We start from the raw sequence: 57,671 nt of genomic DNA, 5'->3' as shown, positions 1-57,671 counted from the left end.
TATACTCAGCATATTAGTTAAAATACAAGTGAATTGATTTCAATTTTAACAACACAAGCCTGATATTTATTCATAACTTAAGAGTCTGATAATATTATTTAAAATAATAGTGCGTCTCAGTTTAATAAAATTCTGATGAATTTTTATCTAAGCAAAAATAATAAAAATATGCGCATCGGATAAAACATTAACAAGTGTTGCGCAAAACATTACGGCAATTGTACTTTCGATAACCTATTCTGGATTGCTTTATTTAATGCCTTTTTCATTCGAGCACTATCACAGGGTTCAGCAAATCCTAAACCTTCTGCGTGTGGATTAATTTGAGTTGGCAACGGAACAATTCGATAGCAAGTATCACCATGTTTCATTATCCGATTTGGGTCTAAACGGTGGTCGAGGGTTGTGGCTTGTCGCTTATCTTCTATTTCTATGATTTCAATATCAAACATCTCAGGCGTCAATTCACTCAAACTAGCACCATCACCAGAGGTTGCTATATGCGCTTGTTGTGAAACCAATGTTTTCAACGCTTGTTGATTTAAGTTTTTCAACACATTGCTTGTCGCTGAATTCAAAACATTAAATTGTGAGTCACTTAATTCATTTTTATTGAACAGGTGCGAATGGATAGCCTCGTCCTTCGGCTCCTGCAGATACATACTGTCAACGCTGCTCCAGTTAAATTCAGTATCTAGTTTACTGGAAGAAGTATTTATCGTTTTATCATTTATAGGGTCGACAATTATGGGGTCGACATTTAATGACTCATCATTTATTGGTTCGTCTACAGTGACTTTTTCGATTATAACTTCTTCAATAAGAGCTGCAGATTGGGGTGTTTGCTCGATAACTTGTTCTAATGTTACCGGCTTCACTTCAGTATCTGGCGGTATATTTTCTTGTGGCTTTGTTGGCGCAATTACTGAGGTAGACTCGGAATTAACTTCAGGTGACTGTTCTGATGTTTCTGCTATAGCCTTTGCTGAAGTCTGCTCTGGGGTGCTTTCAGGTTGAGTGGCTGGAGACATTGCCGCTAACTGTTCAGCAGTAATGAAGTAAGCGTTGATTTCTTTATTCTTTAATTGTGCTTGTATTGGACTGTCTATGTGCTCTTGTTGCTTAGCTTTAGCTATTTCGACAAATACATCTACGGTTTGCTCAGCCAGTATCAATAGCAATAAGAAACCAGCTAGATGAACTATCGTCACTAATAAAACACTTAGGGACAGTGTCTGTTTTAACCTTGACGCAAAAGAATGATTTTCAACAAGTACTGATGATGACCTACTAGAGTCATTTGACACCGCACACAAACTGGGAATGGCTAGGGAGACGTCTGTATTAATTACGCTATTGGATTCTGAAAAAGCCAAACCTGATTGTTCAAAGTCGATATCTTTAACTTGCGTCTGTCTTTCTGCAGTAATAAATGGCGTTACATTGCCTAGTTCAATATTCTCAATAGACAGATCTTGTTCCAACAATTTAATATCTTTTGCTGTTTTTAAATCTGCTTCATGTTTATTGACCATTTAGCGCATCCTATCGCTCAAAAACTTACTCATCTCATTTAAACGGTAATTGATTGGTTCGTTTAACCACCTAGGGTTTAACCACCTAGGGTTTAACCACCTAGGGTTTAACCACCTTGGATTTAACTACATAGGGTTTAATCACTTAGAGTTTAATCATCATGCTTTGAATATCTTTGTTTGAATATCATCAGATTCGTAATTACAAAAATAGTTCACTTAAGCAGCAATTTACCTTAAACCACAATAATTAAAGACTAATATTCTGAATCTATTAGCAAAAAAAATTAAGCTTACACGTGTACGCTTAATTTCTAGTATTTTAGAATTTAAGCTGTTACTCTAATTTCTACATTGCTTAACTAGGTTGTATGCAAAGATGTCCCTTGAGTTAAATGCAGATCAAAAAATTGAAGCTAGCCAGCACCAACAATCAGATTATTGCGCAACTGAAGAGTTAGCAAATAGCGTTACTCATGGTATTGGCGTGATTGCAGGCCTTATCTCCATGGTTGCAATGCTAGTGAAAGGAGCTTCACATTTAAATGCCACTGAAATGTTTGGTATTGGGGTTTATGGTCTAAGCATTGTTTTATTATTTCTCGCATCAACCCTATACCACTCAAGCACTACGCCTTTATGGCGTAAACGTTTCAAGATGGCCGATCATTGTGCCATTTATACCTTAATTGCTGGTACCTACACTCCATTAATGCTAATTAGCCTAGATGGCGAACAAGCCAATATTGTACTCGCTGCCATTTGGTTACTCGCATTAGGCGGTATTGTATTTAAAACCCTGTTTATAGGCCGATTTAAAGCTTTCAGTGTCATACTTTATTTGATCATGGGCTGGCTATGCGTCACTGTGATGAGCGATCTTATTAAAGGCATGTCCGATTTAGGATTTAATTTATTACTAGCGGGTGGCGCTTTCTATAGCATTGGGGTCATCTTTTATGTCAATAAACGTATACCCTATAACCATGCTATTTGGCATTTATTTGTGTTAGCTGGCGCACTATCTCATTTTCTATGTATCTTTTTAACAGTGATTTAGGAGTTTAATCACTGTCTAAAAATTTTGACCTCACTTTTGCTCGGCAATCATTCCTATCAGCACAATGATGCATTATGCTGTTGTTTTAACTGTGATGATTTATACATGAACGAGCTATCTTCGAAACAAAAAATTTGGTTTATCGTCAACATGATCCCCGAAGGTAATGTTCTCGCCTACGGTAAGGTTGCCGATCTTGCAGGTCTTCCAGGCCGTGCACGTTATGTATCTAAAGCATTAAAAGACGCCCCATCCCATCTTAACCTTCCTTGGCATAGAGTCATTAACAGCCAAGGAAAAATATCCTTTAAACTCAATACCATTAGTTTCCAAAATCAGCAAGAGCGTCTAAGATCAGAAGGAATTGAAGTGAACAAAGGTAAAATTTCACTGTCAAAATTTGAATGGAAGCCTGATATGGCAACATTGGTTCTCTCTTTACCTTTTTAACTCCAGACATAGGTACTATTTTGGTTAAACTATTTTCTGAAATTTCGAATCATATTACTTTTAGCAAAAAGCCTTATTCAATGATCGCCCTTCTGGCGACAATCTACGTTCAACCATTCAATTTAGCTTATGCACAAACCACAGAAGATATTCAATCAAGCACTGCAAACGAGGTTAGCTCAGCTGTTACAAAATCAGCTTCTGAGAAATTGGCTTCTACCAATGCGACTTCCGCTATGAATAACATTGAAGCTGAAAACAAGAGCGACTTCCTAACACCTCTCGCCCCACATAATGCCGAATATAATGTTTATTACGGCAGCATCCATTTAGGCAAAGCCCGTTATCAATTACCTGCATCGGATAACGGTTTCTATCAATACCGATTTGATAGTGATGTCAGCTTATTGATGCTATCTGATGTGCGTAATATCAGTAGTGAGTTCCAATTAGTCGATGGCAGACTTAAGCCTATCCGTTATATGAGTAAACGTACTGGTACAGGAAGCGACTATAACGAACAAACCGTATTTGCAGAGGGTCAAGGCGTTATTCACACCATATATAAAGATGAGCGAGCAAAGTTAGATTACGCAGACGATATTTTTGACCCATTAATGGTACAACTGCAATTTAGAATGGATATGTACAACCCACCTGAAAAACTGCAATACGAAATGGTGAAAGATAAAGAGCTCGATGATTATGAATTTAAAGTTATTGGTAAAGAAAGAGTGACTATCGAGAGTGGTTCATACGAAACCATTAAGATTGAAGTGGTAAGAACCAGTAAAAAACGCCAAACATTTTTTTGGATGGCGCCAGATTTAGGCTACCTACCCATTAGACTTAGTCACTTCTCAAAAGGCAGTAAGCAGCTAGATATTAAATTGGATAATTATCAGTTTTTAGATGAACCAAAAACCGACACAGCTGTGCCAGAAATGGCATCAGAATAATAACTAGCGTTTGAAATTGATTTACGTACAGTGTTTGAATATCGCTATAGCGTTGATAATAATAAAATGACGGTCTACCAATTTTCCCCTTATAGGAGACTGTCACTTATCATCATGCTCAATCTATAACAGGCGAATGTTCCTATAAACTATGCTTGATTACTCGCTTGAAGTTCACCTTGCCTGAACAGCTTCCAGTCACCAGGTTTTAATATGTTCCACTCTTCATCTTTAGTAAGTGGCCTAGTTGCAATCACAGTAACAACGTCATTCGGCGTGGTTTCTTTATTAAAGTCGATAACCACATCTGTATCGATTAGTTTTGCTTTACCAAAGGGCGCACGGCGGGTGATATAACAAAGGTTATTGCTACAATATGTCATCAAGTCCACGCCATCGCTTAGGATCATATTAAACACACCCAGCGCTCTAACCTCATCAGCTAAACCTGCAATAAACGCAAATACAGCGTTCATATCTTCTGGTTGCTTCGGCCCAAATTCGACTAACACCTGTTCCATGATCCAGCAAAATGCCAACTCACTGTCGGTGTCTCCAACGGGTTGAAAACGATTAACGACAAACTTTTCTTGATAATCAGATAACTGACCGTTGTGGGCATATGTCCAATATTTACCCCATAATTCCCGTGTGAAAGGATGGGTATTTTCAAGTGACACACAACCACGGTTAGCCTGACGAATATGACTAACGACTATCTCACTTTTGATAGGATAAGATTTAATCAGTTTGGCGATATGTGATTCACTGCTTGGACAAGCATCTTTAAAAGTACGGCTACCCTTGCCTTCGTAGAAGGTAATTCCCCAGCCATCGACATGAGGACCAGTCACACCGCCTCTTTCTGCTAAACCTGTGAAACTAAAAACAATATCAGTTGGAACGTTAGCGCTCATCGCTAATAACTCACACATGGGGAAACGCCTTAAAAAGTTTTATAAGTCATAATTTTATCTAATAACTATTGTACCTAGTGCAAAACATTTTTGGGATATTTTATTGTAGAAAATATTTTAAACAATTGTTTGAAAAAACTTGTAATCGTGGTCAGTAACGTTTAATTTTATGTGATACAGGTCTGACCACACTCAGTTCTGTGAATAGGATCATTAATTTGTAAGTGCTCAATTTTGAATGCTTTAAGGAGAAAGACATTGACTACCCTGACTTGGATCATCGCCATGATCGCAGTGCTCGGCGCAGCCACTTATATGCGAGTTTCGTTACTCACGGCAACCGTAGCTGCTGCAGTCGTCATGCTGATTGGCAGCGTATTAGATATTGTTGGTAGCGTGGCATGGATTGTATTTTTAGTCTTAGCACTACCGCTAAATGTAAAATCATTCCGCCAAAACTTCATTTCACGTCCATTGCTTAAAGTATATCAAGGCATCATGCCTGAAATGTCTTCAACAGAAAAAGAAGCCATTGAAGCAGGTACGACTTGGTGGGAAGCAGATTTGTTCGCGGGTAACCCAAACTGGAACAAATTACACAACTACCCTAAAGGTCGTTTGACTGCTGAAGAACAAGCTTTCCTTGATGGCCCTGTTGAAACAGTGTGTAAAATGCTTAACCAACATCAAGTGTCACATGAACTTGCTGATTTACCACCAGAAGTATGGCAATACCTGAAAGATGAAGGTTTCTTTGCCATGATCATCAAGAAAAAATATGGTGGTCTTGAATATTCAGCTTATGCCCAATCTCGTGTGCTTCAAAAGCTTGCAGGCTTAAGTAGTGAATTAGCATCAACCGTTGGTGTACCAAATTCTTTAGGCCCTGGTGAACTACTACAGCACTACGGCACCCCAGAACAACAAGATCATTACCTACCTCGACTAGCAAAAGGCTTAGAAGTACCTTGTTTTGCATTAACTAGCCCTGAAGCTGGTAGTGATGCAGGCGCAATCCCTGACTTTGGTGTTGTGTGTAAAGGTGAGTTTGAAGGCGAAGAAGTGTTAGGTATGAAACTAACATGGAACAAACGCTACATTACCTTAGCCCCTGTTGCTACTGTATTAGGTTTAGCGTTCAAATTACGCGATCCTGATGGTCTACTTGGCGATACTGAAGATTTAGGTATTACTTGTGCGCTTATCCCAACTGACATTCCAGGTGTTGAAACCGGTCGTCGTCATTTCCCACTTAACTGTATGTTCCAAAATGGTCCAACACGCGGTAATGAAGTCTTTGTACCATTAAGTTTCATCATTGGTGGTCCTGAAATGGCTGGTCAAGGCTGGCGTATGCTGGTTGAGTGTTTGTCAGTGGGTCGTGGTATTACCCTGCCTTCTAACTCTGCCGGTGGTATTAAAACGGCAGCACTAGCAACAGGTGCTTATGCACGCATTCGTCGTCAATTTAAGCTACCTATCGGTAAACTTGAAGGCATTGAAGAGCCAATGGCACGTATTGGCGGTAACGCTTATCTAATGGACGCTGTAAGCTCACTAACCACTGTAGGTATCGGTTTAGGTGAAAAACCTTCGGTTATCTCTGCAATCGTTAAATATCATTTAACCGATAGAATGCAGAAATGTGTTATCGATGCGATGGATATCCACGGTGGTAAAGGTGTGTGTCTTGGCCCGAATAACTATTTAGGTCGAGGTTACCAAGCCGCACCGATTGCGATTACCGTTGAAGGGGCAAACATTTTGACCCGTTCAATGATCATTTATGGTCAAGGCGCAATTCGTTGTCATCCATATGTACTCGCCGAAATGGAATCAGCTTTTGATACCACTTCAGGTAAAGGGCTAAGTAACTTTGATAATGCCATCTTCGGCCATATCGGTTTCGCTATGTCTAACTTTGTAAGAAGTTTTTGGATGGGTGTAACTTCGAGTCACTTCTCAAAATCACCTTATAACGATAAAACAAAACGTTATTACCAACAGATGAACCGCTTCAGTGCTAACTTAGCCTTGTTATCAGATTTAGCTATGGCAACACTGGGTGGCAACCTGAAACGTAAAGAACGTATTTCAGCTCGTTTAGGCGACTTATTAAGCCAGTTATACCTAGCATCAGCAACGCTTAAGCGTTATGAAGATGAAGGTCGTTTAACTGAAGATTTACCGTTAGTCCAATGGGCTGTTGAAGATTCACTTTATAAACTTCAAACATCACTTGATGATTTACTAGATAACTTCCCTATGGGTCTTGGTTTCGCATTACGCGCTGTCATCTTCCCGTTTGGCCGCCCTCTTAAGCGTCCAAGTGATGTTCTAGACCATAAAGTATCAAAAATTATGCAAACTCCGTGTGCTAGCCGTGACCGCTTAGGTCAAGGTCAATTCTGGACGCCTTCAGAGCACAACGTGGTGGGTATTCAAGAACAAACCTTACTAGATATCCTGGCTTCAGAGCCACTATATGACAAGGTATGTAAAGCTGCAGGTAAACGTCTGCCATTTATGTGGTTAGACAAAGTTGCTGCGGAAGGTAAAGCACTTGGCGTGTTAAGCGATGCTGAAGTTGCATTACTCGAAAGAGCTGAAGTTGGGCGTCTGAAATCAATTAATGTTGATGATTTCGACTCAGAAGAACTTGAAGCAAAAGCTGCTGTTATAGCGAAACAAATTCAAGCAGCTTAATAGATTTCATTATCTAACTTCAAAGGGAAAGCATTTGCTTTCCCTTTTTTTATGGCATTATTTTAAGCGCATTGCCCAGTTACCGTCATGTTGAGCTTCACACCTTGCTTCGCTATCAAACACCACTTGTTTGATTGTAAGCTTAAGCCCCTGTTGGGTTAGTTTATGGACAATTAAGTTTTGAATGAATATATCTTGTTTATTTAACACTAATTGGGTTAATTGAGCATCAGTGTCAAAAATACAAACCACCCTGAGTGAACTTGGAAAAGCGCTAAACTTAACCGTATGAGTTAACCACTTAAAACCAGCAAACTGATCCAATAACACATCACAAACCTCAGTCAGTGTTTCACAAATTTGATTTTCAATTTTTTTATCTGATTTTTTCATTTCGTTTTATATAACTCTTTTATTTTTGACAGTCTAAATTTACTGGCGATATAGATATAGATGACAATCGTACCTTTAATCAATTTTGCCTGATCTTGATTGAGGTATAAACTACGAATGATTAGTTTTTGTAACAAAAACGATAACTTAAATCGAAAAAATGTAGAGTTACGCGTGTAGTCATCCTAATTGATTAAGTGATATGTGATAATATCTAAGGTTTTTTTATGGCCCTAAAATAACTAAACTACCGCCATTTCGCTTTCATTTTACAATTATTTTAGTAATAGAAAGTACCATTTGAAACTCGGGTTCAAAATGCATAAGACAGTAAATAAATACAGTATAGAAACCACCGACTATAACGTTGGTCAAGACAACCTGCAAAAATGGGGGCTCGATATTCATAACCCTGTATTTGGGATAAGCGCAGGTTTAGTATTCTTCTTTCTCACGACCATATTACTTCTTGACGCGAACACTGCTAAAGATGCACTAAACAGTGTCAAAGACGGCATAATCCAACAATTCGATGTGCTATTTATTTGGTCGACAAATTTTTTCTTACTATTTGCAATAGCGTTAATGCTCTCTCCTTTAGGAAAAATCAGGATTGGTGGCAAAAATGCCGCTCCTGAGTATTCTGTCATGTCGTGGCTTTCCATGCTATTTGCCGCTGGTATGGGAATTGGGCTGCTATTTTGGAGCGTATCTGAGCCAACTGCATACTTTACCGATTGGTGGGGTACACCACTTAACGTGGAAGCATACTCACAGGAAGCTAAATCAATGGCCATGGGCGCAACTATGTTTCATTGGGGTGTTCATGGTTGGGGAATTTATTCAGTCGTTGCATTAGCACTGGCCTTTTTTGCCTATAACAAAGGTTTACCGATGTCGATTCGGTCAGTGTTCTACCCAATTTTTGGCGATAAAGCCTGGGGCTGGCTTGGCCATATCATCGATGTTATGGCGGTTCTGGCAACCTTGTTTGGTTTAGCAACAACTTTGGGCCTTGGGGCTCAACAAGCGACTAGCGGTATTAATCATGTATTTGGTACCAGTGGCGGAATTGAAATGCAGATTGGGATCATTATCTTTGTCACTTTCGTTGCGATGATTTCGATTTATAGAGGCATTGAAGGCGGTGTTAAATTACTCAGTAATATTAATATGCTTTGCGCATTAGCCTTACTGGTGTTTGTTATTTACCTCGGCTTTGATGTCGTCGTAGCATCTATTCCAAACACCTTTATCGCTTATGCAGAGAATATCTTTCAATTAAGTAACCCTCATGGCCGAGATGATACCGTCTGGATGCACGGTTGGACCGTATTTTATTGGGCTTGGTGGATATCTTGGTCTCCTTTTGTAGGAATGTTTATCGCCCGCATTTCTAAAGGCCGAACGGTGCGTCAATTCTTGTGCGGAGTCATCTTTGTTCCAACTTTACTGACTATCGTTTGGATGGGGACTTTTGGTGGCATAGCCCTAGATCAAGTGGTCAATGAAGTTGGTGAGCTTGGCGCTAATGGTTTAGGCGATATTTCATTGGCATTATTTTATGTCTATGATGCTCTACCGTTCGGTTCAATCATATCCATTTTATCTGTAGTGTTAATTCTGGTATTTTTTGTCACCTCATCTGATTCTGGTTCATTAGTTATCGACAGTATTACTGCTGGCGGCAAGATTGATGCACCAATTCCCCAGCGTATGTTTTGGGCAATTGTTCAAGGCTCAATAGCGGCAGTATTGCTTTGGATTGGCGGTAAAGAAGCCTTACAAGCGCTCCAGTCTGGTGTAGTAGCGACCGCTCTACCCTTTAACTTTGTATTATTACTTATGTGTGTCAGTTTACTTAAAGGTTTAAACAGCGAGCTTGCATATTATAAATAATCCACCGCTAAGGCCTGTTGATCTTTTAAGGTTGTGCTTTAAAGATAATTAAATTGATAAATGCAAAAAGCCCGTTATTGCTAACGGGCTTTTTTAGTTTTTAATGAATTAACTAAATAACAATTAACTCACTAATTTTCCTGTAACTCTTTTTCGAGTTGCTTAGTAATGGCATCTGGGGAGCTACTATTACGAGCAAACACACTGTAAGCAACGGGGATCACTAATAGGGTGAAGAAAGTTGCTAACAATATTCCTGATAAAACCACAACGCCAATCACAAAGCGAGTTTCAGCCCCTGCTCCACTAGACATTACCAGTGGAATAGCACCGGCTGCTGTGGTGATACCTGTCATCAAGATTGGGCGTAAGCGTTGTGATGATGCTTGAATAACTGCATCATCAAAGGCAATGCCTTTATCACGAAGTTGGTTGGCAAATTCAACAATCAAAATACCGTTTTTAGCCGCTAGTCCCACCAGCATGATGATGCCAATTTGGCTGTAGATATTGATACTTTGATCAGTAAACCATAAGCCGATTAAGGCGCCAAGTGTGGCCAATGGCACAGTAAGCATAATCACCATTGGATGCACATAGCTTTCAAACTGAGCTGCCAAAACCAAGAATACAATGCCTAATGCCAGCACAAACACAAAATACATTGAATTACCCGAGCTCTGATAATCCAGCGATTGCCCTTTGTAACTGATGACCGCTTCTGCGGGTAAATACGTATCAGCGATATCATTAAGATAATCTAACGCTTCACCTAAACTGTAACCATCGGCTAAGTTAGCTTCAATGGTAATAGCGCGCATTCGGTTATAACGATTCAATGAGCTTGCGTCAGCGTATTCTTCAACTGTGACAAGATTTGATAGCGGCACCAATTCATTGGTTCTATCTGAGCGAACATAGATGTTTTCAAGATCGGTTGCCGTGTTTTGATTGTCACGATTACCTTCAATAATCACATCGTATTCTTCACCATCTCGCATGAAAGTGGTAACTAATCGCGAACCTAACATTGACTCTAACGTGCGACCAATATGCGAAATAGACACGCCTAAATCAGCGGCGCGGTCTTTATCAATGGCAACTCTTAACTGTGGTTTAGTTTCTTTATAATCATGATCAAGACCTGCGAGCATTTCATTCTCGCCGGCTTTTTCAAGCATGATGTCTCGCCAATTGGCTAGTTCTTCATAGCTTGGGCCACCTAATACAAACTGCACAGGTTTACCCACACCACGACCAAATGCCTGACGCATAATTGGAAACGCTCGAACGCCAGCTAGATCTGATATTCTAGTTCGAATATCAGTAATAATCTCATTAGCAGGACGACGTTCAGCCCAATCTTCAAGTACGATAATAGCCATACCATTAGAGAAGTCCGCCGCAGTACCAAAACCTCGAGGAGCACGAATTAACAGGCGCTTAATATCACCAGCTTCAACCAAAGGCATTAAACGGCCTTCAATTTCATCCATGTATTTTTCTATGTATTCAAAGCTTGCACCTTGTGGGCCATTTACCACCAAAAACATCGAACCACGGTCTTCCTGAGGCGCAAATTCCTGTGGCACTTTATTCAATAAATAGCCGCTGACAGCAAACGCTGCCACCACAATAAGGCCAATTAGATAAGGCTGTTTAATCGCGCTATTAAGATTTGATTGATAGATTTTAGTAACAAAATCCATCATCGCATCCACTTTACGAACTAACCAAGAAGATTCACCTGCTGGTTTTAGCAGCTTTGAACACATCATTGGACTTAACGTCAGTGCAACTAAACTTGAGAACATCACCGCTGCACTCATGGTGACAGCAAACTCTTTAAATAATTTACCTAAATCACCATCTAGGAAACTAATCGGCATAAACACGGCAATTAGGACTAACGTCGTTGCTACAACGGCAAACGCCACTTCACGTCCACCGAGATAAGCCGCTTTTAATGGTGAATCCCCTTGTTCAATTCGACGATGAATATTTTCGAGCATGACAATCGCATCATCGACCACCATACCAATGGCTAAAATCATCGCTAGCAGTGTTAGCAAGTTAATGGTATATCCAAGGGTATATAAAACGATAAACGTCCCCATAAGTGATACAGGAACCGTTAATGCTGGAATTAACATGGCTCGTACACTACCTAAAAACAGGTAAATAACGATAATCACTAACACCATGGCGATAAACAGCGTTTGATACACTTCTTTAATCGAGGCTTCAATAAATACTGAGCTATCGTAAGAACGTTTTATCTCCATACCTGCTGGCAGTGTAGGGTTAATTTCGTCAACTAAGGCGTTAGCCGCGCGAGCAACTTCTAACGTGTTAGATGTCGATTGCTTTGATACACCTAGACCAATCATCGACTCTGTATTACCACGGAACATAATCCGCTCTTCTTCAGAACCAATTTGTACTTTGGCAACATCACCTAATCTCACCAAGTAGCCATCATCACCTTGAGTAATAACGAGATTGGCAAAGTCTTGCTCAGTTCTAAAGCTTCTATCGACACGTACTGTAAAGTGACGCTCTTTAGATTCAATTGACCCAGCCGGCAATTCAACGTTTTCAGAGCGCAGTGCAGACTCGACATCGGCAACGGTTAAGTTACGAGATGCCAATGCTTGGCGGTCAATCCAAATACGCATGGCATAAACTTTACCACCACCTAAACGTATATTGGCCACACCATCCACCACTGAAAAACGGTCAGTTAAGTAGCGGCGCGCATAATCGGTTAATTGCAATGTAGTCATTTGATCAGAGACTAGGTTTAGCCACATGATCACTTCATCTCCGCCATTGGCTTTTTCTACTTCTGGCGGATCAGCCTCTTCAGGTAAATTATCAAGTAGTCCAGAAATTCTATCGCGAACATCATTGGCAGCAGCTTCAATATCGCGACCAACATCAAACTCTAATGTGACAGACGAGCGTCCATCACGGCTGCGTGAACTGACATGCTTAATGCCTTCTACGCCACTGATTCTGTCTTCAATTAATTGAGTAATACGACTTTCTACAACAGAGGCACTAGCGCCGCGATAACGGGTATCGATAGACACCACTGGCGGATCAATATTTGGGTATTCCCGTAATGGCAGTTTTCAAAAGAAACTAAACCAAGAATGATAATCAAAATACTGATTACAGAAGCTAATACCGGCCTTTTTACCGAGATATCAGTTAAAATCATGCGGCATTCTCCGAACCTGCCACATTGGCAAAATTAAAGGCCTCAGCCGCTTCTGTTTTAACTTCATCACCTGGTCTTACTTTCAATAGGCCGCGAATAATCACAGGGGTACCGATTTCAACACCATCAATAATCTCAACCCAACCACGGTTGCGTATGCCTAGTGTAACTGAGTGCTGTTCAACCACATTTTCATCATTCACGGTATAAACAAAATGTTTTGCCTGAATTGGGATAATGGCAGACTCAGGTAATAACAAGGTTTCACGATTTTGTTTAATCAATTTTACTTTCATCAACATACCAGGCAGTAAAGCAGCGTCGGCATTATCAATAATCGCTCTGACAATCACAGCACGAGTCGATGGATTCACGCGGCTATCAATTGATGTCACAACACCTTTAAAAATACGGTCAGGAAACGCAATGGCCTTTGACTCGACACTTTTACCTAATTGAAGCTCTTGGATAAATCGCTCAGGTACTGAAAAGTCGAGTTTAATCTTACTCACATCATCTAATGTGGTGATTTGAGTACCTGGAGAGACTAACGAACCGACACTCACTTGTTTAAGACCTAAACGACCAGAAAATGGAGCATGAATTGCTCTGTCTTCTAATGCTGCTTTGGCTTGTTCTAGCTCCGCGCGGGTTGTATCAATGAGGGTTTGCAGTCTATCTCTTTCGAGTTCAGCAACCGTTTTACTAGTCACTAGACTTCTAATTCGGTCTAATTCGCGTAAGTGATCTTTTACTTTAACTTCAGCGACTCTGACTTTAGCAACTTGTTCTCGGTTACGAAGTTGCACCAGCAAGTCGCCTTTGTTGACGATGTCACCATCATCAAAGTTTATCGAAGCTACTTGTTCAGTAACTTTCGGAGTAATAGTAATAGACTCAAACGCTTTATTGGTACCAATCGCTTCGACTTCATCACGCACTGGTAACATGGCAACCTTGGCCACGACAACATTTGGAATAGGTTTAACACGCTCTTTAGTATTACTAGGAGACAGAGTCGATTGATAACCGAACCAAGCAAGACCTAATGCAACGAGTAATATTATAATTTTTTTCATCGGAATTCCGTTCGTCAAACTCATATACAAAATGTTAAAAGGATTGAAGCAAACGTTAGTTTACCCAGCAGCAAGCTGGTATCAAGACGTTTTACCTTTCCTTACAAAATACACATTCCATTAACAGGTGGGTTTTTACGGAATTAACTGAATTACAGTTCACATTTTATTAGTAATTCCCTGTTTAATTGGGCGAAACAAACGATATCACTAGATATTCATCTAATAACAGCACAAAAAAAGAGACACATAAATGTGTCTCTTTGTAATAAATTGCTGCTTTTTAGAGCAAGTACAAATACTTTGGCGGTTTTAGCTTAACGAACTTTACGATCAGCTTTCATCGCTTCGTTCAATACGCGATAAAGCTCAGTCACTACCTCGTTATCTAACGGCTCACCTAAAGCATCTTTAATAAAGATTTTGGTTTGAGAGTTATCGTCGTTTTCTTCTAACTCAACGCGATAATTACCACGTTCTAACGGTAACTTGTCTTCGCCCCATAACGAGCTCCAGAATCCGCCACTTTCTTCAAGAACAATATAATAAAGTCCTTTAGCGCTATCCATATCAACAATATCAAAACCAAGTTCAGGCATTACAATACGTAAACGATCCCAAGTTTTGCTAAAGTCGGCTTCTGCAATCCAATAAGCACCTGTTTCTTCTGTTTCAGCAACTAAATCAACATCAATACCAAGACTTTGTTCAACTCGATCTGCTTTGATTTGCTTGTCACGGGTAACACTCATGTAAGCAATAGTATTATTTAGCATATCGATGGTATAGCGACGTTGGTCTTCACCACTTAAAAAGATTTCTTGTTCTTCGCCGTCGTATGACTCTTCATGCTCAACCAGATCAATGCTCATACTACCTGAGCGGCCATGTGGGCTAACATCAACATCATAACGGTAGCGCTGACGCAATAAATAGACTTTGTCATCACCAAACCAACTTGTCTCGATAACATCTCTGTTTTCAATCCAACCTGTTTCTAATACACCTGACTCGTAATCTTCTTTTTCGACTGCGACATCGTACTTAGCAAGGAAGCCTTTAAGGTTGTCAAACACTTCTTGTTTAAGATCTGTTGTGCTAGGAATAGACTCAACGATAATTTTAATATTATCGCTGCCCTCTTCAACACGAGTACCTTCAGACATTGGAAGTACAAGTAAAGGAGGACGAATATCTAAACGCTTGCCAATAAGTTCTTTATTAACGTCTTCACCAGCACTTGGGATGTCGTATTCACGGCTATAAGTCGGCTCGGTTAATCCTTCTGGGATTGTCAGTAACGGAACTGATTTAGCATTTACAAAGTCTTCACTGCCATTGGCAACTCGACGATCTGTAGGTGTACTACACGCTGTAACGGCAGCAATTAATAAAATTGGGGTAACTTGCTTCAACATTTATCGGTTTACCTCTATCTGGGCTTGTTTCATCGCTTCTAACAACAGACCATGAAACTGCTCAGAAAGTTCAGTTAAAGGTAAACGAATATGTCCTTGGCTGATTAAACCCATTTGATGAGCAGCCCATTTCACAGGAATTGGGTTGGCTTCACAGAATAGACTTTCATACAGTCCTTTCATCGGCATGTTAATGCTTTCTGACAATGCATGATCGCCAGCTAAGGCTGCATCACACATAGCTTTGAATGATTTAGGCACGATATTATTGGCAACAGAAATAACGCCGTCCCCGCCTAATAATAAAAAGTCTCGAGCTGTCGCATCATCGCCGCTGTATAATTTAAAGTCACTACCACATAATTCGCGTAATTTAGCGACACGGGTCAAATCACCGGTGGCTTCTTTTACGCCAACAATATTACTAACAGATACTAACTCTGCTACTGTTTCGGGCAACATATCAACTGATGTACGGCCAGGTACATTGTAAAGAATTTGCGGAATGTCAGTACAAGCAGCAACGGCTTTATAATGGGCAATTAAACCTTTAGGTGTTGGCTTATTGTAATAAGGGGTAACGCCAAGCATACCGACAATGCCAGAATCAGCCATAGATTGAGTCAACTCAATGGCTTCAGCTGTTGCATTCGCACCATTACCGCCGATTACAGGAATTCTACCTGCAGCAAACTTAACGGTTTGTGCAACAACTTGTGCATGTTCTTTCATGGGTAGAGTCGCTGACTCTCCAGTGGTACCAACGGCAACAATCGCATCTGTGCCTTGGTCTATATGAAATTCTACGAGTCTTTCAAGACTACTGTAATCTACTGTGCCATCACTATTCATTGGTGTGATTAAGGCAACGATGCTTCCGTTTATCATCTAAATTCCCCAAGGTTTCAGGATTCGCTATGTTACTTATGCCTACTACTAATGACAAGCATTAACGGGGCTCTCAAATGCATTTATACAAAACTGGCAAAATATCGTGTTATTTGAACACTATTTTTATATTTTTAACTTGATCAACTCATGAAGAAATAAACTTTATTTCCTTATAAATCAATAGTTATTATAAATTAATGCTCAAACAATACACTTTTCAATAATTTTTAGCCTAATAAAGACATACTTATGTGGTTTAGTTCTAGTTATGGTAGCATTACGTCCCGCAAAAAAACTTTGCGTTAGCTCGCTAGTTTACGCTCTATGATATCGAAAAAGTGAGGAAAATCCATGACCAACTATCTGGTCGTTACTGCTATGGGCTCTGATCGCCCAGGTTTAGTAAGTCGCCTAGCCCGTTTAGCCAGTGAATGTGATTGTGACATCGTCGATAGCCGTATGGCTTTATTCGGAAATGAATTCACCCTGATCATGATGATCTCAGGATCTTGGGCTGCAATAACTAAGATAGAAACCCTATTACCCAGCTTAAGTGTTGAACTTGAGTTACTAACGGTAATGAAGCGCACCTCAAAGCATACACCTAAGAATTTTGTATCTCGTATCGAAGTCAGTGTTAATGGGCAAGATCAACGAGGCACGATGAAGCGTATAACTGAATTTTTAGCAGACCGTTCATTAGATTTAGCCGCGGTACGTTCTCATGCCGATGATGATAATTTAACTCAAACCATTTTGTTTACGATTAACGTGCCTGAAAAAGTTGATCTAATAAAACTTGAGAAAAGTATTCAAGAACTCGCAAATGAGCTCGCTTTAGATTGTTCAATCAATCACATGCAGGCCAGTGAAAAGTAAAAATAACAAATAAGGACTTTACATGAATACCCTAACAGTTGGTGATTTAGCACCGCAATTCTCTCTACAAAACCAATTTGACGAAACTATTGCGTTAACTGACGCTTTAAAAGGTGGTCCAGTATTAGTGTATTTCTACCCTAAAGCGTCTACTCCTGGTTGTACTGTTCAGGCTCAAGGGCTTCGTGACAGTAAAGCAGAACTTGCAAATCACCAGGTAACGGTTTTAGGTCTAAGTCCTGATCCAGTGGCAAAATTACTTAAATTTAATGACAAACAAGAACTCAACTTCTCATTGCTTAGCGACGAAGACCACGCCATCGCCGATGCATTCGGTGTATGGGGCGAGAAAAAGTTCACCCCTAGAAATTTCTTATGACAAAAAACCTTGATAATTTTTTATGACAATCTACCTTTGATATGTGGGTAACATATTGAGGGTTGTTTTGTGATAGAAAAGCATGACGAAAATGATGTTTATGATGACTACCGATTACTCTTCATAGAGGTAGACACATTAGCTAAACTGAGAATCTCACAGGTCATCGATACAGACTGTGGAGAAGTGACCCACTCCCCCTACCTTTCCCCGTCCAAATTACAGTCTCGCATAAAGAATACCGATATTATCGTTGCACCAGATGGGCATGTTGTTTATCCACAATCTCTTTATCTTGTGTCAAAACTCAGCGGTGAAGGAAAAATTCAAGACACCCAATCAATAGCAAAAGGCTTATTGGCCTTTACTCGATATTTAGACTCTACCCACTACCCTCAAGTTGATGATGATGGGAATGTGATACCACCACAGTACCTAACCTATAAAACACTGACGAAACATGAAGAAGAAGGCGCACCTTGGCAATTTGCAGAGCACCTTTTAGCAAACTGTCGTTCTCGAAAGGAGGCAACTGGTGACGAAGCGTACTCGCTTAACTCAGCAAGAAGCTATATGGGTGCTGTCATTGGGTTTTATAAGTGGATGCAGAGGCACGGTTACCTCACAAATGATGATGAGCATGTCCTGACACACTTCACCGAGGTTAAGGTTAACGTAGGGGACGCCAACCAGCATGACATTCTTGCCCATACTAAGTCTGGCGCAAAGCGGCTCTATGAAATATCAAACATCATGAAGATGTTCCCCAAAATCGATAAAACGCCTGCTCATCAAAAATTGAAGCCTATGTCGTTGGAGCATAAAGAACTGTTCTCTCAACACATTCATACATTGCCAAAAGCTGCTTCCCTGATACTGAGACTTTGTGAAGAGGCAGGACTTAGGATTGATGAAGCGACTCACTTTCCTGCTCATGATATTGGTGATAAGGATTTTAGTGGATTAGATGTCGTGCCATTGACCATTACACATACCAAAGGTAGTAAGCAGCGCACAATTGAAATCCCTATCGCACTGTATGAGGAATTAGAGCAATTCAAGGAATGTAGTCAGCGACAAAAGAACCTTACTAGCCGAAAGGATCTGATCAATTCCAAAGAAGAGCTAGACACCACTGAGTACCTTTTTCTTTCCAATAAAGGGCGGCCTTATACAGAAAATACTCTAGAGGCGCATTTTAGCAAGCTGCGACAGTGCATCCGGGCAATAGAACCTGACTGGTACTATCGAATCCATGACCTACGCTCAACTTATGCCACGCATTGGCTTTGGCGTGAGTATAAAGCGCGACAGGTTGCCTATGAGTACCTAATGGACGAATTAGCCTCGCTTATGGGACATTCGAGCACCGCAACGACGGAAAAGTACATTACGTTCATGAATAAGTTTGATGAGCAGTTACGGGTTGCAGAGAGCAAAAACAACAAGATGAATAAGGGGTGGTAGCATGGCAAAAAGCCCGCTCGCGAAGCACTCAAAGACGGCAAAGCACGTTAGAAACAGTAAAAATGTAGTTCCGTTGCACCTTACCATCCCCTATAAGGACACCAGAAGCAGGAAGACAATCGAGTTTGATATATCAAACCTGTTACACCTTTCCGCAAACAGTAAAAATGTCAAAATCGACAGCCGTATCCCTTTTTTAAGGAGCTTTTGTAAAAAGGCCAACCAGTATGTTCATAATGGCAGATCGGCACGAACCATCCAGATGGTCTACGATGCATTAAGAGGCTTCATTGTCTTTTGTGACGCTATAAACGTTGACCCCTTTTCTGAAGCCGGCTATTTAAAATATGCTGGGAATGATGGCGAACTGCGGCACCGGATAAAAATGTATAGCTCATCCAAAAGGCTATGGGAGATGAGACACGGTGATGAACTGGGTATCCAAGAAAGCACAGCCTCTCAAATAACTTCAGCACTTCGCACCGCCCTTACATGGTGTGGATTACCCGCTGACACATGGGCAACCCATCACCGAGGTTTTAGTGGCGAAGCAACACAAAGTAAGGGTTATTCCGACGCTGAAGAAGAGGTGCTTGTTGCTCGGTTAAGTGCGTTATTTTTCACCCTAGCCCCGCAATTCATTGCGGCAAAAAAAGAAAACCTTATCCTTCCTGACGAGCTGCCTGTCGTTATTGACTTAGGTTTCAATCAAAAAATCATTTCAATAAAAACCTCTCTCAAAACCCAAACATATGGGATGAGTAAAACGGGCACACCCGTAAAGCATGCCGCTGCATTTAATATGGCTATGGGGGCGGCTTATCACCTAATGTGCTTTTTTACCTCATTAAACGATAGCGACGTACGGAGCATCGCTCACCCCGTCACGATTCATACTGACCTGCGGGATAAAAGCTTACAGGTAGTTAAGGTATCGAGCTTTAAGCCACGCGCAAATAAAGAGGTAGACGCTGTACTTACCAACCGAAGTTTCGATGTTAACAAACGGGATGGAGTGAAGTTTATTAAAACACTTGAAACGCTCTCAGCACTCTATGGCGGTGGCGAAAAAGGGGCTGAGTTACTGTTTATGCTTAATAACCAAGAGGAGAAAAGTAGCTCGTTTAATATGGTCGCAGTAAACAAACATCTAATGGTAGAGCTAAACTTGCTATCACCCACTCGTGCATCTTGCCTCCCATGGTTTAAGGAGTTGTTTCACAGCTATCTAAACCAGCATTTTATCGAGCTAAAAAAACAAACGAATACACTTGGTCGATTTATCGTAAGTAAAGTCACTCGCCCTAACTCAAAAACAAAAGCCACTCAGGGAGCAACAAATAGCGCCTACTGCATCTTATCGTGTTACACAGACTTACCCCTCAAGGGCATCTTACTGCCGCTGACTTATTCGGATAAAGACGCTGAGGGCAACATCAGTGTGTCGTTCAAATACCGCAATGGCGAGATGCATTACTTCTCTGTTCCTGCTGCTGACAAGGCGTTAATCGAAGATATAGAACATTTCGCCACAGAGTTAGCCGATAAACAATACTCTAAAAACTATGAGCGGTTGCTGCTCAAACGCGGTCATCGCCATGAAGCCCCTAAAGACTGGGACGGAATAAGCCCTATCAGCTCTAATCTAATGAAAACATGGTCAATTGAAACCAACGAATACTTCATATCGCTTCAATCAAGCCGCTGGCGAGAAATGGCCAGTAACCAAGTGTACTCCGTAAGTGGCGCTGGCGGTGTTCAAAGCCTCCTGCAAAACCTTCTTCAAACCATTGATAAGCACTATGCCAATGGTGACCCAAGACTCAACAAAATCATCATATCACAAGCTCTACAAGTGATGGAGCTATTGGGTGCTGGCACGGGTTTAGAACAAGCAAAAGAGATAGTTGCAGCCAGAATTGGCATCACAATACTGACGCATGATGAATGGAAAAAGAAGCAAGAGGAAGAAAGAGCAAAAACCAATCCCAATGGCATTCATTGCAATGGGCAACAAAAAATTGCAGGTGGAAAAAACACCCAGCGTGAAACTAATAACGCCATGAAGCTACAGCTACCTTGTACTGAATACGACATGTGCCATAAATGCCAATCAGCCAAAGCCGTCAATGAAACTCAATCCATCTATAAACTTATCTCTTTTATTGATGTGCTGAAAGAGGCTGTAAACCTATACCCTAACGCGCAAGAAGGGGTATATGAAAGAATCGCCGCTTTTGAGGTTACTCTCGATGGTGCCAGCAAGGATGTATACGACAATGCGATGACATTATTTAACAAAAAAGGGCGTCACCCCCGAGTGTCTATGGATCACGCCATTTTAACCCTACACCGTTAATTGGGAGCCCATCATGATAAAGCTATCTAAATACAACATTGGTCAACAGGATGCCCTGTTAAGCGCACAAAATCACGTTGGAAACTACACAAATTACCTGAAGGATGTGTTAGAGCCTGCTATTAAATCGGGCGAGTGGGATGTCTTTGAAGCGCTAGATATTGGTTTTAGCGTCACAGGCGAATCCCTGGGTAAAATTGGGGATAACAACGCTTGGCGACAGCTCCAGGCGTTCTTTGAGCCTAATGGTACCCAAACGGATACTCTAGATTTTTTTCTAGGCGGAATGGTGATGGAGCGCAACCTGACAAACCAATTGAAAGCACTGGCATTGAGTATGATATGGCTCTCACCTAAAGATTACTCTTTTGGGAGCATTGTGTCTGCTATCACTGGGTTAAAGAAAGTCGCCACTGGTCTACTGAATGAAGGTCACAATAGCTTTGAGGTATTAAATTTTGAGCGGTTAGAGGCTTGGGTTTTAAATGATGCTACCACTATGGACTTCGAACGACAAATGACTTATTCAGCACTCAACAAACTGTTCATAGAGGCAACACGACTGCCGTTTAACGTTAATCTGACCAAAAAGTTATCTGCCTCGGATTTGGGTTTAACCATTAAAGAACAAGAGCAGCACACGGTTATCCCGCAACGACTGTACTATTTGGGACTTCAACAATCAGAAGCATTAGTAAACGAGCTATACCCCATTCGTGACGAACTGAACAAACTATCTAATTACATAGCCACCTACTTTGATAAAACCTATATAGAATATGCAAACTACCTTGTCAGCGATGAGGCAAAGAAGAAAAATGGCATGTTTAAATGGTATTTAACTTCAGCAAATAAAGGTGAGAAGGAAAAGAGAATAGCCTTTCAATCTGCTTTTCTTGCACTCAATAACCCGTCACAAGAATCGGTCCTTGAACTACTCAAAATGCACAAGCCTACGATCAAGTTTGAATACATCTACAAGTTCCACCCTGAGCGAACATTGAGGGTTGGCAACAGGAAGATAACTGGACTTATAAAGGCGCAATCATTATTTAAACAACTAAGTGGTGGTTGCCTCTGGGCGTTAATGTCCCGCACAGGCATGCGCTCCGATGAAACCTTTCACCTACATACCGCAAATGGATGCACAACAGAAACCATATCAAGGCAAACCATTCACGTTATTCATGCAGACCTATCAAAAACTGTTAAAGGCTCTCAGTCAAAGCAAGATGAGTTTGTCACAACAGAAGTCGGCAAAAAGGCTTACGAGATACTGCAAGCGTTACATTCGCCACTTAGACAGCGTCACCCTGATAGCCAAGTATTTTTTCATAAGGTTATTGGGAGCTGTGGTGCATTAGCTAAAAACCAACTAGGAAATCATCTAAAAAGTTGGTTTAAAGGCGCACTAGCAGAAAAGCTAGCACTAACCAATGACGATGTTATCGATTTGAAAATTTCCGACCCTAACCTTACGTTTAATGTAGGAGATGACTATCACTTCTCAGGTCATCAGCTCCGCCGCTCGTTTGCTTATTATCTGATCGGCTTCGAGCTTTGTGCGTTCCCCCAACTCAAGCAGCAGTTCAGCCATGTATCCATGGCGATGTCACGCCATTACGCTAAAAACGCCAGTAAATTCCAGAAAATCATAAAGCAAAAGAAAAGCTTGGCTCACGCCATTGATGAAGAAAGGATTGATCAAAAAGCGCAAGTGTACCTGAACATCTACAAGAAGCTGGCGAACAAAGAGCTTGTCGCTGGCGGCAAAGGCAAAGAGTTTGCCAAAAACATGATGAAGGCTGAGCGTAACTTGTTTAAAGATAAGGTCGATGACGACATGCTCTCGGACAACTACTGGAAAAAGCAAATCCGAGATCAAAAGCGCCACATTCACGCCGTCGCCCCCGGTGTTTACTGTACTTCAACAGGCTGTAGCCTACGTACACAAGTCAACCTATTAGAGTGCGTGGACTGTAAGAACGACTATATTGTCGATGCTGTTTTTGCCGAAGCTAAGCGCAAAGAAGCCGAAATTCATATGCTTTGGGACATTGAGAATGATGAATTAACGCCTCAAACAGCGTCAGAAGTGTATATCAAAATCACGGCTGCTGAACGTATTATGAAAGACTTAGATATTAGCTATGAACCCGTTACAATACCTCAAGAAGTTCAGAACCTGCTGATACTTTGCGGAGTGACTGCGTAATGACACAAGCAACTAAGAATAAGCTCATAAATGCCCTAGATCGCCTGTTAGAGGGTAAACCAGAAAACCGAGAACTAAAGAAGAAAGCCCGAGAAGGTAAGCTAAAAGTCAACAATAGTACCGTTGAGAAAGAAGCTGGACTTTCTGTGGGTGCACTTCGCAGACATGAAGACATTCAAGTAATGGTGAAGAATAAGTCACTTGAAGCTCGTGCAGCACAAGATGATTTAAGTCACTCACCTGTTGATATTTTACAGGCTGAAGTTAAACAGCTAAAACACGACAAGACTCAAGCTAATAAGAAAAAAAGGAGTACCTTGACATCGCTAGAAGCCATGAACAAGCACTAGCCAAACAAGCAGCAAGCCATATAAAAATGGTTCAGGAACTCATGGACATGCTACATGAAAGTGAGCGAGAGAAGGCAATGGATAAGGTCATCAAAGCAAGGCCGGATAACCTTATCAAAGGCATTTTTAGATAAAAGTATCCTGTTTAGTGTAATCACTAGACAGGACACTGAATTAACGATAGATATGTACACTCTAACGTAATATAAATGCACTAAACCGGACAAAGTTAATTACACTACCCACACATAATTTAAATGAAGAAAAGCAAGGACAAAAACATGGTGATAGAAGCCGCTAAAACAGCACCAGATTTTACTTTAAATGACCAAGACAATAACCCTTTCACGCTCTCTGAGCTGAAAGGGAAAAAAGTATTGCTCTATTTCTACCCACGCGCTTCAACGCCAGGTTGTACTGTTCAGGCTCAAGGGTTACGTGACACTAAAGCAGAACTTGATAATCATAACGTCGTTGTTCTTGGTTTAAGTCCTGACACCCCTAAAAAGCTGACTAATTTCATCAACAAGCAAGAACTGAACTTCACCTTGCTAGCCGATGAAGATCACGAAGTATGTGAAAAATACGGAGTTTGGCAACTCAAAAAATTTATGGGCAAAGAGAATATGGGCGTAGTCAGAACAAGCTTCTTAATCAATGAGTCTGGTTATATTGAGCATGTATTCAACAAGTTCAAAACAAAAAACCACCATGAAGTTGTATTGGACTACCTAAACAGCAAATAACCGTCCATGAGCAATTAACTCTTCAACTTGGGGGCTGGCATGATTGGCTATATTCGAGTATCAGATCCACAAAGAGCCGATGGTGAATCACAAAGAGAAGCTATCAAGGCGTACGCCGCTGAATGTGGCATACAAATATCGGATTGGATAGAAGAACATGTGTCTGCCACCAAGACAAAACTTAGTGAGCGGAAGTTATATTCCCTCATTACCTCTCAACAAAGCATCATTGTATCGGATATCACATGGCTGGGTCGTCACAAGGTTATGGCGTTATTGGCCAGATAGCCTCATACGGTGAGCTCCACTTGGCATACAACGACAGCATCATTAACTCTGAGAAGGTTGATAATGCTGAAATCATTTTTACAGTTATTGGGCAGACTTTTGCCAGCGCTGTAGAGGCTCAAAAACGCTCTGAACGAGCCAAAGCAGGTCACGCTAAACGAAAAGCCAAAGGGCTATCATCTGGCCGTCAAAAGGGACAGAAGGTCAAGTCTAGGCTTGATGCGCATACCGCTTTTATATTGAACCTCCTCGATACCAAGACCTCCAAAGCTGAAATCTTAAGAAAACTAAACGAACGCGGTGTTTCGATTACTAGAAGTAGATTTTACTCGTGGTTGCAAGACCGTGGACTTCATAATAAGAAGGCTGAATTCCAGACCGATATGTTCCAAGCATAAAGCTAACTGACTTCGAGCCCCCGCTAATCACTAACTCGTTTTTGGACAGAAATGAGTTAGAAGTATCTAGTTAAAGTTGACAGCTTGAACTCTTGTTAGGCATAAATTACGAATTATTAGCCCAGTTTTCTAGCTCTATTTCGCTTTTTGTTTTTTCAGGAAATTTCACTTCACCTAAATTTTTAGACCAGCCAATGCTATATGATAAAGAATAACCATTTGCTGAGTGTTGATCACTTGAAGTACCAATTAATACCCAGCCTATATCAAGATGTCTGTTAAGTTTTTCAGCATTTTTTAATTCCAAGACTTTTACAATATTCGTAAGATCGTACTGACTCATTAGATTTCCTTTTATGCCTAACAGCTTATTGAAAGGCGCGCCCGATAAAGTCGGTAGCTTATGTTATTGATTTATATCATCGTACAATTTCTATCTCTTTGATGTAAAGCAATAAAATACTCTCAACATCATAAAACAAAACGTGCTTGCGCGATAAAGTCGTTCAAAACATAAGCGGCTAAATTTATTTCCAACATTATCAATTAATTATAGTTTTCTAATTAAGCTAACATTACGACTTTAGGCTTACTTAATGAGTTGTTTGATTTAAATTAAGCCAAATCTCATTATACCTGTATATAAAACCAGTTCATTAGAACTGGTGCAACCTAGGCAGTAAGGATGGCAACTGTAAAAGAGTAATTTCAATTAAATGTTGTATGGAAAACGAAGATAAGCATTGTTAAATAGAGCTTTGGTTCTAAATAACTTTGGGGCAGAAACGTGTCACCCCCCTAACCCATTTCTGGACAAAAACGTTTTAAAGCTAAATTCTAAAAGTAACTTTTGGTTTTAGGGTAGATATGGCAATCGGATATCCGGTAACGCCCACTTAAGCGGACAAAAATTGTTGGCTATAATGTGTAGCGGATCGAAACGTAGCCAACTGTTTTTGTTCCGTTTAAAGTGCTTGTTAGGCATTTCCCATGTATTGACACGCCCCCCTTGTTTTGGACAGTAATCCATACCCTTTAGACTCGTATATCGAAAAAACCCCACGGATGACGTGGACTGGTAATTCAATATCTTTACTTAATACATTACCATCTAACCAAGTTCCTACCTCACACCTATCAACTACTGATGTGATTTTTTCCATTTTTGAGGAATTTTCTTCTAAGTTACACATATACATAACAAATGAAGCATCAGATAGAGTAATAGCTATAGGAAATCTAGAACCAGCAGTATTAATTTTTTCAATTAGATTACTTGAATCTAGAGTAGCCAACGCTCGACTATATTTACTATAAAAATCATCAGTGAAATATAAAGTATCAGAATCTTTTTCTTTTAAATTTTGATAAATCTCTCTAGAAAGGGTTTGAATGTCCTCATGAAGAGAACTAATCGGGTCACTTAGCTTTTCTATTTTTTTAGTCATTGCTTCTGAATCAATTTCAGCTTGCAGTTGGACTAAAGATGCAGCGCCTGGAAAATTAACACCTGCTATTCTAACCAGTTTAAAGAACCAATCCATTTGCAAACTCCTTGAATGCCTAACAGCTTATTGAAAGGCGCGCCCGATAAAGTCGGTAGCTTAAGTTATTGATTTATATCATCGTACATTTTCTATCTCTTTGATGTAAAGCAATAAAATACTCTCAACATCATAAAACAAAACGGGCTTGCGCGATAATGTCGTTCAAAAAATAAGCGGCTAAATTTATTTCCAACATTATCAATTAATTATAGTTTTCTAATTAAGCTAACATTACGACTTTAGGCTTACTTAATGAGTTGTTTGATTTAAATTAAGCTAAATCTCATTATACCTGTATATAAAACCAGTTCATTAGAACTGGTGCAATCTAGGCAGTAAGGATGGCAACTGTAAAAGAGCAATTTCAATTTAATGTTGAATGGAAAACGAAGATAAGGATTGTTAAATAGAGCTTTGGTTCTAACTAACTTTGGGGCAACATTGAGTTAGTCATCCAACAATCCGTCTACAATCTGTTTATCCACCAATACCATCACCTCAAGAACCAAAGCTGATAGCTTTTGAATAGCTTTCAGAGTGACCTCGATAGGCTCACCTTCTCTTGTCTTACCTGCTCGGTGAACAATATCATGCCGAGTGTCTACAGCGTCAGATAGCCTTTGTAGCAAGCAACTGGAGAGACTAACCAGCAGAACTGAGGGAAAAAAAGAATTGATTGTTTTAACACTATGAAATGACTGACAGTCGATGCACTCAATGATTAATTTATCTAATTGCTCCATTTTGGAATAAAGCTCTGTGATTTTGAAACTTTTTTGGCTTTTCCCAAAAGGCTCGAACCTCTCTACAAACCTTCTCTTGATAGCACCCTTATTTAGTACCTGCCTTTTCGCTACATCAGACAAATAGGCTTCAAGTATCGTTATTAGCCCACTATATGAAAGGCGCAGTAAAACGGGATTGGCTCCATCTGACTCACTTAGTCTCGTTATTTCAAGTACTTCCGCATTAGCTCTTTCGCAGAACTTGGTTTGTCCTTCATGGTATTCAGCTAGATCATCAAAATCATTCGCCCAACCACTGTCTATCAAGACTGATATATCCAGCTTACACACTGAATCAGGCTCTACGAGCTGAAGTATGCTCCATGCGTAGCTATCTATTGATTTGCAGGGAAAATGATACCCCCCGCTGGTGTAATAAGGGGATTCATCATAGTTTGAGCACATGAACTTCAGTAGGTTTAGCTCAGCTTCCGTTAACGACGCTTGTAGTTGCTGCGAATCCAATCTCAAGCAGTTCTCATATTTTTGTGCTAATCGACAAAGACGATGAGCAATAGGAATGAGCTTCAACCAACTATCTAAGGAACATTTTTGAAGACTATCCAGGTATAGATAATAATCAGGTAAATTTTCTTTGGCTTTATCTCCCAGCGTTTGAAATAGGCTTTCTAAATCCTGTACCCACAGCGTTTTATGTTCATTGAACTCCAGCTCTACTGACTGCCTATTTACTCCTCGTAACTCCAGTCTGCGCTTGAGTTGTTTAGCCTCCATTCGATAGCCTATAAATTGACTATCATGATCGATTTCCCTGAACCGATCAGAACCTTTGAAAAGCCACTTATGATACGTGTTTTGCCATTCATCAATAGTGTAATCGCCTAGTTCAATCCTAGCCCAAGTAGACATAGCTCCTCCAATAAACAACCTTATTTGTCCTGACGTTTGACCAACCCGTTTATTGCTACTTGAGTTGAGCCCGACTTTCTCATTAGGACTTAATTCAGCAATTACAATAAATTGCTACCACAAACACACTTCCGTATCATGTCATCAAAGCTCCATGCTGTAATCTATTTCTGGACCGTAGTGAGTTACCCTTGGAAATTCTCAGTGAGAACAAGAATGATCTCACTATTCTGATTTAGGTCTCTAATTCTGATATATATGAGAAAAATCGCTTCTTTTACCTCTATTTTTCAAGGAACTATGATTAAATAGATGTGATTTTTGTCAAAGGATTCATTAATGACCAGTTATAGAGATAGATGTCACACAAAGTCGTTAGAATTAATAAACTTTAAAAAGGTTTATCTTGATACGAAATACTGGTTAATTCTTAGAGATGTTCATCGAGGGATAACTAGTGATTCTGCAAAGCTCCGTTTATATGACTTAGTCATAAATCTAGCCGAAAGTGGAAAAGTGATCTTTCCTTTTTCAGAGTCACATTTTGAAGAGTTTTTAAAACAAAGCGATCCAGAGTCATTAGAATCTACGTTGTCTTTAATATATCTATTATCTAGAAACACTGCTATTCGACCTTATCGCGAACGTGTCGTTGTTGAGTTTGAGTTCATGTTAAGACTCCTACTAAATCAAGAAGGAAGGAAAGGCTATTATTTGGAATCATGCTCTCAGCATATTTGGACTTGTGTAGCCTATGGGTGGGGAAAGTTTACCGTTGTGGATTCAGGTGAACAAAATAGAACATATGACAATAAAGTTCAGGATGTTCTATTTGATAATCAATTAGCTCTGAAAAATTATCTTGAACATTTGCAGGATATTTCAGGGTTTGGCAATAGCTACCCTGACCCCACCCAAAAAATCCTGGATAGACGAAAATCTAGAAGTAAGAAGATTAATGAAATACTAGTCAATGAGCTTAAGAATGAAGCTATTGAATATAAAGAAAAAATTTTAAATGCCATCTCAAACACTGTCGAAGATTACACTGTTGAACAAGCTAATTATTTCATGAATGTTTTGTTTGAGAGAAAAGATTCAAATACTCTAGATGACCTTATTCCGTCAATGAATACATACTCTACTATTTGTGCCACTTGGATTATCTCGCAGAATAAAAATGTTAAGATAAATGATTTTTTCGATATGCACCATGCAGCATCAGCCCTCCCATATTTTGATGTGTTTTTAACAGAAAAAAGCTTGTTAGATGCAATAAATCGGGCTATCCCTAAATATTTGCCGTTTCAGAAGGTGCAGGTATATGCTGACATCTTTAGTGCTATAAAGGCGTTAGAAATACTAAGCAAAACTTCAGGTAATTAAATTCTGATGAGCATTCTGCTCAAGGTGTGAATAGGATGTAGTGGCCAGCAAAAATTGCCTATTTTTTGTAAGAGATCTAACTTTAATTAGGTTCTATCATTAGATGTAATAATCTGATTGGCTAGAGCTCTTAACGCACTTTGGGGCATGAATCAGTTGGCGACTTTACTAAATTAGCACTTAAAGGATTAACTCGAATATTGCAAAACCTCTAATTAAATGGCCAATTTCACTCAGCCACTACACTAGGGCTAACGAAAAATTCTATTGCTCACCACACACCCAAAAAGCGTAAGATTTTACGCTGATATTTACTGTATAAAGATATCACTTTAAGCTCGGGCTTGTTCAACACTTGGGATAAGGACGCGGCTGTGCGCGGCCTATCCATATACGTTAGGCCTTACATTCAATGCCAATTATTCCTTTAAACTCAGAATCTAAAATAGGCAAAAGTGTATGAATGGCTTCAATGGATGCATTCCAAGTTTCAGGAACTTTGGGGTTTACCCTATAGTTACCATTTTCGTCTTTTAACGCTAAATTTGAATAGTTGCTAGAAATGAAAGACGAAAGTTGCGTTACTCTATTCATCAAGTCACAACACTTTTCTGAAAGATAGAGTTTATTACGACCATAAAAGTCAGATAAATCGGTTACAGCTTTTTTAAGTTCATTTACCAAGTTTTCTTCATCTTCAGTTAAAGTATGTACACCATGAATATACTCCCATGGCTCATAAGTTTTATATGTTCTTTCATACGACTCTTTAATTTCTCTACACTGGAGCTTTAGAGTAAGGAGATCACGTCGTTTATTTACTTCATAAAGCTTATCGTAAAGTTGAGCTATTATTTCAGCTTGTTTCTCATGTAAGCCTGAAAATCGAACCATATGCTCGTGTTCTAGTTTTTTAAAGTCACTTTTTAAAGACTCTATTTTTTCCCCATGTTTAGTTACTTCCTTTTGCATCAATCGCGATGCCCAAACCTTTCCTAACCAAGATGACAAGCCAACAACTATTATGCCAGCCCCCCAACAGCACTTATCATGGCAAGCGCGACATTATATATTTCAGTTGTATTCATGAATGAGCCTTACAGTACATATATAAAGAGACATCACGCCCCCGTAAACAGTGAACAATGCTGGCGAATTTACTGCATTTTTTAACCAAAAAGATAGCGTTTAACGGGCTTTTTATGGCTCGTACAATACCTTTGGTGACATTTTAAATTCACGCTGAGAAAGGTGCATCTTATATACTGGAATTTTTTTACTTTGACCAATCTCTATCAAGTCATGTTCATAGTTTCCTGGGGATAAAGCACCAACATAGATCGCTTTTACCTTCGGGCCTGGATAGTTTAATGACGGTTCATTAGGGCCGCGGGGGAGGATTAACCGCCATTCTTGTTCATACGACCAATCTTTAGCTTTATGAATTGAAGCGATAATAGCTAACATATTGCTAGACATCCCACCATTTAAGCCTTCTTCAAAAAAAGCAGAAGCATCAAACAATTGGTTATCATAAATCACTGGCCACAGCATACGAGTTAAAATATTCTCATTCGGCAAACCAGAGAAATCATACTCCATTACAAAACCTGTATGTTCGTCAGAGTAATGAGACCACATTAGCATTGAATCATTTCGTTGACTCAGTGAGCACATCTTGTAACCCAGCTTGAGTACTCTGTTAAATTCAAGGTTCATTTCTTCGGATTCTTGAAGAGTATTTCTTTTCAAAAATGCATAAACCTTGTCGGCTGGTAGTCGCCCGTTGGTCTGTTGTTCTGCTATTTCAGCTAGCACTCTCGTAGGCTCATCAGTGTTTTTGAGCATTTCGAACTCGTTCTTTGATAGAAACTGATATACCCCATTTGCACCTTGCTCTTCTATTGATTTGAATAATTGCTTTTCAAGTGTCACCTGGCTGTATTCAAAATGAATTGACGTATCGTATGGATCATTAAACCCGTTTGCGGAATCGCACCATAATGTATTATTTTTTAAATTTTCTAATGCGTATTCTCCGTATTGGCGATATTTAAATAAACGCTTGGGAATATAATCATATTTAAGAACGATGGCTTCATTAACTTTTACCTCTTCCAATTTTGGAGAAAAGAAGTACTCCCTCAACTTATGTAACCACTCTTCATCATCCATTAATGCCAACCTCACTTTAGAGCCAAACGTTTTAGTATCTATGCGTTGCGCTGTTTGCAAGGCATAAACCTCTTCTTGGACCTGGCCAATGCCTAACCCAAGTTAATTGGTATGCTATAGGAATTTATTTTTTTAGGTAGTCACTTTTTGAAGCGCTTTACAGGTAACAACCTGTTCTCATTCATTCTTCCGCTGGCTTTATAACATGACTTTACATTTACCTGTCTGCCGACAGTACAAAGCCAAATCGAAGAGATAAATAATCAGGTGTAGCTACATTGATGTCATCGTCAACCCCATATGGAAGCGCATGCGGTATTCGCAGATGTATTTACACATAAACTAACACCTAAGCGTTGTCAAAACTGATAACCATCCACACTATTATTGTCACATATGACATGGGATGGCCCTAATCGCGCGGTTCGCTTTCAAGTGGCAAATGCGCTTTCGGACAAAAGCTTGTTAGAGTTGGAGTGACTTACAGTAACCATTTATATTAGGGGGATGTATGGCAACCTGACACATCCCATCGCCATCATGGGCTGTAACAATGTTAGTTTTGGGGAAGCGAGAAACTTTCTGACTCACAGATTAAGGGAGGATAATAAAGTTTACAGAGGGATTGGTCACTCAAATCGAAGCCCAGAATAGTATTCTAAAAGGCTTTTTCGTTAAGCCTAATACGTTTGATCATATTCCGCTTGTTCTTGTTAAAACTGTTCTAGTAAGCTCCTGCTTAATTATGAGATTCTCATCGATTATTTTGACTCTACAGGTAGCCATCTGTAGATTTTTATCGTAATAATGTCTGCTAAACCCCTGAATCAAAAATAAGAAATCATTATGAAAATGGAACAACTAGTCACTAAAGACCGCTTAAGAACATCTACTAGGCAAAATAGTGATGTCACTGAAACAGTACAAAATGCAACAGCTAGTGATAGGGGAAGAGTAGTTTATTCTGCTCCATTTAGAAGACTTCAGCAGAAAGCGCAGGTCTTTTCGTTAGAAAGTAATTCTGCGGTTCGTTCTAGGTTAACTCACTCAATTGAGGTCTCCCACATTGGTCGCTTTATCGTTTCTACGATACTAGATAAAATAGGAAGTGATGCTCAAAGGTCAAAGCTTGGAAATGACATTGTTTTTTGGGAGAAGAATGGAATTGCTATCTCAAACGTTGTAGAAACCGCCTGTTTGATACATGACATAGGTAATCCTCCATTTGGTCATTTTGGTGAAACAGCAATTGCTGAGTGGTTTAAATTTAATGCTAAAGAAGCTGCAAATGAAGCATTAGAGAATCAGCTTGAAGGGCTAAATTTAGAAGATTTTGAAAAATTTGACGGTAATCCCCAAGGCTTTCGTATCGTAGCAAAACTGCAAGGGAAAGATGGCTTAACTGGTCTGAACCTGACTTGTTCACAATTAGCTGCATTCTTAAAATATACGTGTTCTTGTAAATCTCATGGACTAGATGCAGGAAAACCGTTTCAAAAGAAAGCTGGCTTTTTTGATACAGAAAAAAAAGTCATTGAGGAAGTTTGGTCAAAACTCAATATGCCAACAAATAGCAGGCACCCACTTGGTTTTTTGATGGAAGCATCCGATGATATTTCGTACTGTGTAAGTGACATTGAGGATGGTATTGAAAAAGGTTTAGTGAGTGTTGAGCAGTTTTTTGATTACATTAGAGATGAGTTAAATACCCTTCAAAGAGCAGAAAGAGAGAAAGGTAACTCTACTCCAATTACTGACAAATTGATTACTAAGTTTTTTCCAGTTAACGATTCAGACAATAAAGGTTCTGATTCCACATCTGATGCTAGAAATGAAGTAAAAAGTGAGAAACCTGTAGATGAATTTGTGTTGTTTAAGACTAATTTGAGTATAGAATTGGTGAATTTTGTAGCTGATGAGTTTATCGATGATTACGAATCACTGACAAATTTTGAGCGTGAAAATGAAATAATCAATGAAAATACCGAAGCTAGCAAAGTCCTTGAGTTACTGAGAGACTTCACATTCGATCATTTGTTTACATCTAGTGATGCAGAGTCTATTGAATTGTCGGGTCATGCAGTTATAAATGGTCTACTAGATTCATTTTCATTGTTGCTGAAGCTTAAGAGAAGTGAATTCAAAGAACTAAGAACGGGAAAGTCAAGGTTAGGAATGGCAAGACGATTATTTAATCGATTACCTACTTCTCATATAAATGCCTATTTTTCAGCTTTAACAACTGAAACTACCGATGTAGAAGAGTGGAACTTGCGTGCTCACCTGATAGTTGATTTTATTTCCGGAATGACAGATCATTTTGCTATGGAGACATACCAAATGCTAAAAGGTATTAAAATTGGCTGAAGTATTTATCAAAAAACCAGTGAAGTTTAAGCATGAAAGGCACCCAATCAGATGGTTGCAAAATTTTTGTGCTTCTAATAAAACACTTTCAGGCGAAAGAATTTCATTATCTTTTAGCAGGTATAACTACAAACCGCAAACACTAGCAGATCAAAGAGGTACGTTTCAGTTATGTAGTGATGAATTGTCAGATGTATTCCTTGACCAAGAATTGAATACATTGCAGCCAAAGCAAGATTTTGCGTTAAATTCTAGGGTAACTCTTGCTGGTAAAGTTTATCATATTCCTATGATTGATTTTGCTAAACGAGATATGGAGAAGCATCAGTTCAGACCGTTACGCGAACTGTGTGAATATTGGGGAATCGATTTGACCATATTCGATAGTGGGCGCTCATATCATGGTTATGGTAACCGTCTTCTTAATGAAGAAGATTGGGTTAAATTCATGGGAAGCGTACTTCTTGTGAACAAACCTGGTGAAGTAACGATCATTGATAACAGATGGGTTGGTCACAGAATTTTAGGAGGGTATTCAGCTTTGCGGTGGAGCCTAAACTCATCGCAATATAAGAAGTATCCAACCAGTGTAGGCGTATTATCTTCTCAGTCTGGCTTTACTAAAACCTCCTCCTCAATCGAAGTTATATTTAACAGAAGTTATCAGCTTAAAACTTAACCTCTCTAAGCTTTCTACTTAGATCTTAAATTCGAGGTTGAAGATAATAAATTGCTGTATAAAAAAATTCCACCTTTAAAATCTATTCCATACAGCAGCTCTAACACATGTTTTATCGTAGTTGTTGTGCTAAGTCTGGTGACTCTGATTAGTTAACCGAGTCAGAATAAAATAACGAGTTAGATTAATCTGTCTATATCTACTGACTCATAGTCATATATAGGGATAAATACCCTTAAAAGTTACACCCAGTATTGTTAAGAACAATGAAAAAGCGAATATGAGAATCGATATGTACAGCGTTATCATATTTGATAACGCTGTACATGACTGTTATCAAATATGATAACAGTCAGAGAGTTTTTTCAAAATGGTGACACCATAAATAAGGTTTCCGCATCAAAAAGGTGAGTTGAAAGTAGATACCACCTTTTCTCTAAAGCCACCTAAAATTTCAAAAGATGGCGATTGCTCCCAAGTGAGGTCTCTATTGTTAGGTGGCGCTAAAATGGGAAATTGTGATTCATTTTTGTGTGGTGTACTAAACCTAACTTTATGCTCAGCTTGAAATGGGGTGCTAACTCGTATTACCTCGCTTCTCCCCTGCTCTGCGGAGACAGTAACAGTTTCGGATTCCCTAAATATGACGGGTACATCTGGTATTTCTTCAGCGATGCGATTTGCAAATTCTACAAGCTTTGGTGCTGCAAAAGTATATAGCCAAGCCTCCTGATTGATAGCCTTGTTTACTCGTAATATCCTACCAAGTACTTGCCTAAAATAGAGTTCAGTTTTAACTCTGCTTAGGTGGCAACACACCTGCAAACGCGGGATGTCAGTACCTTCGCTTATCATGCCAACACTGACAATCCAGTTCTTTGTACTGTTCCTAAACTCATTGATTTTAAGTGAAGGTAGATCTTCTTTATAGGTAACGACTTCGACAGTTTGGGCATATTCATTTCTAAGCATATTCAGAATGTATGTGGCATGCTCGATTGATGATGCAACGACAAGCCCTGCAGCATTAGGGTTGTGCAGTCTAATGTCGTCGAGCTTGTTAGTCGCCAGCGTTAGGGCGTGCCGAATGGCTACATCATTTTTAATGATCGATTGGTAAGTAACTAATGAACCTTTGAATAGAGCGTCTAGGCCATTAAACGTCTTAGTTTCATTTTCTTCGTCAGTAACCGAAATTCTTTCATTATCGATTAATACAATCTTTGGGCTTCGGCATACACCGTCTACAACGGCTTCCCTTAAACCGTAGATATAATCACACTGTATTTGATTGTCTGGATCTGTATAACGAGATAAAGCTATCGGTGCTTGATCTGAGCGCCATGGAGTGCCAGTTAAGGCTAAAGTATATTCGGCTTGGCTTTGAATATTCAATAAGATCTCTTCCCCCCAGGCGTTAGCATCTTCAAGAGAACTGCCAGAGCAATGATGGATCTCGTCAAATATCACGAGTACCCGATTTTGTTTTAACAGTTGCCAGAAATCTTCTTTGAAAGACAGCATGCTTTGATACGTATAAGAGCAACCAACGGCACCTATGACACCATCGAAACGACATTCCAGCCGTGTCGAGAAAGTATGCTTAATACCTTGCGATATATTTATCGAAGGTGAAAAGCAAAGTACAAAATCGATAAGGTCTTGATCAAGTAGCTGCACAGCGACTTCTGAAGCCATAATCGTTTTACCAGCGCCTGGAGTTGCCAAACAAAGGAAGTGTTTATGTTTGGCACTAAAGTGCTCTAGAACGCGATTGACGCACTCTGATTGCCATTGTCTTAGATGCATTAAGGTTACTTTTGCTGATGAGCGAGAACAGATTTAATCGCTTTGATTTGGCCGAGTAGTTTCGAGCTATTTTCACGGGCTTGTAAATACTGGGATTCAAGGTGCGCTTTCATCTCTGGGAAGGATTGATACAACCGCATATATTCTTCTGACTCGCCAATGCTAGTGAATAAATCAACTTCAGATTCTTTCAAGCGATTTTCAAGCTGCTGGACAGCGAGACTAGTACTTGCATTAATCAACTTGGGTTTATTAACCTTTCTTTCAGTGATAAAGATCGCTTCATGAAACAAATCCGACTTCTGATACGTAACTCTTTTAGAGTTTTTCATTCCTTTTTTTAGTAATAGACCTTTCTTAACTAGTCTCAGAATTTGTCTGTACACATACTTGCGAACCTCTACAGAATCCTTATTAGTAGGAGACATAGCTAAATATGCATCACGTAATTGAGATACACGGAAATTGTTAAAGCTCTCATCCTGGAGAATAGTATGCAACCTTGTGCATATTTTCATTGAAATTTTCGACATTACTTTCTCGTCAGAGGCTCTTTATCTCTAGCTCACAGGGCCAGAAGAACTTTACATTAATAATGCGGATTATAATCCGTGGCCTTATAAGCCGCAACTTTGGATAGTCTTTATCTTTAACGAGATGAAAAATGAAAGACTTAGCAATCCAATTTGGTGCGAAATTGCGTGATAAACGCAAGACTCTCGGCATTTCTCAGGATAAATTGGCATTATTAGCTGATATTGATCGAAGCTATGCTGGGCGAATTGAGCGGGGAGAAGTAAATATCACGCTCGAAAAGGCATATCAATTAGCAGAAGTTTTGGGATGTGATGTAAGAGAGCTGCTTCCTTAAAATTTATGGCTGAATTACCCCGCTATCTACATGCTTCGATGGAGTTGAACTACGAACAAAAGTTGAGTTCGAGAGAGCTTGGCAACAGATAGTGCTCTCGCTGCTCAGTCGCCAGATAGAAAGTTATAGATCACCGAACCAACGATAGATAAAGCCCTACAACAGCCAAAATTAGGCTCAAGCCTGAGAGCTCCACGCTATCCCTTAACGCTCCTTGTTAATGGTATAAAGTATAGCAACTGTTCAATTTAAAGATAATGTGAATTATCTAATTTCTGTTGAGGGGGCCGGCTAAAATGCTTCAGTCGGATAGATTACACTTGTTACCAAGTGCCGCCTATCCGACATCGATGTGTTAGCAAATCCTGGCTGACATGTTCGTGCCCCAATATTAGTTACGACTGAATGACTGCCAGCTTTGGAGAAATGCACTTTGACTTAGTTTTTTTAATGTCAATATTGTTTACAAGGAAATGGGAAGAACAGTTAACATTTTCCCTTTATAGCTATACCGTAATGATTTTTTTTGTAACTACTCATATTTTAGCTCTCCAAACAATCCAATCATCAGGTCAACCTCTAGAATCTCATATGGAAGTTCTACGTATTCTTTAGAATGTCTTGGTTTGGCTTTGCCATCATGTGGCGCATTCTTTGTGTGACCTTGAACTAAATCCCCGTTTTCTTTGACATAAGGTAGTACAACGATGCGTCCGTGGTTTTTAGATAGAATAGTTCCTTTTTTCCAAAGTGTATTTCCTGACTTTTCAGCATCAGAATAACTAACCTCTTTTACTATCCAACCAACATTGCCGCTTTCTTCAAACCAGAATACAAACCCTGATGCCACTACGACCTTTTTTCCTTGCTGCTCTGCTTCGTCGAGCATTCGCTTAACGCTAGCCAATTGAAGTAATTGATTTGCTCTTGGGAGTAAGATTTCTCGAATATTAGATTTGGTTTTCCCCCAGTGTTCTGCTCCATTTAAGCCGAATGCAGCAGCAATTCTTTCTCTATAGAAGTACTTGGCTGTTTGCTTAGTGTGTTTTGTTCTAGTTGACCAGTCATGCCCTTTGTCCCTAAGTAAACTAATTCCATATTTTTTAAGTCGCACAAAATTTATATATGGAGTTTCGTTCAATATTTCCATTAATGAACCTAGAATATTTTCGCAATTATCTGGTAATAAAATTTCATTGACAGAGGGCCGTGGGGTTTCTTGATGCCTACGGATAGCTTCAGAAAGCATAAGTTGTTCTTCACCAAATAATCGGCTTTGTCTGGTTACATCTTTTTCAATTTTTAGAAGTAAAGACTCTTTTTCACTGATAGATAAATCAAGATTAGCAAGTTCTTCTGATAGCTCGGTATTTCTTTTTATAGCGGCTTCTACCGCTAATTCATATGAGTCATAGACGTCAGATTTCACGTGCTTTGTTTCAAGCTCAACGAATGCTTTATACCACTTTAAAGAGCCGTCGTTGCGAAGTTTTAGATCATACATTTGCCATATACCAGCTTCATACCATGGTTGTGGCCATACTGCTAAAGTCGGTAGTGAATATCCAGGCATTTGCTCTAACCACATATTTTCTTCCCTATGTATCTAGCTATGGAGATATTGATTGTTAAGCATTTTACACTCTTTATTACTAAATCATAAAACATCACTACCACATCTTTGGAAAAGTGCTTTCTATCTCAGTTTTAATACTCTGTTGCCCCCCTTTCAATGTTAGGGGCTATTGCCCATTCAGTTCAGTAAAAATTCATTTGACTTACTTTTCCTCATACCATTAATGTGTTTCAATATCTGGTGTTGAGGGAGCATCTCTCAAAGAGTAGAAATTGGTTAAACACGGCTAATTACAGGTTGGAATTATGGTTAAGAAAATTATTGTCACCGCGATAATAGGATATGTCGCATGGTCGTTCTTTATTGACGATAGTTTGAAAACATATGACGGTTGTGTTGATGCCTTGTATTCCCAGTTCACCGTTATTAAAGACAGGGGAGAACGTAAAGCTATAGCCAGGTTACGTTGCGACGAGCTTGTAGCTGAAGGTAAAGTTAACCCCAAATAGTAAATTTAATCAATAACTTGCTACCCCCCTAGACTGGCACAAATCTGGCCCAAAGTTAGTTAGAAGCAAAGCTCTATTTAACAATGCTTATGTTCGTTTTCCATACAACATTTAATTGAAATTGCTCTTTTACAGTTGCCATCCTTACTGCCTAGATTGCACAATCTTATGAACTGGTTTTATATACAGGTATATTGAGATTTGGCTTAATTTAAATCAAAAAACTCATTAAATAAGCCTAAAGTCGTAATGCTGGCTTAATTAGAAAACTATAATTGATTGATAATATAAAAATAAACTTAGAAGCTTGTTTTTTTAACGATATTATCGCGCAAGCCCGTCTTGTTTTATGATGTTGAGAGTATTTTATTGCTTTACATCAAAGAGATAGGAAATATACGATGATATAAATCAATAACTTAAACGGTCGGCTTTATCGGGCGCGCCGTTCAATCAGCTGTTAGCTGTCAAGGAAAGGTATGAAGTTTTCCCATAGATTTGGTTTTGACCCAGAGTATAAAAATGAACCAATCAGCGAAGATGCACCAAATTGGTTGAAAAGTCTTTTCTTTCTTAATGTTTTAGAACCTCTCCTTTACATTGACGGTGATAGCCGTCAAAAGAATGCAGAATCCAAACCACTTGGAGTTAAAGACTTAATTGAAAAGTTATGTGCAGAAAATGGGCAAGAAACTGATTCCGAAGATTATGATTCATGGACATGTTGGGATGCCTTAAAATGCAGACTTATGAATCTCGAATGGTATCAATTTTATGACTTTGTTGAAATTACAGCTATAAAGATTAAAGAAAAGGAAATTGAGTACAGCTCAGCTTGGGATAACTCGCGATTCGAATCATTTATGTTTCCGTCATATAGACAAAAGGTAAATGATCTATTTTCACAGCATAAAATACAGTGGAAATTAAGTGATGGTGGTAAATTAGAGACTTCACTTCCCAAAGATCTTGAAACAAGGGTATCTGCTATAGACTCTACTTTGCAGGATAAATTTGAACCTGCAAGAGTCCATTACTCTAAAGCTCGGTCTTATATATTGAGTCCAAGTAAAGATCCTGAAAATTCAATTAAAGAGTCCGTAAGTGCCGTTGAGAGTGTTTGTAAAACAATCTATCCTAAATGCGCGACGCTAGGTGACGCACTAAAGCTAATGAAAAGGGAACAGCTTATTTCTCCTATGCTTGTAACAGTTTTTGAGAAGTTTTATGCATATACAAATGCTGAACCAGCGGTAAGGCATGGTAGTAATAAGATGTCAGGTGTTGACGAAATGGATGCAGAATTAGCGTTACATATGTCAGCGGCATTTATAAGAACGATAATTTCTAGAAAGTCGTAATAGACTGCTAACAAGAAATTAAACAAGGACAAAAAACAGTTGGCTTTTGCTCCTTCGTCGCTGATTTTAGCCAATAATTTTTTGCCTGTTAATTAGGCGTTAGGGTAATTAAACCAGCAGATGAAGGAACATCATCATGGAATTAAAAACTAAGCCAAAAACTAAAAGTCCATTATCATTTATAAATGATTTTAATATCATTCAAAAAGTATCATCCTTAGTGGGGATTGCTTGTGGTGTCGTTTTATTACTAGCTTTCTTCGAAATTGCCCCGCTTTACACTCTTTTTAGTAAGCCACTTTTATTATTTGTTGCTACTGTAGCAGGCGCTGCATTTGCATACGGTACGACTAAAATGCCGGAAGAAGATCCACATGTTAAAAGTACTGTATTTGAAGAGCAGCAACGTATAAATGAACAGCGCTTTAATACTATTGAAAAAGAGAACAAAAAGCTTGCTGACGATAACAATGCGCTAAAGACGGAGTTATCTTACTTCAAGAAGTTTTCTAAAATGAGGTTTATGGTAATTACAGAGCCACCAATGCAAGGTGAGGATGTAACAGCTGTTCAAACTGCCTTGATAAAGCTAGGCTTTAAAATCTTAGCCGATGGTGTTTACGGACAAGAAACGTTAGATGCGGTAAAAGGCTTTCAATCATCTAACCAATTGGTAGCCGATGGAGTATTTGGTCCCAAGACTAGAGAAAAGTTAATCAATCAGGTATTAACATCACCCTAACAAGAGTTCAAGCTGTCAACTTTAACTAGATACTTCTAACTCATTTTTGTCCAAAAATGAGTTACCAAAGGCTTATTCAAGCTCCTGCTTATGTAAGACCCCTCACTAGTTAGCTATAGACTTTGATGCTATTGGTCGTGATATGAAACAAAATTAACAGCTTTTGCATTGGAGCCGTTATTGTACAAATCCAGTTCAATACAGACCGCGCGGTATATGTTTGTAGGAAAGCCCCCGTCATATCCCCAACGATGATTGTCATTTTCCATTGTCACCCTACCCGCTATATTCGGGTATTTATACTTTAAGTCGGTGTTCTCTATGCAATGCGACAACTGCGAACTACGAGTGAACCCTTTAGTTCTAACTTCTTCGATTAACTTGCTAAGCTCTTCCGCATGAGATAAAGAAAGGTGATACTTTAATTGAAGTCCATTAGCTGCCATCGGACAAAAACTTGATGATTTTGTCTCTATTTTTCTCTTTAACAGGTCTTCTAACAGGTTTTTATCGGAACTTGGTTTAAGTGGTGGGGGCTGCATCTGGCGTAACTTAGCTTTATGAAAATTTTCAGGATGGTCTACTGACTCTTTAAATAAATCCGAATTATCACTTTTCTTTCTCGTGGTATTGTCAGCTGTCGCCCTGGTCAAATTTGCTTTTAAGTCTTGCATTTCCTTTTCTAAAGCGTCAAACGACTTCTCAAGGGTACGCATATTTTTTAGATGAAGTCTCTTTATATTCACCGCGAGAATGTCGCTAAGCAATTCTTCGCCTAACCTTATCCTATCTGCGATCTTTTCTGCCGCAAGCTTTCCACCTTCTATATGTGCACGTAAATCAGCTATATAGATCACGTAATGAGTCCCAAGATCGTCGTTCGCCTCTCGTTTAACAGTTACATTAACCATAATTTCACCATAAAAACCAATAACTATCTGTATATATTACACGGAGCAGTTTCTATTCCCAAGCTCTTGGCTCTGATTGTCGCGGCTCACCGAATTTGAACACTTTACTAGAGGCCTATCACTACGATTTTGGATTTCATTCATACTTGAGCTAATCTGAACTGTAAAGTTTCGGGTGTAAACTCTAAGTCGCTTTTGTCCGAAAGTGAGATAGCTATAGATGCTGATGAGTTGTGGTCACCAAGCGATTCGTACTTTAATTACCAACCTGCTCTCCCGTATGACAATCAGCTATGAATCATTGCACCGCCTAAACTTTTTATGACAGTTCACTACTTTAAAAAGCGTCAAAAACAGCCCTCTTTACAAAAAAATATGACAACTGATATAATTAGAGTTCAAAAGGAAAATTTATTAACCTAACTCACTGTTAAATGTAGACTTCATTGGAAACTGTCAAGTTTTATGTCCCAAGTTATTTCCAAGGGTGCGTTTTTATGGGTAAAATTTATGATGGTATCCACCGTTTAAGCTTCTTAATCGGCCAAGATGGTAAAGTTGCGCACGTATTTGATAAATTCAAAACTAAAAATCATCATGAAGTTGTGTTATCAGTGATTGCTGAACAAAAATAAAAGCCAATTAAAATAGCTAAGCACAAGTTACAAATACAAACGATAAAAGTCGTTTGATAAAAAAATAACTTGATAATAAAAAGGCTTCGTTAATACGAAGCCTTTTTTGTTTGTATTATCCAGACACTGAAATAACCTTTATTTAGGCTCGTTTTCTTCAAGCTCGGAAGTTGTTCTCGTTTGAGCTACTTCTTGTTCTGTTGATGCCTGTTCAGAATTTTCATGAGCTGCTGACTCTCGCTCAGCGACCTCTTTTAAATTACGCTGAATAACGTCTTGCTCTTGCGCTTCTACTGGAAGCAAACTAATCAGCTCAATACCCACTGGCAATTCCTTATCAACACCAGAGACAATTTTCACTTTTTGATCTTTGGTGAGATAAATCAGCGGCATAGCCGTTTCACCATAACGCTCTTTAAAATGCTGCAGCGTAAAGCTTTCCGTGATATTGGTGACTTTTATTACCGCACCTTTTGCCATATAGCTGGCAATACGAGCATAAGAAACAGACTCACCAAATAAGCATAAACGTTTTAAATAAGATTCAGACAATTGGTGTCTTGCACTTCCGCCTTCTGCATTGTTTAAACCGTAAACTTTTTGAGTACCCAATAGATCCTGAAAATGAAAGCTCACCAACGGGTTTAATTGACGATAAGGCGATAGGATTAACACCCTGCCAATGCCACTTAAGTCCATAAAGTTTTCGGCATGTTCTGAGGCTGGATTACCAAAATAAACAGGAATGTTAGCCATACGTGCTTGGCGAATGTTGTCCCAGTTATTATCAGCCAGCATCACTTTTACGTTTTTCTCAGTGAGAACTTTAGCAAGCTCGCGAGAAAATTTAGATGCACCAAACAACAATAAACCTTGTGACGAATCAGCCTTAACCCCAAGGAACTTTGCCCAAGGCCCCGCTGTTAAACTTTGAATGACCACGGTGCCAATGATAATTAAAAATACCAATGGCACGATTGAACTTGCACCATTAACGCCAATGGCTTCAAGCTTAATTGCAAATAAAGATGAAATAGCTGCTGCGACAATACCTCGTGGGGCAACCCAACTTAAAAACCATTTATCTGATCTTGATAAACTGGTGCCGATACCTGATATCCAAATGCTTAATGGTCTTGCCACCAGCATAACCACCATTAAGACTCCAATACCGCCCCAACCAAGATCTAACATGGCTGTTGAATTTAATCTGGCAGCTAACAAGATAAATAACGCAGAGATTAACAACACTGTTAAGGTTTCTTTGAATTCTAGAATGTCTGCTATATCAACTCCGCGCATATTGGCAAGCCATATACCCATAACGGTTACCGTTAATAAACCTGACTCTTCTTGAATTAAATTAGAGCCAACAAACATGCCTAACATAATGGTCAGTACAGCGGTATTTTTAAGATAATGAGGAAATACTGTCGTTCTTAGCGCAATACCAATTAAATACCCAGCAATAGCCCCTAAGCCAAAACCGAGCAACAAGGTGATGCCTAATGCAGATAACACATGAGTCGTTGGATCGGCCGCTGCAGCAACCGCAATATATTCATACACTAAAACGGCCAGTATCGCGCCAATAGGGTCGATGACAATGCCTTCCCAACGTAAGATGCTAGCAAGGTTCGATTTAGGCCTTACAGTGCGCAACATAGGGACAATTACAGTGGGACCAGTAACCACAACTAAAGCACCAAATAATAGCGCCATCGGCCATTCAAAGCCTAATAACCAATGTGCTGCGGGTGCAATACAAGCCCAAGTGATAAATGCGCCAAAAGTGACTAGATTTGTCACCATACGACCATGATCTTTTATTTCTTTGAAATTAAGGGTCAGCGCCCCTTCAAACAAGATAACTGCAACACCTAATGAAATAATAGGGAATAACAAGTCACCGAAAATTTCATCAGGATTTAAAATGTCTAAGCCAGGCCCGAGCAGTAAACCACATAACAAGAGTGGCAAAATGGCGGGTAAACGTAACTTCCACCCTACCCACTGACACAGTAAAGACAAGACGCCAATTAACGCTAGCATGCCTGTGATGTGTTCGACCATGTATATATCCTTATAAAAGCGCTAACTTGTTTTAGTCATTTTCGATAAATTTCTATCATTAATAAAATACTAAATACTGAAGTAGAGCAAGTGATATTAATACAATAGACGCAATTAATTAAAATTTTATTAACATCATAAGATGTTGATTTGAAATACGTAAAAGTGATGAACTAAACAAGGAATTGAATTTTAGACACAAAAAAGCCCTTGTCATATGACAAGGGCTGTTCTGTTTGGCGGAGCGGACGGGACTCGAACCCGCGACCCCCGGCGTGACAGGCCGGTATTCTAACCAACTGAACTACCGCTCCTAAACTGTGTTACCTGTTAAAACAGATGAACAAAATCTAAGTAACTTAACTGGCGGAGCGGACGGGACTCGAACCCGCGACCCCCGGCGTGACAGGCCGGTATTCTAACCAACTGAACTACCGCTCCACTTAAGTTGCGAAGAATAATAGAGATGTCGTCAAAAACCGTCAACCATTTTTTTCACCTTTTTGACTGTTTAGCTAAAAAATGTTCAACCAAGCTCAATTCATATACTTTTTGTGCGTAAAAGAATCAAGATTCTAAAGCGGCAAACATAAATTGAAATAATAAGATGGCTGTTTTTAATTTTACTGAGATATGAATAAACAAGCGTTGAGCCAAATAATCCCATTTTCGGCGAGTATTGAAGAAAAATTAATTGAAGACAGAAATAGTGGAGTCACGACTGCAACTCCATATTCCGTTTTAGGTGTGTTTGATCAGCTATTTTTCATCTGGCATGGTTAAATCTAAATCATCGAGAGTAGATTCTTGACTCTCTTCACCTGCACCCTCTTGCTCCATTCGCAGCTTGGTTGCTGCTAACGCTTTATTTAACGCTTGTTTTTTACGCCAAATAATTAAGCCTAAAATACCGATAACCAACAAGGTGCCATTTACCACTAAAATCCAGAATATAGCCTTATCTTTGGCAGCCGCTTCTTCTTTTGCTGCTTGAATTGTCGCTCGCTGAGCTAATTCTTCCGCCGTGGGTGGCGGCGCAGGTGGCTCAATTAAATTAAAAAACTGCTCTGGCAAATCAAGTACAATTTCGCGACCTTCAATTGTGGTCGAAACTGCAGAGCCTTTAATTCGATAGCTACCAAAGTCTGTTACTGCAGGAATTGCGAGTAGCGTTTCCTTAAATTGAACCTCATTTAAACTTACAGGAAGTTTAAGCCCAGCAGGCCCGACGATATCAAAGTGAAAATGAGTCTGTTCAAGTTGTAATACTTCATCATCAACAATGAGTTGAATTTGCCATACGCCGTTTAACTTATCTTCTGGCTCGATAATATCGACTTCGATCGGTTTTTCCGACAAATAAAACGGATAACTAACCTCTCGCTGGAATATGTTATTTCTTGCTTCAACCGTTAGCGTATAATTTCCCCAAGGTTGATTAAGGTTCTTCTTCCCTGTAAAGATGCCATCATCAGGGACTTCATCAAGCCCTTCACCGTTATCTTTATAAGACCCCACAATGATAGTGCCCGTAGTAAAGTTCGCGTCGGTATTCTTATGATGACTGGCAAATTTAACTGTCCATTCAATCATGTAATCAAGGCCTGGCAGCCTAACGGTTAACCCGTCGCCAAGTAACCGTGAAGTGACCTTTAGGCGCTCACCTTGAAATAAAGGTTGAGGAATAGGTTCGACATCTATTTCAAGTTTAGACACTTTTTGAATGGTGGAGTTAGGTGCTAGATTACCTAACAGCTGCCAAGGACCAGGCATTGGCTTTGGGATTTTAATCATGTCGCCCGTTAATCCATCAACCCACTTAACAGATTCAGGGTGTCTGTCTGAATACCATTTAGAACCGTCGGGTAAAATAACAATTACTGGGGCTGAGCCATACTCTCGTTGAACAAGTAATGTGAGCTCGTCAACCATATGATCAATTCTGAATCTATTTTTAAGTTCAGTAGCTTGAGTATATGGCACAGCAAAAGCTGATTGGGGCAGCAGGCCACCAACCAAGATTAACAATGACAATAAATAGGGGCTAAATCCTTTCATTAATTAGCGAATTACCTTAAGTATTAGGCTTCGCCTCTCCAGAGGCATTTTCCTGATTCTTTGACCAAATCCAAACGTTGGTCATGTGATACTAATTCATCGGCCGAAGCTGAGATCACTTTAAGGTTAAACGCATTTTGATCTACTAATTGAATGCCGCCCCCCTCTTGACCTGCTTTTTCGTTGGACAAATTAAACTTAATTTGGCCACCTGTCATAATCAGGTAAACATCGGCAAGAATTTCAGCATCCAATAACGCGCCGTGATAAGTACGACGTGACAAGTCGATACCATAACGGCGACACAATGCATCAAGGTTGTTTTTTTGCCCCGGGTGCAAATGCTTTGCAACGACTAATGAATCGAGAATGCCACAGATATCAGCAGTCTTTGGACCTACAGGCTGTAAGTGAGCAAACTCATGATCCATAAAGCTAATATCGAACGGTGCGTTATGTGCAACAATTTCAGCGCCATCAATAAAATCAATAAATTCTTGGGCAATCTGATGAAAACGTGGTTCTTTAGCTACCCGCTCATCGGTTATCCCATGAACTTCAATCGCTTCAGGGTCAATTAACTGACCGGGATTAATGTATTGATGATAAGTACGACCTGTCAGCTTACGGTCTATCACTTCTACACAACCAATTTCAATAATGCGATGGCCAATATAAACAGGACCACCCGCTTGGTTCATACCAGTTGTTTCTGTATCTAAAATAACCTGGCGGCTGGCGCTAGAAATAATATTCATAGGTAACTCAATTAATTGTTATATGTTTAGGTATAATTACCGACATTAATATGTATTGCATGGTAGCAATTTGATGTCAGAACTAAAACAAATCAAAATTTATACTGATGGCTCGTGCCTGGGCAATCCAGGTCCCGGCGGATACGGTATTGTAATGAAATATAAGCAGCAAACCAAAGAAATGTCTGACGGATTTAAATTAACCACCAATAACCGTATGGAATTATTAGCGCCAATCATAGCATTAGAAGCCTTATATGAACCGTGCAAAGTCATATTAACCAGCGATAGCCAATATATGCGTCAAGGGATCACTCAATGGATCCACGGCTGGAAGAACAAAGGTTGGATTACATCAACTAAAACGCCAGTTAAGAACGTCGATTTGTGGAAACGATTAGATGCAGTAAGTCAGTTACATGATATGGACTGGCGCTGGGTTAAAGGACACGCAGGTCACGCAGAAAACGAACGCTGTGATGATTTAGCAAGGTGGGCGGCAGAAGCCAAACCCGAGCAAGAAGATGTAAACTATAATCCTGAATAAGTTATATATTTATTAGATTCTTAAGTTAACATCCTTTAGGGTCGTTAGCTTGAGATGACTGGGAACAAGGCAATGTAGAATGACCTGCTCTACCTGCTGTAGATGCTGGCGCCCATTGCGGTGCCCTCGCCTTTTTCTTTTCCCTAATTGGCGTAAGCGGTGATTCCATCTTACGTGCCACAATCAAATAAACGCTGCCAATTCCTGGTAACCAACGCTCAATTCTATTTTGCCACCACGCCCCTTGGTTTATATCTCCAATTAATGGATGGTATATAAAGCGCTCATCTTGCAGTATTTGATAACCTAATAAACCTAACCAATCTTTTACCCTCGCTGGCATAAAAAATTGCCCAGACCAAGGTATTTGGGTTTGATATTTGGGCAATATCTTACCCATAAACGCTGTACTTACAGGGTTGAAACCGCAGATAAAGATATAGCCACCGCTTATCATGACGCGATCGACTTCTCTTAGTAATCGATATGGATCTTGTTCGAACTCAATAAGAAAGCTCATTAACACCGCATCCATAGAACCACTATTGAGCGGCAAATGATGAGGATCTGCAATAATAGAAGCGCCTTCACCGTCATGAATAGAAAAGTGTCGCGCAATATTACAATGAAGACTAGATATTTGGTGGCTTAAAGGCCCAAGCTTTAATAGATGATAACCGAAAACCCTTGGCCACCAACTTGCTAACTTCTGCTCAACAGCCGCTTGAATTTCATCGCCACAGGGTAATTGTTGCCAATCGTGCGGTTTCTCATTTATCGACATGAACAATTTACCCTCAAGGTTTTTGCGACTCATCTGAGTATAACGATTTTTATATTAAAGTCGTTAAGCTATCTCAATAATATTATTGTAATGAGATCAATGAGTAAATTTAATCACAGCAAACTAGAACTACAGTTACATTTGGCATGGCTGTTATGTCATGCGTTAGCCATTATGTATTGAAGCAAAGGGCTGAGTAGTACTTTCAGCGATACAGTAACAACGGGTTATCATTTTGAAATAGTTCATTATTGATATACACAGACTCTTCACTGACCTCTCAGTTTATTGTAAACATCAGCAAAGTTAACTTGAATTTAATCTCCAATATTTGGTGTCTCAAAGATAATCCGTTAATCTGTAGTTTCTTATATTATCAAGGTGCCTACATGCTTTCAGTTATTACCATCCCGGCTTTTAATGACAATTATATTTGGTTGTTTCATCAAGCTGATTCAAATAAAGCTTATGTCGTTGATCCGGGCTGCGCCAAGAGTGTATTAAGTTATTTAAAGGGTGCTGAAGCGCAAGGAAACAAATTGGATTTAGTGGGTATTTTAATTACCCACCATCATGCGGATCACACAGGCGGAATCGCAGAGCTGCAAAAAGCCTATCATAACCAGCTCAATGTTTATGGGCCAAGTAAAGAAAACATCGATGGATTAACTGAGTTAATTGACCACGAACAATCACTATTACTCCCTTTTATTGCTAATCCAGTAAATGTAATTGAAGTACCTGGCCATACATTAGGCCATATTGCCTACAGTATTGAAGATGCCCTGTTTTGTGGAGATACACTTTTCAGCGGTGGTTGTGGCCGCTTATTTGAAGGCAGCCCAGAGCAAATGTCGGCGTCGTTATCAAAACTATCATCACTAGATAAAGATACAAAAGTGTACTGTGCTCATGAATACACCCAAGCTAATTTAGCCTTCGCCATGGCGGTTGAGCCTAATAACCCTCAATTGCAACAGTACAGTCAATCAGTTCTACACGCCAGAATGAACAATGTTTCTACAATTCCTTCAACCATTGCAACAGAATTAGCAATAAACCCATTTCTGAGAAGTGGCTGTACAGAAATCAAACAATCTATTTCGCAGCAATTTAATGTCAACAATCCTACAGATATACAGACATTTACCATGCTAAGACAATGGAAAAACAATTTTTAAAAATTAGATCAAGGCTAAGCAAACGTAACTTAGCCAAGACATCAAGCGGGTTTTGCTCTACAATGCCGCTTCAATTTTGACCAATACTTTCGGCTTACCATTTTGTTAAGCCTGTTTTGCAAGACTTAGGAATATCGTTTTTGATGCACAAATCTTTATATATTTTTGTTGGTAGCGTGGCCTTTTTAACAGGCTGTCAAACACTAACAACTAAACCTACGCCAGAGCCTATTGCTATTCAAAAGCCTGCAGAGCCTGCAAAGCCTATCGTAAAAGTTGAAAAGCCAGTTGAAATTACCGATGTATGGCAACGTATTAGCCTGCAAATGGAAATGCCTATTGATGACCACAAACTGGTTAATCAATATCGCGACTGGTACCTCGCTAATCCAAGACACTTAGAAATCGTGTCACAGCGCGCTGAGCCTTATCTTCACTACATTGTTGAAGAGTTAGAAAAGCGTGATATGCCGATAGAAATTGCTTTATTACCCATAGTAGAAAGCTCATTTGACCCTTCTGCTTACTCTGCAAGTGCAGCTTCAGGGCTTTGGCAATTAACCACGCCAATATCTAATTACTTCGGTGTAAAAAGTGACTGGTGGTACGACGGTCGCCGTGACGTTCCTGCAGCAACTATCGCAGCGTTAGATTTCCTAGAATATTTATATGACCGCACTGGCAACAACTGGTTGTATGCCATTGCCGCATACAATACTGGTGAAGGCCGTGTAAATAACGCAGTACGTCGCAACAAAGCTGCTGGTAAAAGTACTGACTTTTGGTCGTTATCACTGCCAAGAGAAACCCAGCGTTATGTACCACAGTTAATTGCTTTATCTGATGTCATTAAAAATGCCGACAAATATGGGATTAATTTAACACCAATTAGCAACGAACCACATATTGCGATTGTTGATATTAAAAGCCAAATGGATTTAAAGCTGGCTGCTGATTTAGCTGACATGAATATTAATGAGCTAAAAAGCCTAAACCCTGGTCTTGATCGCTGGGCAACCTCTCCAGATGGACCTCATACACTGGTTGTCCCTTATGAAAAAAAGGATGCTTTTGAGCAAAAGTTAGCTCAACTCGATCCTAAGTCAAAGTTAAACTGGCACCGCTATAAAATTCAGTCAGGCGACACCGTCAGCCATATTGCAAAGCGCTTCGATACTTCTGCATCGTTTATTCGCTCTAGTAATAACCTAAAGAATAACAATATTCGCGCAGGTCGATACTTGATTATTCCAGTACCACCAGAAGGTGCTGACTTAACCACCGACCAACTGCTAGCCCAGAACCAGTTAACACCAAAGGCTATGACCTATACGGTTATATCTGGTGATTCATTGTGGAATATTGCACGTAAATATGATGTTTCTGTCGATGCATTAATTCGCTGGAATCGTTTACCAAAAAATGGGGCATTAAGTATTGGCAAAGTACTGACCATTGGCAGCGCCACAACTAACAGTGGCAACGAACGCACAGTAAATTATAAGGTTCGCTCTGGCGACTCTTTAGCTCGTATTGCAGATAAGTTTAATGTATCAGTAGATGATTTAATTAAATGGAATAAGCTGCATAACACTAAGTATATTCAACCTGGCCAAATGCTAAGGCTAGTCGTCGATGTCAGTAAGGTGAATGCGTAAGCCATCATTTTATACCGCCTTAGTCCTGTAAAATATAGATATAAAAAAGGCCAGTGATTCACTGGCCTTTTTGTTGCAAACTCGTTGCTGTTGCACATCTTATATAAACGGACTTATCAGGTTTACTTAAATAAGTTACTTAACGATTAATGGAGTAGAGTTAGCATTAATCAACGGCATGCTACTTCCTTCCACTTTCCCAGCGAATTTCACTTCAAAACGGTAACCTGGGCCAGAAACCTTCTCCATAATGGCAACAGGTACACTGAAACGCGTTTTAATGGTTTGTGCTGGCGCTAACGTCACATCTCGTAATGCTTGGGTATACATCATGTCCTGCGACGATGACCACACTTTCTGCCCTTTTGGATCATACAACCACAAGTCTGCCGTCATTCCTGAATTAAACCTCAAGCTAACACTGTGACTTTGACTATTGGTCGCTGTATACATCAAAGACATTGCTTTAGTCGGATCGGTATATTCCTTAGCTTCTAAAAAGCCAACAAGCACAGTTTCAGCCATAGTTGATACTCCAGCTCCTAAGGTAATCGATTTGACTGCCTTAGCGGGTTTTATGACAGCAGCATCTGTACTTGCTTCTGCAGTCACATCGGTACTTGTCGCACTACAACCGACTAAAAGCAAACTTAAGCAACCTATAAAACGTTTCATTAAAACCCTCCTAATTTTTTGAACAAGCTATCTTTTAGCTTATCTGTTTCGCCTTTTAACTTGGCATCAAATAACGCGCTAGTATCAATACCGAATTTAGGGTCTTGCATACTGCCTTTAATCGTCAATGGAATATCCACTCCAGCCAATGGGTCACTGTCGCCACCTTGACCTGAAAGCGAACCAACAACTGAGGTTGTCAATTTATAGTCAACAGTTTGAGAATCAATATTGGCGCTGCCATTACCCGCTAAACGAATTAAAGGCGAAGCCATTGCTAAATCAGGATTAGTAAACACTGAATTTTTCAGTGAGTAACTACCTGTCAAACTGGTGAAATCAGTCTTAAGCTCTTCTTCATTCTGGGCAGATAAATCGCCTTTTAACTTATCTTGAGCGCTACGGATCATCTGCGGAATATTTACTCCATAAAGTGAACCGTCTGCAATAGTAAAATCCCCATTTGCCAATAGGTTTTTCTTTAAGTTATCAGGGATCAGACTCTTACCAGAACCTTTAATATTGAAATTTGCTGAACCAGAAATCAAATCGATATCAGCAGCATCTTTCAATAACGGGCGGAATTGTACTCCCGATAGTGATTTTTCAAAGTTATAACTTGCAACTTTTTGGCGTCCATCAAGTTTTGCTTTAGCAGTTATGCTGCCTTCATATAAATTTGCAGAAAAATCGCTCAAATTAGCAATGCCGTCTTTTACCGTCGCCTTCATTTTCCAGTCTTGAGTCAATAAATTAGAAACTTTTATTGATTTAACCGTCATGCCTAAAGTTAAATCTAAGGTTTTTAATGCCGATAAATCGGGCTCATGAGCAGGTTCAGTTGAAGCAACTTTTTCTGACGAACCATCGTCAGTCTTCTCACTCGCCGGTGGCATCATTTTATCAAGATCAATATCGCCAAAATCCATTTGGACATTAATCTTAGGGATTTTACTGCCGTAATTAACCTTAATATCACCTGTAGCATTAATATCCATCGCTGACAGTTTACTAATTACCACCTGTAAGCTTTGTGTATCTAACCCAAGATTAATATCCGTGATTAACTGAGTGGTTAATTTCTTATTAGGGATACTCTGACCGTCCACATCAGTGTTAATCGTAAACCCTGCAATAGTCACTTTAGTCAAATCTTTACTAACAGTAAGTTTGCCTTCACCATTACTGCCAACTGTCATATCTGGCATTTGGGCAGAAAAGTCATAGGCAAAATCAGCTGCATTGCCTAATGAGAACTCACCGAGTGTTAAACTATTTAATACAAATACCTGTTTGGTGTCGTTCATTTCATCGATAAGATTAATCGTGGTGTTGGTAACCGATACACCACCTATTTGTAGGCTTTGAAGCTGTATATTAATGCTCGAAGGCTCTTTATTGCTCGAAGGCTCTGAAGAAGTTTTTGGTTCTTTCTTTGCTGCTTTTTCACCACTTAACCCATCTAAACTTGTCGAACCGTCCTTCTTGGTAACCATATTCAACGTTAAACCATCTAAAGAAAGCATGGCGATTTGAACTTCTTGGCTCAATAAAGGCATCAGTTCTACATTGGCAACGGCTTCATTAATTTCAACAAACGTAGCCGGGGCAAAGTTTTCTGGATTGGATAGTGAAATACCACCTAGGTTTATCCCTATTGATGGGAAGAAACTCCAACTTAAATCATTTTCAATAACAAATTCGCGCCCAGTTTGTTCTTTAACTGCATCTACGATTTGAGGTTTAAAACTATTGAGGTCAAAAAATACTGTCAAATACACGACCAGTATTAATACTAAGCCAGCCACGATACCTAATAGCCATTTAAGTGCCTTCATGTTTGCATCCTTGTAAGCAAATTGAACTTCAATTTTAAGTTACTTATGTTGTTAATATTAGTTTAGCTTAATACCGTTAAATCTAAAGGTTTTTTCGTTACAGCTATGCCGTTGCCATCAGCATAAACCATCATACTGGGTTTTATTGTGACGCCTTCTATTTCAATATCGACATTGACTGAGCCGACCTCTTTTTTCACAGTTTTAATCGGATTACTTGCTAATGCTTGTACCCCTATATCAATAGTTTTAAGCGTGCCAACATCACGTACAGCGCCAAAGATAATAATCCCTTCCCAATGGTTGGTTGCTGCAGACTCTGCAATCATGTCACCTAATAAAGCTCGGCGACACACACCGCCGCCATCAACCACAAGCACTTTACCTTTTCCAGGCTTAGCTAGAGTTGATTTCACTTTAGAGTTATCTTCAAAACATTTAACTGTGACTACTTCGCCATAGAAAATAGTTTTACCACCATAGGTATTCCAATTTGATTGAACTAAAGTCAGTTCATCTTCGTAATAATCAAATAAGTCAGGCAATAAATCTAACATCACACACTCCATGTACTAAAATGAATAGAATTTAACATTAATATAAACGGGTATAGCTATTGAAACAATTCATTAATCTGAATAGACTGTCGCTTATACTCTATTGTTCATGGATGAAAACACTGCAATACTAACATTGCTTTTAATTAACTAACCTCTTTAAGTAGTTTTCTATATGACAGATATTAATTTACAAAATGTTATTAATGCTTTCGATGAATTAGATTTCGAAAATCGCACCACTAAAAACCTTGAGAATGCCCGTAATAGAGTTCAAATGAAGACATACTTATCTTCGTTGGATTACAGTTTACGCCGTATGAAAATTTTAGAAGAAGTGGTATCTGAGATAGTAGAAGAAAAGCAAATTGAGTTAGTAAAACAAGAACATATCCAGACCTATAAAGCAAAAGTCATTCAGTTATCAAGAGAGTATAAAATATCTTATCAAGATGTTTTATCCATCATGGTAAAATTAAAACAATAATAATCCCCATATTAATACAGACATAATTAATATCTGGCTTCATTAATAATTGCTTTTCAGTCTTTTTAGCGCACTCTTAGATTTGTGTTATTAACAAGAAGTCAGTCTTATTTTTAATTCTATCTTGATGCGGATATCTACATGTAATTATCGTTAGTTTTCTTTTGATAGAAATGACAAGTTGCGTTAGAAATGAATAGCTCTAATGATATTTATTCTTGATCTGCTCTTCTATTTTAAAAATCTATCTATTCTTTTATTTTACCATCTAAGTTTTAACATATAAGCGACTATCTGAAAGTTAGAAAATAATGCCATTGATTAATAACATCAATCAATGGCAGTATTCATCACACTTTAAAGTTACCAACAATTTCACCTAACTGATTTGAACCATTAGCTATCTGAGTGCTGCTTTGAGAAAGTTGCTCATTGTGTGTTTTATTTTCAAGCGACATATCGTTAATTCGAGTGATATTCATATTTAATTCTGATATCACGGCACTTTGCTCTTCAGTTGCACCTGCAATTTGTATATTCATCTGGGATATATCACCAATTGCCGTTTTAATTGAATCAAGAGCTATTTCTACTTTTTGGGTTTCACCAACCGTTTCATCAGATTGGATGATCGCTTTTTCAACTGACTGATTTACATTTTCAATTGCTTCTCTAATCGCATCAATAATGCCGTTAATCTCTCTGGTAGAATCCTGAGTACGGCTTGCAAGGGTTCTTACTTCATCAGCGACAACCGCAAAGCCTCGTCCGGCCTCACCTGCACGTGCAGCTTCAATTGCCGCATTTAAGGCCAGTAGGTTAGTTTGTTCTGCAATGCCTACAATAACGTCTAAAATTTGTCCTATTTGGCTAGAACTAATTTTTAATCCTTTAGCGATAGATCCTGTTTGCTGTAATTCTGTCGATAAATCGCCAATCTTAGCAATGGCATTATCAACAATGGCAGCGGTGTTATCAGCTTCAGAGTCTGCAACATTGGCGCTGTCTGCTGCAGTTTGCGCATTTGAGGCAACCTCTGCTGCAGTCATCGACATTTCATTAATTGCTGTAGCAACATTTTCTGTTTCCAATTGAACGCTAGAAGAAATTTGATTGGCTTTTGAAGAGATAGATGACAAATCATTAGCCAATGTATGACTTTCAGAAACAGAGACTGCAACGGAAGACACCAACTTTTGGATCTTGTTAGTAAAGATA

At 39.4% G+C, this 57,671-nt stretch carries 46 protein-coding genes, 2 tRNA genes and 3 pseudogenes (1 of these 51 only partly in view); 25 read left to right on the top strand and 26 right to left on the bottom strand.

Annotation, left to right across the window (positions count from 1 at the left end; genetic code table 11):
- Positions 1-209: 209 nt before the first annotated feature.
- On the bottom strand, positions 210-1,535 hold the full coding sequence (locus AC0L4E_RS07885; protein WP_473678736.1) for a hypothetical protein: 1,326 nt from the start codon (positions 1,533-1,535) through the stop codon (positions 210-212).
- Positions 1,536-1,914: 379 nt separating this feature from the next.
- Between AC0L4E_RS07885 and trhA the strand changes: the two genes are divergently transcribed.
- From trhA to AC0L4E_RS07870, 3 genes are all read left to right on the top strand, one after another.
- Positions 1,915-2,595, top strand: coding sequence for a PAQR family membrane homeostasis protein TrhA (gene trhA, locus AC0L4E_RS07880; RefSeq protein WP_473678735.1), 681 nt, complete (start codon positions 1,915-1,917; stop codon positions 2,593-2,595).
- A gap of 105 nt (positions 2,596-2,700) precedes the next feature.
- Entirely contained in the window at positions 2,701-3,045 is a 345-nt protein-coding gene (locus tag AC0L4E_RS07875; protein ID WP_285162700.1) for an MGMT family protein, read from the top strand.
- A 236-nt stretch (positions 3,046-3,281) separates the two neighbouring features.
- A complete protein-coding gene (locus AC0L4E_RS07870; RefSeq protein WP_473681564.1) occupies positions 3,282-4,004 on the top strand; it encodes a DUF3108 domain-containing protein in 723 nt (240 codons plus the stop codon).
- A gap of 149 nt (positions 4,005-4,153) precedes the next feature.
- Here AC0L4E_RS07870 and AC0L4E_RS07865 read toward each other — a convergent pair whose 3' ends face one another.
- Positions 4,154-4,939 (bottom strand): class II glutamine amidotransferase, encoded by a 786-nt coding sequence (locus AC0L4E_RS07865; protein WP_473678734.1) that lies wholly within the window; start codon positions 4,937-4,939, stop codon positions 4,154-4,156.
- A gap of 240 nt (positions 4,940-5,179) precedes the next feature.
- Between AC0L4E_RS07865 and fadE the strand changes: the two genes are divergently transcribed.
- The gene (fadE, locus tag AC0L4E_RS07860; protein ID WP_220754321.1) at positions 5,180-7,627 is read left to right on the top strand and encodes an acyl-CoA dehydrogenase FadE; all 2,448 of its coding nucleotides are present in this window, start codon (positions 5,180-5,182) and stop codon (positions 7,625-7,627) included.
- A 57-nt stretch (positions 7,628-7,684) separates the two neighbouring features.
- On the opposite strand, the gene AC0L4E_RS07855 is transcribed toward fadE, so the two are convergent.
- Entirely contained in the window at positions 7,685-8,020 is a 336-nt protein-coding gene (locus AC0L4E_RS07855; RefSeq protein WP_473678733.1) for a Fis family transcriptional regulator, read from the bottom strand.
- Between the two features lie 318 nt (positions 8,021-8,338).
- Here AC0L4E_RS07855 and AC0L4E_RS07850 point away from each other — a divergent pair, with 318 nt between their 5' ends.
- On the top strand, positions 8,339-9,919 hold the full coding sequence (locus AC0L4E_RS07850; protein ID WP_473678732.1) for a BCCT family transporter: 1,581 nt from the start codon (positions 8,339-8,341) through the stop codon (positions 9,917-9,919).
- A gap of 131 nt (positions 9,920-10,050) precedes the next feature.
- Here the strand turns inward: AC0L4E_RS07850 and AC0L4E_RS07845 are convergent.
- The 4 genes and pseudogenes from AC0L4E_RS07845 to dapA all read right to left on the bottom strand — a co-directional run bounded on the left by AC0L4E_RS07845 (position 10,051) and on the right by dapA (position 16,530).
- Positions 10,051-13,145: pseudogene (locus tag AC0L4E_RS07845) on the bottom strand (efflux RND transporter permease subunit).
- Positions 13,142-14,224, bottom strand: coding sequence for an efflux RND transporter periplasmic adaptor subunit (locus AC0L4E_RS07840; protein ID WP_473678731.1), 1,083 nt, complete (start codon positions 14,222-14,224; stop codon positions 13,142-13,144). Before AC0L4E_RS07840 ends, AC0L4E_RS07845 begins: the two are co-directional and overlap by 4 nt.
- A 317-nt stretch (positions 14,225-14,541) precedes the next feature.
- Entirely contained in the window at positions 14,542-15,642 is a 1,101-nt protein-coding gene (bamC, locus tag AC0L4E_RS07835; RefSeq protein WP_473678730.1) for an outer membrane protein assembly factor BamC, read from the bottom strand.
- Positions 15,643-16,530: a 4-hydroxy-tetrahydrodipicolinate synthase gene (gene dapA, locus AC0L4E_RS07830; protein ID WP_473678729.1), complete on the bottom strand. Its 888-nt coding sequence runs from the start codon at positions 16,528-16,530 to the stop codon at positions 15,643-15,645.
- Between the two features lie 354 nt (positions 16,531-16,884).
- Here dapA and AC0L4E_RS07825 point away from each other — a divergent pair, with 354 nt between their 5' ends.
- From AC0L4E_RS07825 to AC0L4E_RS07785, 9 genes and pseudogenes are all read left to right on the top strand, one after another.
- Entirely contained in the window at positions 16,885-17,412 is a 528-nt protein-coding gene (locus AC0L4E_RS07825; protein ID WP_473678728.1) for a glycine cleavage system transcriptional repressor, read from the top strand.
- A gap of 22 nt (positions 17,413-17,434) precedes the next feature.
- Positions 17,435-17,770: pseudogene (gene bcp, locus AC0L4E_RS07820) on the top strand (thioredoxin-dependent thiol peroxidase); the annotation flags it as partial.
- 90 nt (positions 17,771-17,860) lie between these two features.
- Positions 17,861-19,258, top strand: coding sequence for a tyrosine-type recombinase/integrase (locus tag AC0L4E_RS07815; protein ID WP_473678727.1), 1,398 nt, complete (start codon positions 17,861-17,863; stop codon positions 19,256-19,258).
- Position 19,259: 1 nt separating this feature from the next.
- Positions 19,260-21,617, top strand: coding sequence for a hypothetical protein (locus AC0L4E_RS07810; RefSeq protein ID WP_473678726.1), 2,358 nt, complete (start codon positions 19,260-19,262; stop codon positions 21,615-21,617).
- Positions 21,618-21,630: 13 nt separating this feature from the next.
- The gene (locus AC0L4E_RS07805) at positions 21,631-23,832 is read left to right on the top strand and encodes a hypothetical protein (RefSeq protein ID WP_473678725.1); all 2,202 of its coding nucleotides are present in this window, start codon (positions 21,631-21,633) and stop codon (positions 23,830-23,832) included.
- Positions 23,832-24,182, top strand: coding sequence for a hypothetical protein (locus tag AC0L4E_RS07800; RefSeq protein ID WP_473678724.1), 351 nt, complete (start codon positions 23,832-23,834; stop codon positions 24,180-24,182). Before AC0L4E_RS07805 ends, AC0L4E_RS07800 begins: the two co-directional genes overlap by 1 nt.
- 281 nt (positions 24,183-24,463) lie before the next feature.
- Positions 24,464-24,928: a thioredoxin-dependent thiol peroxidase gene (gene bcp, locus AC0L4E_RS07795; RefSeq protein WP_473678723.1), complete on the top strand. Its 465-nt coding sequence runs from the start codon at positions 24,464-24,466 to the stop codon at positions 24,926-24,928.
- Between the two features lie 39 nt (positions 24,929-24,967).
- Positions 24,968-25,216 (top strand): recombinase family protein, encoded by a 249-nt coding sequence (locus tag AC0L4E_RS07790; protein ID WP_473678722.1) that lies wholly within the window; start codon positions 24,968-24,970, stop codon positions 25,214-25,216.
- Positions 25,174-25,614: a hypothetical protein gene (locus tag AC0L4E_RS07785; protein ID WP_473678721.1), complete on the top strand. Its 441-nt coding sequence runs from the start codon at positions 25,174-25,176 to the stop codon at positions 25,612-25,614. Before AC0L4E_RS07790 ends, AC0L4E_RS07785 begins: the two co-directional genes overlap by 43 nt.
- A gap of 106 nt (positions 25,615-25,720) precedes the next feature.
- On the opposite strand, the gene AC0L4E_RS07780 is transcribed toward AC0L4E_RS07785, so the two are convergent.
- The 3 genes from AC0L4E_RS07780 to AC0L4E_RS07770 all read right to left on the bottom strand — a co-directional run bounded on the left by AC0L4E_RS07780 (position 25,721) and on the right by AC0L4E_RS07770 (position 28,816).
- Positions 25,721-25,957, bottom strand: coding sequence for a hypothetical protein (locus AC0L4E_RS07780; RefSeq protein WP_473678720.1), 237 nt, complete (start codon positions 25,955-25,957; stop codon positions 25,721-25,723).
- A 634-nt stretch (positions 25,958-26,591) separates the two neighbouring features.
- Positions 26,592-27,158 (bottom strand): hypothetical protein, encoded by a 567-nt coding sequence (locus AC0L4E_RS07775; RefSeq protein WP_473678719.1) that lies wholly within the window; start codon positions 27,156-27,158, stop codon positions 26,592-26,594.
- A 449-nt stretch (positions 27,159-27,607) separates the two neighbouring features.
- Positions 27,608-28,816: a HEPN/Toprim-associated domain-containing protein gene (locus tag AC0L4E_RS07770; RefSeq protein WP_473678718.1), complete on the bottom strand. Its 1,209-nt coding sequence runs from the start codon at positions 28,814-28,816 to the stop codon at positions 27,608-27,610.
- Between the two features lie 339 nt (positions 28,817-29,155).
- On the opposite strand from AC0L4E_RS07770, the gene AC0L4E_RS07765 reads away from it, so the two are divergent.
- A complete protein-coding gene (locus AC0L4E_RS07765; protein ID WP_473678717.1) occupies positions 29,156-30,202 on the top strand; it encodes a hypothetical protein in 1,047 nt (348 codons plus the stop codon).
- Positions 30,203-30,598: 396 nt separating this feature from the next.
- Here the strand turns inward: AC0L4E_RS07765 and AC0L4E_RS07760 are convergent, their stop codons facing one another.
- Both AC0L4E_RS07760 and AC0L4E_RS07755 read right to left on the bottom strand, forming a co-directional pair.
- Positions 30,599-31,174, bottom strand: a complete 576-nt coding sequence (locus AC0L4E_RS07760; protein ID WP_473678716.1) for a hypothetical protein — start codon at positions 31,172-31,174, stop codon at positions 30,599-30,601.
- Between the two features lie 228 nt (positions 31,175-31,402).
- Entirely contained in the window at positions 31,403-32,437 is a 1,035-nt protein-coding gene (locus tag AC0L4E_RS07755) for a DUF2971 domain-containing protein (protein WP_473678715.1), read from the bottom strand.
- Positions 32,438-33,223: 786 nt separating this feature from the next.
- On the opposite strand from AC0L4E_RS07755, the gene dgt reads away from it, so the two are divergent.
- Positions 33,224-34,744: a dGTPase gene (gene dgt, locus AC0L4E_RS07750; protein ID WP_473678714.1), complete on the top strand. Its 1,521-nt coding sequence runs from the start codon at positions 33,224-33,226 to the stop codon at positions 34,742-34,744.
- Positions 34,737-35,423 carry a primase 1D-like protein gene (locus AC0L4E_RS07745; RefSeq protein WP_473678713.1) on the top strand — a complete coding sequence of 229 codons (687 nt, stop codon included), beginning with the start codon at positions 34,737-34,739 and terminating at the stop codon, positions 35,421-35,423. The genes dgt and AC0L4E_RS07745 overlap by 8 nt, the downstream gene beginning before the upstream one ends.
- Before the next feature lie 399 nt (positions 35,424-35,822).
- On the opposite strand, the gene AC0L4E_RS07740 is transcribed toward AC0L4E_RS07745, so the two are convergent.
- Both AC0L4E_RS07740 and AC0L4E_RS07735 read right to left on the bottom strand, forming a co-directional pair.
- On the bottom strand, positions 35,823-37,232 hold the full coding sequence (locus AC0L4E_RS07740; protein ID WP_473678712.1) for a DEAD/DEAH box helicase: 1,410 nt from the start codon (positions 37,230-37,232) through the stop codon (positions 35,823-35,825).
- Positions 37,233-37,237: 5 nt separating this feature from the next.
- Positions 37,238-37,765 carry a response regulator gene (locus AC0L4E_RS07735; RefSeq protein ID WP_473678711.1) on the bottom strand — a complete coding sequence of 176 codons (528 nt, stop codon included), beginning with the start codon at positions 37,763-37,765 and terminating at the stop codon, positions 37,238-37,240.
- A 131-nt stretch (positions 37,766-37,896) separates the two neighbouring features.
- Here AC0L4E_RS07735 and AC0L4E_RS07730 point away from each other — a divergent pair, with 131 nt between their 5' ends.
- Positions 37,897-38,103: a helix-turn-helix domain-containing protein gene (locus AC0L4E_RS07730; protein ID WP_473678710.1), complete on the top strand. Its 207-nt coding sequence runs from the start codon at positions 37,897-37,899 to the stop codon at positions 38,101-38,103.
- A gap of 532 nt (positions 38,104-38,635) precedes the next feature.
- On the opposite strand, the gene AC0L4E_RS07725 is transcribed toward AC0L4E_RS07730, so the two are convergent.
- Positions 38,636-39,691 (bottom strand): hypothetical protein, encoded by a 1,056-nt coding sequence (locus AC0L4E_RS07725; protein WP_473678709.1) that lies wholly within the window; start codon positions 39,689-39,691, stop codon positions 38,636-38,638.
- Positions 39,692-40,667: 976 nt separating this feature from the next.
- Here AC0L4E_RS07725 and AC0L4E_RS07720 point away from each other — a divergent pair.
- Complete coding sequence (locus tag AC0L4E_RS07720) at positions 40,668-41,549, top strand: AbiJ-NTD4 domain-containing protein (RefSeq protein WP_473678708.1); 882 nt, start codon at positions 40,668-40,670, stop codon at positions 41,547-41,549.
- 136 nt (positions 41,550-41,685) lie between these two features.
- The gene (locus tag AC0L4E_RS07715; RefSeq protein WP_473678707.1) at positions 41,686-42,291 is read left to right on the top strand and encodes a peptidoglycan-binding domain-containing protein; all 606 of its coding nucleotides are present in this window, start codon (positions 41,686-41,688) and stop codon (positions 42,289-42,291) included.
- Positions 42,292-42,419: 128 nt separating this feature from the next.
- On the opposite strand, the gene AC0L4E_RS07710 is transcribed toward AC0L4E_RS07715, so the two are convergent.
- Entirely contained in the window at positions 42,420-43,202 is a 783-nt protein-coding gene (locus AC0L4E_RS07710) for a hypothetical protein (RefSeq protein WP_473678706.1), read from the bottom strand.
- Between the two features lie 494 nt (positions 43,203-43,696).
- On the opposite strand from AC0L4E_RS07710, the pseudogene AC0L4E_RS07705 reads away from it, so the two are divergent.
- Positions 43,697-43,837: pseudogene (locus tag AC0L4E_RS07705) on the top strand (thioredoxin-dependent thiol peroxidase); the annotation flags it as partial.
- A gap of 138 nt (positions 43,838-43,975) precedes the next feature.
- Here the strand turns inward: AC0L4E_RS07705 and AC0L4E_RS07700 are convergent.
- The 5 genes from AC0L4E_RS07700 to dnaQ form a co-directional block, all read right to left on the bottom strand.
- Complete coding sequence (locus tag AC0L4E_RS07700; protein ID WP_473678705.1) at positions 43,976-45,910, bottom strand: cation:proton antiporter; 1,935 nt, start codon at positions 45,908-45,910, stop codon at positions 43,976-43,978.
- Between the two features lie 237 nt (positions 45,911-46,147).
- Positions 46,148-46,224 (bottom strand) — tRNA-Asp (locus AC0L4E_RS07695).
- Between the two features lie 50 nt (positions 46,225-46,274).
- Positions 46,275-46,351 (bottom strand) — tRNA-Asp (locus tag AC0L4E_RS07690).
- 318 nt (positions 46,352-46,669) lie between these two features.
- A complete protein-coding gene (locus AC0L4E_RS07685; RefSeq protein WP_473678704.1) occupies positions 46,670-47,968 on the bottom strand; it encodes a TIGR03503 family protein in 1,299 nt (432 codons plus the stop codon).
- 23 nt (positions 47,969-47,991) lie between these two features.
- A complete protein-coding gene (gene dnaQ, locus AC0L4E_RS07680; RefSeq protein ID WP_473678703.1) occupies positions 47,992-48,726 on the bottom strand; it encodes a DNA polymerase III subunit epsilon in 735 nt (244 codons plus the stop codon).
- Positions 48,727-48,799: 73 nt separating this feature from the next.
- On the opposite strand from dnaQ, the gene rnhA reads away from it, so the two are divergent.
- Positions 48,800-49,273, top strand: coding sequence for a ribonuclease HI (gene rnhA, locus AC0L4E_RS07675; protein WP_473678702.1), 474 nt, complete (start codon positions 48,800-48,802; stop codon positions 49,271-49,273).
- 25 nt (positions 49,274-49,298) lie between these two features.
- On the opposite strand, the gene AC0L4E_RS07670 is transcribed toward rnhA, so the two are convergent.
- Entirely contained in the window at positions 49,299-50,057 is a 759-nt protein-coding gene (locus AC0L4E_RS07670; RefSeq protein WP_473678701.1) for a class I SAM-dependent methyltransferase, read from the bottom strand.
- A gap of 389 nt (positions 50,058-50,446) precedes the next feature.
- On the opposite strand from AC0L4E_RS07670, the gene gloB reads away from it, so the two are divergent.
- The gene (gloB, locus tag AC0L4E_RS07665) at positions 50,447-51,238 is read left to right on the top strand and encodes a hydroxyacylglutathione hydrolase (RefSeq protein ID WP_473678700.1); all 792 of its coding nucleotides are present in this window, start codon (positions 50,447-50,449) and stop codon (positions 51,236-51,238) included.
- A 143-nt stretch (positions 51,239-51,381) separates the two neighbouring features.
- Positions 51,382-52,896 (top strand): LysM peptidoglycan-binding domain-containing protein, encoded by a 1,515-nt coding sequence (locus AC0L4E_RS07660; RefSeq protein ID WP_473678699.1) that lies wholly within the window; start codon positions 51,382-51,384, stop codon positions 52,894-52,896.
- A 135-nt stretch (positions 52,897-53,031) separates the two neighbouring features.
- Here AC0L4E_RS07660 and AC0L4E_RS07655 read toward each other — a convergent pair whose 3' ends face one another.
- The 3 genes from AC0L4E_RS07655 to AC0L4E_RS07645 form a co-directional block, all read right to left on the bottom strand.
- Positions 53,032-53,571 (bottom strand): BsuPI-related putative proteinase inhibitor, encoded by a 540-nt coding sequence (locus AC0L4E_RS07655; protein ID WP_473678698.1) that lies wholly within the window; start codon positions 53,569-53,571, stop codon positions 53,032-53,034.
- Positions 53,571-55,409 (bottom strand): AsmA family protein, encoded by a 1,839-nt coding sequence (locus tag AC0L4E_RS07650; RefSeq protein ID WP_473678697.1) that lies wholly within the window; start codon positions 55,407-55,409, stop codon positions 53,571-53,573. Before AC0L4E_RS07650 ends, AC0L4E_RS07655 begins: the two co-directional genes overlap by 1 nt.
- Positions 55,410-55,471: 62 nt before the next feature.
- On the bottom strand, positions 55,472-55,966 hold the full coding sequence (locus AC0L4E_RS07645; protein WP_473678696.1) for a putative 4-hydroxy-4-methyl-2-oxoglutarate aldolase: 495 nt from the start codon (positions 55,964-55,966) through the stop codon (positions 55,472-55,474).
- A 175-nt stretch (positions 55,967-56,141) separates the two neighbouring features.
- Between AC0L4E_RS07645 and AC0L4E_RS07640 the strand changes: the two genes are divergently transcribed.
- A complete protein-coding gene (locus tag AC0L4E_RS07640) occupies positions 56,142-56,453 on the top strand; it encodes a hypothetical protein (protein WP_473678695.1) in 312 nt (103 codons plus the stop codon).
- Positions 56,454-56,803: 350 nt separating this feature from the next.
- On the opposite strand, the gene AC0L4E_RS07635 is transcribed toward AC0L4E_RS07640, so the two are convergent.
- On the bottom strand, positions 56,804-57,671 hold the 3' portion of the coding sequence (locus tag AC0L4E_RS07635; protein WP_473678694.1) for a methyl-accepting chemotaxis protein. 779 nt of this gene lie beyond the right edge of the window; 868 of the gene's 1,647 nt are visible here — the last part of the coding sequence; its start codon lies off the right edge, out of view — the gene reads right to left on this strand; it ends in the stop codon at positions 56,804-56,806.

The sequence above is a fragment of the Shewanella sp. GJ50-10 genome (assembly GCF_055808815.1).
This window is presented reverse-complemented; position numbering and strand designations above follow the sequence as displayed.

What these genes read in the sequence shown, in the direction of transcription:
- AC0L4E_RS07840 (WP_473678731.1), bottom strand. Translation starts at nt 14,224, where the DNA reads ATGAAAAAAATTATAATATTACTCGTTGCATTAGGTCTTGCTTGGTTC.
- AC0L4E_RS07645 (WP_473678696.1), bottom strand. Translation starts at nt 55,966, where the DNA reads ATGTTAGATTTATTGCCTGACTTATTTGATTATTACGAAGATGAACTG.
- AC0L4E_RS07730 (WP_473678710.1), top strand. Translation starts at nt 37,897, where the DNA reads ATGAAAGACTTAGCAATCCAATTTGGTGCGAAATTGCGTGATAAACGC.
- AC0L4E_RS07850 (WP_473678732.1), top strand. Translation starts at nt 8,339, where the DNA reads ATGCATAAGACAGTAAATAAATACAGTATAGAAACCACCGACTATAAC.
- AC0L4E_RS07710 (WP_473678706.1), bottom strand. Translation starts at nt 43,202, where the DNA reads ATGGTTAATGTAACTGTTAAACGAGAGGCGAACGACGATCTTGGGACT.
- AC0L4E_RS07870 (WP_473681564.1), top strand. Translation starts at nt 3,282, where the DNA reads ATGAATAACATTGAAGCTGAAAACAAGAGCGACTTCCTAACACCTCTC.
- AC0L4E_RS07740 (WP_473678712.1), bottom strand. Translation starts at nt 37,232, where the DNA reads ATGCATCTAAGACAATGGCAATCAGAGTGCGTCAATCGCGTTCTAGAG.
- AC0L4E_RS07725 (WP_473678709.1), bottom strand. Translation starts at nt 39,691, where the DNA reads ATGTGGTTAGAGCAAATGCCTGGATATTCACTACCGACTTTAGCAGTA.
- AC0L4E_RS07780 (WP_473678720.1), bottom strand. Translation starts at nt 25,957, where the DNA reads ATGAGTCAGTACGATCTTACGAATATTGTAAAAGTCTTGGAATTAAAA.
- trhA (WP_473678735.1), top strand. Translation starts at nt 1,915, where the DNA reads ATGTCCCTTGAGTTAAATGCAGATCAAAAAATTGAAGCTAGCCAGCAC.
- AC0L4E_RS07775 (WP_473678719.1), bottom strand. Translation starts at nt 27,158, where the DNA reads ATGGATTGGTTCTTTAAACTGGTTAGAATAGCAGGTGTTAATTTTCCA.
- dapA (WP_473678729.1), bottom strand. Translation starts at nt 16,530, where the DNA reads ATGATAAACGGAAGCATCGTTGCCTTAATCACACCAATGAATAGTGAT.
- rnhA (WP_473678702.1), top strand. Translation starts at nt 48,800, where the DNA reads ATGTCAGAACTAAAACAAATCAAAATTTATACTGATGGCTCGTGCCTG.
- gloB (WP_473678700.1), top strand. Translation starts at nt 50,447, where the DNA reads ATGCTTTCAGTTATTACCATCCCGGCTTTTAATGACAATTATATTTGG.
- AC0L4E_RS07785 (WP_473678721.1), top strand. Translation starts at nt 25,174, where the DNA reads ATGGCTGGGTCGTCACAAGGTTATGGCGTTATTGGCCAGATAGCCTCA.
- AC0L4E_RS07735 (WP_473678711.1), bottom strand. Translation starts at nt 37,765, where the DNA reads ATGTCGAAAATTTCAATGAAAATATGCACAAGGTTGCATACTATTCTC.
- AC0L4E_RS07865 (WP_473678734.1), bottom strand. Translation starts at nt 4,939, where the DNA reads ATGTGTGAGTTATTAGCGATGAGCGCTAACGTTCCAACTGATATTGTT.
- AC0L4E_RS07670 (WP_473678701.1), bottom strand. Translation starts at nt 50,057, where the DNA reads ATGTCGATAAATGAGAAACCGCACGATTGGCAACAATTACCCTGTGGC.
- AC0L4E_RS07805 (WP_473678725.1), top strand. Translation starts at nt 21,631, where the DNA reads ATGATAAAGCTATCTAAATACAACATTGGTCAACAGGATGCCCTGTTA.
- dgt (WP_473678714.1), top strand. Translation starts at nt 33,224, where the DNA reads ATGAAAATGGAACAACTAGTCACTAAAGACCGCTTAAGAACATCTACT.
- AC0L4E_RS07660 (WP_473678699.1), top strand. Translation starts at nt 51,382, where the DNA reads ATGCACAAATCTTTATATATTTTTGTTGGTAGCGTGGCCTTTTTAACA.
- AC0L4E_RS07655 (WP_473678698.1), bottom strand. Translation starts at nt 53,571, where the DNA reads ATGAAACGTTTTATAGGTTGCTTAAGTTTGCTTTTAGTCGGTTGTAGT.
- AC0L4E_RS07650 (WP_473678697.1), bottom strand. Translation starts at nt 55,409, where the DNA reads ATGAAGGCACTTAAATGGCTATTAGGTATCGTGGCTGGCTTAGTATTA.
- AC0L4E_RS07800 (WP_473678724.1), top strand. Translation starts at nt 23,832, where the DNA reads ATGACACAAGCAACTAAGAATAAGCTCATAAATGCCCTAGATCGCCTG.
- AC0L4E_RS07810 (WP_473678726.1), top strand. Translation starts at nt 19,260, where the DNA reads ATGGCAAAAAGCCCGCTCGCGAAGCACTCAAAGACGGCAAAGCACGTT.
- AC0L4E_RS07770 (WP_473678718.1), bottom strand. Translation starts at nt 28,816, where the DNA reads ATGTCTACTTGGGCTAGGATTGAACTAGGCGATTACACTATTGATGAA.
- AC0L4E_RS07720 (WP_473678708.1), top strand. Translation starts at nt 40,668, where the DNA reads ATGAAGTTTTCCCATAGATTTGGTTTTGACCCAGAGTATAAAAATGAA.
- AC0L4E_RS07765 (WP_473678717.1), top strand. Translation starts at nt 29,156, where the DNA reads ATGACCAGTTATAGAGATAGATGTCACACAAAGTCGTTAGAATTAATA.
- dnaQ (WP_473678703.1), bottom strand. Translation starts at nt 48,726, where the DNA reads ATGAATATTATTTCTAGCGCCAGCCGCCAGGTTATTTTAGATACAGAA.
- AC0L4E_RS07685 (WP_473678704.1), bottom strand. Translation starts at nt 47,968, where the DNA reads ATGAAAGGATTTAGCCCCTATTTATTGTCATTGTTAATCTTGGTTGGT.
- AC0L4E_RS07825 (WP_473678728.1), top strand. Translation starts at nt 16,885, where the DNA reads ATGACCAACTATCTGGTCGTTACTGCTATGGGCTCTGATCGCCCAGGT.
- AC0L4E_RS07855 (WP_473678733.1), bottom strand. Translation starts at nt 8,020, where the DNA reads ATGAAAAAATCAGATAAAAAAATTGAAAATCAAATTTGTGAAACACTG.
- bcp (WP_473678723.1), top strand. Translation starts at nt 24,464, where the DNA reads ATGGTGATAGAAGCCGCTAAAACAGCACCAGATTTTACTTTAAATGAC.
- AC0L4E_RS07875 (WP_285162700.1), top strand. Translation starts at nt 2,701, where the DNA reads ATGAACGAGCTATCTTCGAAACAAAAAATTTGGTTTATCGTCAACATG.
- AC0L4E_RS07715 (WP_473678707.1), top strand. Translation starts at nt 41,686, where the DNA reads ATGGAATTAAAAACTAAGCCAAAAACTAAAAGTCCATTATCATTTATA.
- AC0L4E_RS07700 (WP_473678705.1), bottom strand. Translation starts at nt 45,910, where the DNA reads ATGGTCGAACACATCACAGGCATGCTAGCGTTAATTGGCGTCTTGTCT.
- bamC (WP_473678730.1), bottom strand. Translation starts at nt 15,642, where the DNA reads ATGTTGAAGCAAGTTACCCCAATTTTATTAATTGCTGCCGTTACAGCG.
- AC0L4E_RS07885 (WP_473678736.1), bottom strand. Translation starts at nt 1,535, where the DNA reads ATGGTCAATAAACATGAAGCAGATTTAAAAACAGCAAAAGATATTAAA.
- AC0L4E_RS07640 (WP_473678695.1), top strand. Translation starts at nt 56,142, where the DNA reads ATGACAGATATTAATTTACAAAATGTTATTAATGCTTTCGATGAATTA.
- AC0L4E_RS07760 (WP_473678716.1), bottom strand. Translation starts at nt 31,174, where the DNA reads ATGCAAAAGGAAGTAACTAAACATGGGGAAAAAATAGAGTCTTTAAAA.
- AC0L4E_RS07790 (WP_473678722.1), top strand. Translation starts at nt 24,968, where the DNA reads ATGATTGGCTATATTCGAGTATCAGATCCACAAAGAGCCGATGGTGAA.